The 57,671-nt window shown below is 66.3% G+C and carries 43 protein-coding genes (1 of these 43 running past the window's edge); 28 read left to right on the top strand and 15 right to left on the bottom strand.

The genetic code is table 11. The features are described from left to right. The first annotated feature begins 3 nt into the window (after positions 1-3). Positions 4-4,881, top strand: a complete 4,878-nt coding sequence (locus AB0L58_RS40320) for a type I polyketide synthase (RefSeq protein WP_364396194.1) — start codon at positions 4-6, stop codon at positions 4,879-4,881. 45 nt (positions 4,882-4,926) lie between these two features. Here the strand turns inward: AB0L58_RS40320 and AB0L58_RS40325 are convergent, their stop codons facing one another. Both AB0L58_RS40325 and AB0L58_RS40330 read right to left on the bottom strand, forming a co-directional pair. Beyond that, positions 4,927-5,685: an alpha/beta fold hydrolase gene (locus AB0L58_RS40325; protein WP_364396105.1), complete on the bottom strand. Its 759-nt coding sequence runs from the start codon at positions 5,683-5,685 to the stop codon at positions 4,927-4,929. Between the two features lie 28 nt (positions 5,686-5,713). After that, on the bottom strand, positions 5,714-6,583 hold the full coding sequence (locus tag AB0L58_RS40330) for an SAM-dependent methyltransferase (RefSeq protein WP_364396107.1): 870 nt from the start codon (positions 6,581-6,583) through the stop codon (positions 5,714-5,716). Between the two features lie 386 nt (positions 6,584-6,969). Between AB0L58_RS40330 and AB0L58_RS40335 the strand changes: the two genes are divergently transcribed. After that, the gene (locus AB0L58_RS40335) at positions 6,970-8,136 is read left to right on the top strand and encodes a peptidogalycan biosysnthesis protein (RefSeq protein ID WP_364396109.1); all 1,167 of its coding nucleotides are present in this window, start codon (positions 6,970-6,972) and stop codon (positions 8,134-8,136) included. Then, on the top strand, positions 8,136-9,020 hold the full coding sequence (locus AB0L58_RS40340; protein WP_364396111.1) for a pyridoxamine 5'-phosphate oxidase family protein: 885 nt from the start codon (positions 8,136-8,138) through the stop codon (positions 9,018-9,020). Before AB0L58_RS40335 ends, AB0L58_RS40340 begins: the two co-directional genes overlap by 1 nt. Before the next feature lie 98 nt (positions 9,021-9,118). On the opposite strand, the gene AB0L58_RS40345 is transcribed toward AB0L58_RS40340, so the two are convergent. Next, on the bottom strand, positions 9,119-9,691 hold the full coding sequence (locus AB0L58_RS40345; protein ID WP_364396196.1) for a TetR/AcrR family transcriptional regulator: 573 nt from the start codon (positions 9,689-9,691) through the stop codon (positions 9,119-9,121). Positions 9,692-9,916: 225 nt separating this feature from the next. Between AB0L58_RS40345 and AB0L58_RS40350 the strand changes: the two genes are divergently transcribed. The 9 genes from AB0L58_RS40350 (at position 9,917) to AB0L58_RS40390 (ending at position 20,103) form a co-directional block, all read left to right on the top strand. Further along, complete coding sequence (locus AB0L58_RS40350) at positions 9,917-10,939, top strand: Rieske 2Fe-2S domain-containing protein (RefSeq protein ID WP_364396113.1); 1,023 nt, start codon at positions 9,917-9,919, stop codon at positions 10,937-10,939. Further along, positions 10,936-12,039, top strand: a complete 1,104-nt coding sequence (locus AB0L58_RS40355; protein WP_364396115.1) for a dihydrodipicolinate reductase — start codon at positions 10,936-10,938, stop codon at positions 12,037-12,039. Before AB0L58_RS40350 ends, AB0L58_RS40355 begins: the two co-directional genes overlap by 4 nt. 85 nt (positions 12,040-12,124) lie before the next feature. Beyond that, a complete protein-coding gene (locus AB0L58_RS40360; RefSeq protein ID WP_364396198.1) occupies positions 12,125-12,271 on the top strand; it encodes an FAD-dependent monooxygenase in 147 nt (48 codons plus the stop codon). A gap of 103 nt (positions 12,272-12,374) precedes the next feature. Further along, positions 12,375-13,394, top strand: coding sequence for a beta-ketoacyl-ACP synthase 3 (locus AB0L58_RS40365; protein WP_364396117.1), 1,020 nt, complete (start codon positions 12,375-12,377; stop codon positions 13,392-13,394). Beyond that, positions 13,394-14,362 carry a zinc-binding dehydrogenase gene (locus AB0L58_RS40370; RefSeq protein ID WP_364396200.1) on the top strand — a complete coding sequence of 323 codons (969 nt, stop codon included), beginning with the start codon at positions 13,394-13,396 and terminating at the stop codon, positions 14,360-14,362. The genes AB0L58_RS40365 and AB0L58_RS40370 overlap by 1 nt, the downstream gene beginning before the upstream one ends. Positions 14,363-14,618: 256 nt before the next feature. Then, positions 14,619-16,823 (top strand): hypothetical protein, encoded by a 2,205-nt coding sequence (locus AB0L58_RS40375; protein ID WP_364396119.1) that lies wholly within the window; start codon positions 14,619-14,621, stop codon positions 16,821-16,823. 131 nt (positions 16,824-16,954) lie between these two features. Beyond that, complete coding sequence (locus tag AB0L58_RS40380; RefSeq protein WP_364396121.1) at positions 16,955-17,824, top strand: MurR/RpiR family transcriptional regulator; 870 nt, start codon at positions 16,955-16,957, stop codon at positions 17,822-17,824. Positions 17,825-17,873: 49 nt separating this feature from the next. Then, on the top strand, positions 17,874-18,638 hold the full coding sequence (locus AB0L58_RS40385) for a beta-phosphoglucomutase family hydrolase (protein WP_364396123.1): 765 nt from the start codon (positions 17,874-17,876) through the stop codon (positions 18,636-18,638). Between the two features lie 34 nt (positions 18,639-18,672). Further along, positions 18,673-20,103: a lipase maturation factor family protein gene (locus AB0L58_RS40390; protein WP_364396125.1), complete on the top strand. Its 1,431-nt coding sequence runs from the start codon at positions 18,673-18,675 to the stop codon at positions 20,101-20,103. Here the strand turns inward: AB0L58_RS40390 and AB0L58_RS40395 are convergent. The 3 genes from AB0L58_RS40395 to AB0L58_RS40405 all read right to left on the bottom strand — a co-directional run bounded on the left by AB0L58_RS40395 (position 20,094) and on the right by AB0L58_RS40405 (position 22,463). Continuing rightward, entirely contained in the window at positions 20,094-20,264 is a 171-nt protein-coding gene (locus tag AB0L58_RS40395) for a hypothetical protein (protein WP_364396127.1), read from the bottom strand. The two genes, AB0L58_RS40390 and AB0L58_RS40395, sit on opposite strands and share 10 nt — an antisense overlap. A gap of 92 nt (positions 20,265-20,356) precedes the next feature. After that, positions 20,357-21,019 (bottom strand): VC0807 family protein, encoded by a 663-nt coding sequence (locus tag AB0L58_RS40400; RefSeq protein ID WP_364396129.1) that lies wholly within the window; start codon positions 21,017-21,019, stop codon positions 20,357-20,359. 85 nt (positions 21,020-21,104) lie between these two features. After that, positions 21,105-22,463, bottom strand: coding sequence for a lipase family protein (locus AB0L58_RS40405; protein WP_364396131.1), 1,359 nt, complete (start codon positions 22,461-22,463; stop codon positions 21,105-21,107). A gap of 324 nt (positions 22,464-22,787) precedes the next feature. Here AB0L58_RS40405 and AB0L58_RS40410 point away from each other — a divergent pair, with 324 nt between their 5' ends. Together AB0L58_RS40410 and AB0L58_RS40415 are read left to right on the top strand one after the other, a co-directional pair. Further along, the gene (locus tag AB0L58_RS40410; protein ID WP_364396133.1) at positions 22,788-24,029 is read left to right on the top strand and encodes a helix-turn-helix domain-containing protein; all 1,242 of its coding nucleotides are present in this window, start codon (positions 22,788-22,790) and stop codon (positions 24,027-24,029) included. A gap of 129 nt (positions 24,030-24,158) precedes the next feature. After that, entirely contained in the window at positions 24,159-24,620 is a 462-nt protein-coding gene (locus AB0L58_RS40415) for a DUF2231 domain-containing protein (protein ID WP_364396135.1), read from the top strand. A 22-nt stretch (positions 24,621-24,642) separates the two neighbouring features. Here the strand turns inward: AB0L58_RS40415 and AB0L58_RS40420 are convergent, their stop codons facing one another. Together AB0L58_RS40420 and AB0L58_RS40425 are read right to left on the bottom strand one after the other, a co-directional pair. Beyond that, positions 24,643-25,467, bottom strand: a complete 825-nt coding sequence (locus AB0L58_RS40420; protein WP_364396137.1) for an amidohydrolase family protein — start codon at positions 25,465-25,467, stop codon at positions 24,643-24,645. A gap of 19 nt (positions 25,468-25,486) precedes the next feature. Continuing rightward, positions 25,487-26,278 carry a 3-oxo-5-alpha-steroid 4-dehydrogenase gene (locus tag AB0L58_RS40425; RefSeq protein WP_364396139.1) on the bottom strand — a complete coding sequence of 264 codons (792 nt, stop codon included), beginning with the start codon at positions 26,276-26,278 and terminating at the stop codon, positions 25,487-25,489. 103 nt (positions 26,279-26,381) lie between these two features. Between AB0L58_RS40425 and AB0L58_RS40430 the strand changes: the two genes are divergently transcribed. Further along, positions 26,382-27,188, top strand: a complete 807-nt coding sequence (locus AB0L58_RS40430; protein ID WP_364396141.1) for a nuclear transport factor 2 family protein — start codon at positions 26,382-26,384, stop codon at positions 27,186-27,188. A gap of 43 nt (positions 27,189-27,231) precedes the next feature. Here the strand turns inward: AB0L58_RS40430 and AB0L58_RS40435 are convergent, their stop codons facing one another. Further along, the gene (locus tag AB0L58_RS40435; RefSeq protein ID WP_364396143.1) at positions 27,232-28,140 is read right to left on the bottom strand and encodes a sterol desaturase family protein; all 909 of its coding nucleotides are present in this window, start codon (positions 28,138-28,140) and stop codon (positions 27,232-27,234) included. Between the two features lie 215 nt (positions 28,141-28,355). Here AB0L58_RS40435 and AB0L58_RS40440 point away from each other — a divergent pair, with 215 nt between their 5' ends. Beyond that, complete coding sequence (locus AB0L58_RS40440; RefSeq protein ID WP_364396202.1) at positions 28,356-29,519, top strand: histidine kinase; 1,164 nt, start codon at positions 28,356-28,358, stop codon at positions 29,517-29,519. After that, complete coding sequence (locus AB0L58_RS40445; protein ID WP_364396145.1) at positions 29,516-30,178, top strand: response regulator transcription factor; 663 nt, start codon at positions 29,516-29,518, stop codon at positions 30,176-30,178. The genes AB0L58_RS40440 and AB0L58_RS40445 overlap by 4 nt, the downstream gene beginning before the upstream one ends. A 10-nt stretch (positions 30,179-30,188) precedes the next feature. Here AB0L58_RS40445 and AB0L58_RS40450 read toward each other — a convergent pair whose 3' ends face one another. Both AB0L58_RS40450 and AB0L58_RS40455 read right to left on the bottom strand, forming a co-directional pair. Further along, positions 30,189-31,061 carry a class I adenylate-forming enzyme family protein gene (locus AB0L58_RS40450; RefSeq protein WP_364396204.1) on the bottom strand — a complete coding sequence of 291 codons (873 nt, stop codon included), beginning with the start codon at positions 31,059-31,061 and terminating at the stop codon, positions 30,189-30,191. A 117-nt stretch (positions 31,062-31,178) separates the two neighbouring features. Next, positions 31,179-31,715, bottom strand: a complete 537-nt coding sequence (locus AB0L58_RS40455) for a chorismate pyruvate-lyase family protein (RefSeq protein WP_364396147.1) — start codon at positions 31,713-31,715, stop codon at positions 31,179-31,181. A 376-nt stretch (positions 31,716-32,091) separates the two neighbouring features. On the opposite strand from AB0L58_RS40455, the gene AB0L58_RS40460 reads away from it, so the two are divergent. Together AB0L58_RS40460 and AB0L58_RS40465 are read left to right on the top strand one after the other, a co-directional pair. Beyond that, positions 32,092-34,242 (top strand): LuxR C-terminal-related transcriptional regulator, encoded by a 2,151-nt coding sequence (locus AB0L58_RS40460; RefSeq protein ID WP_364396149.1) that lies wholly within the window; start codon positions 32,092-32,094, stop codon positions 34,240-34,242. A 22-nt stretch (positions 34,243-34,264) separates the two neighbouring features. Continuing rightward, positions 34,265-35,011 carry an alpha/beta fold hydrolase gene (locus AB0L58_RS40465; RefSeq protein ID WP_364396151.1) on the top strand — a complete coding sequence of 249 codons (747 nt, stop codon included), beginning with the start codon at positions 34,265-34,267 and terminating at the stop codon, positions 35,009-35,011. On the opposite strand, the gene AB0L58_RS40470 is transcribed toward AB0L58_RS40465, so the two are convergent. Then, on the bottom strand, positions 34,990-36,255 hold the full coding sequence (locus AB0L58_RS40470; protein WP_364396153.1) for a hypothetical protein: 1,266 nt from the start codon (positions 36,253-36,255) through the stop codon (positions 34,990-34,992). The two genes, AB0L58_RS40465 and AB0L58_RS40470, sit on opposite strands and share 22 nt — an antisense overlap. A 256-nt stretch (positions 36,256-36,511) precedes the next feature. Between AB0L58_RS40470 and AB0L58_RS40475 the strand changes: the two genes are divergently transcribed. The 5 genes from AB0L58_RS40475 (at position 36,512) to AB0L58_RS40495 (ending at position 42,308) form a co-directional block, all read left to right on the top strand. Continuing rightward, positions 36,512-36,862 carry an acyl carrier protein gene (locus AB0L58_RS40475; RefSeq protein WP_364396155.1) on the top strand — a complete coding sequence of 117 codons (351 nt, stop codon included), beginning with the start codon at positions 36,512-36,514 and terminating at the stop codon, positions 36,860-36,862. Next, a complete protein-coding gene (locus tag AB0L58_RS40480; RefSeq protein WP_364396157.1) occupies positions 36,862-37,998 on the top strand; it encodes a 3-oxoacyl-[acyl-carrier-protein] synthase III C-terminal domain-containing protein in 1,137 nt (378 codons plus the stop codon). The genes AB0L58_RS40475 and AB0L58_RS40480 overlap by 1 nt, the downstream gene beginning before the upstream one ends. Positions 37,999-38,007: 9 nt before the next feature. Then, positions 38,008-40,503, top strand: coding sequence for a type I polyketide synthase (locus AB0L58_RS40485; RefSeq protein WP_364396159.1), 2,496 nt, complete (start codon positions 38,008-38,010; stop codon positions 40,501-40,503). Between the two features lie 3 nt (positions 40,504-40,506). Continuing rightward, positions 40,507-41,805: an FAD-dependent oxidoreductase gene (locus tag AB0L58_RS40490; protein WP_364396161.1), complete on the top strand. Its 1,299-nt coding sequence runs from the start codon at positions 40,507-40,509 to the stop codon at positions 41,803-41,805. Between the two features lie 128 nt (positions 41,806-41,933). Beyond that, positions 41,934-42,308, top strand: a complete 375-nt coding sequence (locus AB0L58_RS40495; protein ID WP_364396163.1) for a hypothetical protein — start codon at positions 41,934-41,936, stop codon at positions 42,306-42,308. Between the two features lie 4 nt (positions 42,309-42,312). Here AB0L58_RS40495 and AB0L58_RS40500 read toward each other — a convergent pair whose 3' ends face one another. Continuing rightward, positions 42,313-43,020: an endonuclease/exonuclease/phosphatase family protein gene (locus AB0L58_RS40500; protein ID WP_364396165.1), complete on the bottom strand. Its 708-nt coding sequence runs from the start codon at positions 43,018-43,020 to the stop codon at positions 42,313-42,315. Between the two features lie 18 nt (positions 43,021-43,038). Continuing rightward, a complete protein-coding gene (locus tag AB0L58_RS40505; RefSeq protein ID WP_364396168.1) occupies positions 43,039-44,610 on the bottom strand; it encodes a succinic semialdehyde dehydrogenase in 1,572 nt (523 codons plus the stop codon). A gap of 168 nt (positions 44,611-44,778) precedes the next feature. Here AB0L58_RS40505 and AB0L58_RS40510 point away from each other — a divergent pair, with 168 nt between their 5' ends. Genes AB0L58_RS40510 through AB0L58_RS40525 form a run of 4 tightly spaced genes read left to right on the top strand, consistent with a single transcriptional unit; the run spans position 44,779 to position 56,941 of the window. Beyond that, the gene (locus tag AB0L58_RS40510) at positions 44,779-51,510 is read left to right on the top strand and encodes an SDR family NAD(P)-dependent oxidoreductase (protein WP_364396170.1); all 6,732 of its coding nucleotides are present in this window, start codon (positions 44,779-44,781) and stop codon (positions 51,508-51,510) included. A gap of 27 nt (positions 51,511-51,537) precedes the next feature. Beyond that, positions 51,538-54,627, top strand: coding sequence for a beta-ketoacyl synthase N-terminal-like domain-containing protein (locus tag AB0L58_RS40515; RefSeq protein WP_364396173.1), 3,090 nt, complete (start codon positions 51,538-51,540; stop codon positions 54,625-54,627). A gap of 11 nt (positions 54,628-54,638) precedes the next feature. Beyond that, positions 54,639-55,589, top strand: coding sequence for an AfsA-related hotdog domain-containing protein (locus AB0L58_RS40520; RefSeq protein ID WP_364396175.1), 951 nt, complete (start codon positions 54,639-54,641; stop codon positions 55,587-55,589). An 11-nt stretch (positions 55,590-55,600) separates the two neighbouring features. Further along, positions 55,601-56,941: an FAD-dependent oxidoreductase gene (locus AB0L58_RS40525; RefSeq protein WP_364396178.1), complete on the top strand. Its 1,341-nt coding sequence runs from the start codon at positions 55,601-55,603 to the stop codon at positions 56,939-56,941. Between the two features lie 165 nt (positions 56,942-57,106). On the opposite strand, the gene AB0L58_RS40530 is transcribed toward AB0L58_RS40525, so the two are convergent. After that, positions 57,107-57,671, bottom strand: the 3' portion of a protein-coding gene (locus AB0L58_RS40530; protein WP_364396180.1) for an AfsR/SARP family transcriptional regulator. Its footprint extends 209 nt past the window's final position; only the last 565 of its 774 coding nucleotides appear in the window; its start codon lies off the right edge, out of view; its stop codon occupies positions 57,107-57,109.

Genomic DNA, 57,671 nt, shown 5'->3' on the forward strand with positions numbered 1-57,671 from the left:
AATATCGGTCATGCTCAGGCGGCTGCTGGTGTGGGTGGTGTGATCAAGATGGTCATGGCGATGCGGCACGGGGTGTTGCCGCGGACGCTGCATGTCGATGCGCCCAGTTCCAAGGTTGATTGGTCCGAGGGCCATATCCGTTTGTTGACCGAGGCGGTGGTGTGGCCGGAGGTGGATCGGCCGCGGCGTGCGGGTGTGTCCTCGTTCGGCATCAGTGGCACCAACGCTCATGTCATCATCGAACAGGCCCCGGTGCCGATGATGGAGCCGGAGCCTGTGGTCAAGTCCGCGCCGGCGGGCGGGTTGCTGCCATGGGCGGTCTCGGCCCGCAGCGCCGATGCTCTCGCCGCGCAGGGCGCTCGCCTGGCATCGCATGTGGTCGACCGTGATCCGATCGATGTCGGCTTCTCGCTGGCGTCGTCGCGCAGTGTCTTCGAGCATCGGGCCGTTGTGGTGGCCGATGACCGTGCGGGGCTGCTCGCGGGCGTGCGGGCGCTGGCCGCCGGTGCGCCGGCATCCGGTGTGGTTTCCGGCCGCGTGCTGGCGGGTTCGACGGGTGTGGTGTTCTCGGGTCAGGGTGCGCAGTGGGCTGGTATGGCCGCCGGGCTGCGGACTGCGTATCCGGTGTTCGCCGAGCATTTCGATGCGATTGTCGCCGAGTTGGATCCGCTTTTGGGGCAGTCGGTTTCGTTGGGCGTGGCGTTGAATGGCGACGACCTTGTCGATCGGACGGTGTTTGCGCAGGCGGGGTTGTTCGCGTTCGAGGTGGCGTTGTTTCGGTTGCTCGAATCGTGGGGTGTGTGTGTGGATGTGGTGGCTGGTCATTCGATTGGTGAGGTTGTTGCTGCGTATGTGGCGGGTGTGTTGTCGTTGTCGGATGCGTGTGTGTTGGTGGCGGCGCGTGGTCGTTTGATGCAGGCGTTGCCTGCTGGTGGGGCGATGGTCGCTGTGGGTGCGTCCGAGGCTGATGTGCGGCCTTTGCTGGTCGGTGGGGTGTCGATTGCGGCGGTGAATGGTCCGTCGTCGGTGGTGCTTTCCGGTGTCGAGGATGCGGTCGTCGCTGTTGTCGGGGTGTGCATCGAGCGTGGTTGGCGGACGCGTCGGTTGCGGGTTTCGCATGCTTTCCATTCGGCGTTGATGGAGCCGATGTTGGTCGAGTTCGCTTCGGTGATTGCGGGTTTGGTTTTCTCGCGGCCGAGCATCCCGGTGGTGTCGACGGTGACCGGTGCGCGGATCACCGATGAGATGTCGGATCCTGCGTATTGGGTCGGTCAGGTCCGGGATACGGTCCGTTTCGCCGATGCCGTCGCGGCGATGGCGGGTCTGGGTGTAGTCCGGTTCGCCGAGGTCGGCCCGGATGCGGTGCTGACACCGATGATCGCCCAAACCCTGGACACCGCAACAACTATCGCGCTGTCGAAACGAAACACAGCGGACTCCGCGATCGTGCTGACCGGCCTCGCCCGACTGCACGTCTCGGGTGCGACGGTGGATTGGACGACGTACTACGCCGGCACCGGCGGCGTGCGGATCGACCTGCCGACCTATGGCTTCCAGCACCGCCGCTTCTGGTCCACCGGCCCGCTGCACACCGGCGAGGCGCATGCACTCGGCTTGCGGTCCACCGACCACCCGATGCTGGGTGCCCTGGTGGCACAGCCGGAGAGCGGCGGCGTCCGATTCACCGGCCGCCTGTCCACGAACACTCATCCCTGGCTGGCCGATCACGACGTGCTCGGCACGGTGTTGCTGCCGGGCACCGGATTCGTCGAACTGGCCGCCCACGTCGGCGACCAGGTCGACTGCCCGGAGCTGGCGGAACTCACCCTGCTGGCGCCACTGGTGTTCCAAGGGCAGGCGGGCGTCGATATCCAGGTGATCCTCGGCGACGGCGACGACACCGGTCGCCGACGGCTCGACGTCTACTCCCGGCGGGACGGCGACGATCCGTCGGTGCCGTGGACGCACCACGCGCAGGGCACGGTGAGCCCGAGCCGGGAAACCGATTCACCGGATGACTGGACGGACTTCGTACGGTGGCCACCGGCCGGTGCCACGGACATCGAATTGGCCGGCGCCTATGACGTACTCGCCGACCACGGCTATAACTACGGGCCAGCCTTCCGCGGACTGGAAGCCCTGTGGCGCCGCGGTGAGGACCTCTTCGCCGAGGTCGCGCTGCCCGAGCCGACCGCCACCCAGGGCTATGGCGTGCATCCGGCGCTGTTGGACGCGGCCATGCACGCGCTGTCCTTCGGTCTCCCGCAGGGCGTGGACGAGCAGGCCGAGCGGCCGACCCTGGTGCCGTTCGTCTGGTCGTCGGTGCGGGTGCACGCCGACGGAACCCGGCGGGTGCGGGTGCGATTGTCCTGGCTGAACCAGGGCGAGGTCGCCCTGGCCATGACCGATCCCGCTGGGGCACCACTGTTGTCCGTCGGGTCGCTCGCGCTGCGCCCGATGTCGATCGACCTGCTCTCGGCCGCAACCCGATCCGCGCCGGACGGGCGGTACGAGCTCAGCTGGCGGCCAGGGCCGGAACTGCGCTCGGCGGGTTCGTGGGCCGGGTGGGGGTCGGCTGCGTCGGCCTCGGTCGTCGTGTTCTGCCCCCCGGTCGACGGCGACGACGAGCCGGCCCGGTTGCGCACCGCGCTGCACCGCACGCTCGGCGTCGTACAGGAGTTCCTGCGCGAGGATCGCTACGCGGCAAGCACTTTGGCTGTGGTCACCGACGCTGCCGCCGGTCCGGCCACGGCCGCGGTGTGGGGCCTGGTGCGTGCGGCGCAGGCGGAGCATCCCGGGCGGATCGTGCTCGTCGAGGCCACGGCTGAGACCACCCCGGATCACCTTGCCGCCGCGGCGATGTCGGGTGAACCGGAATTGGCCGTCCGGGCGGACGGGACACGGGTGCCGCGGCTCGTGCGGGCCGCGCCGCCCGAGTCGGACCCGCGGGCACCCTGGGATCCGGAACGGACGGTACTGATCACCGGTGGCACCGGCGGAATCGGTCGTCACCTCGCCAGGCACCTGGTGAGCGAACACGGTGTGCGGCACCTGCTGCTGGCCGGCCGCCGCGGACCGGATGCCGCCGCGGATCTCGTCGCGGAATTGACCGACCTCGGTGCCCGGGTGCGCGTGGCCGCCTGCGACGTCGCGGACCGAAATGCGTTGCGAGAACTGCTCGCTTCGGTCCCGGCCGAGTATCCCCTCGGCGCGGTCGTGCATGTGGCGGGTGTTGCCCACAACGGGATGCTCGAGACCTCGACACCGGAGCAGATCGATTACTCCCTCGGTGCCAAGGCCGACGCGGCCTGGTATCTGCACGAGCTCACCCGGGCCGCCGGCCTGTCCGCCTTCGTGCTGATCTCCTCGGTGGCGGGGTCGATCCTGCCCGCCGGCCAGGGCGGATACGCGGCAGCCAACGCGTTCCTCGACGCGCTCGCCACCCACCGGCACGCCGAAGGTCTGCCGGCCACCGCGCTCGCCTATGGTCTGTGGGATATCGAAACGGGCCTGTCACAGTGGCTGAGCCAGGCCGACCGGCAGCGCATGCGCCGCCAGGGTCTGCCGCCACTGGCCGCGGGCAAGGCGCTCGAATTGTTCGATACCGCAGTAGCTTCGGAGACCCCGGCGAGCATCCTGACCGAGATCGATCTGCCCGCCCTGCGGGCTCGGGACGCGGTGCCCGCGCTGCTGCGCGACCTGGCCAAACGAGCCGGGCGGCGGCAGAGCGTCGGGGCCGAGGACACGGGTGCGCTGCGTCGGCAACTGGCCCAGCTCCCGGAGTCCGAGCAGGAAGAGTTGCTTCGCAAGCACATTCTCGAGACCGCGGCCAGGCTGCTGGGGCATGAGAGCGTCGATGCTCTCGACCCGGAGCGGGATTTTCTCGAATCGGGATTCGACTCACTGGCAGCCATGGAGCTGCGGACCACGCTCAACGCGTCCACCGGACTGACACTCCCGACCGCCGCGATCTTCGATCACAAGACACCGGCGGCTCTGGCCCGATACCTGCGGAAGGAGCTCAGTCAAGGCTCACGAAGCGGCAATGAGCAAGTCGGCGAGGATGATTCGTTGTATGGGATGTTCCGTGGCGCGGTAGCGTCCGGCCAATCCGGGAAGGGCTTCGCCTTGTTGCGGGCGGCGGCGGAGCTGCGCGAGCAGTTTTCCTCGGCGCACGAACTGGACCGACTGCCGGTGCCCACCCGACTCGGCGCGGGCTTCGCCCTGCCGCGCATCATTTGCCTCGCGCCGCCGCTGGCCACCGGCGGCGCGCACCAATACGCCCGGATCGTTTCGCATTTGCGAACCGCCCGTGACGTTTCGGCGCTGGCTCCGATCGGTTGCCGGACGGGAGAGCCACTTCCGGCGACGCCGACGGCGGCCGCGGAAGCATTGGCGCGCGCTGTCCTGGAGGCGGCGCAGGGCGATCCGTTCGTTCTGCTCGGCTACTCCTCGGGCGGGCTGCTGGCTTACCGCGTCACCGAGCACCTGGAAGCGGCCGGTGGCCCAGCGCCCGCGGGCGTAGTCATGCTGGACACCTACAAGGTGCACGATGACAGCGAATGGCTGCTGCGAGCGATGGCCGACCACATGGTGTCGAACGAAGCCACATTCGGTCGCTTCGACCGGGATCGACTGACGGGTATGGGTCGGTACGTGCAGCTGCTACAGCAGATGATGCCCGGCTCCGTCGCCACACCCGCGCTGTTCGTCCAGTGCGCCCAGAACTTCCTGGGGAGCGCATCGGATCGCGTGGACTGGCAGGCCGAACCGTGGGATTCGATGCACACCGTTGTTTCGGTACCGGCTAACCACTTCTCGATCCTGGAGGACGGTTCGGCGGATGTTGCCGAAGCGATCGAGCGCTGGCTCGAGGGCTAGGAACAACGACCGGGTGGGCGAGTTGCTCACCCGGTCGTTGCGGCGCTAGCTCGAGAGCGCTCGGGTGCAATGATCGCGAATCAGCTGTCCTATCGGTTGGCGATTCGCATCGATGAAGAAATGACCGCCTGGAAATGATTTCGCGAAGAAGCTTCCCGTGGTGTGCGAGCCCCATACCTCGATTTCCGCGAGACTCGCATCGGGGTCACGGTCGCCGACCATCGCGACGATAGGGCTGCTGACCATCGCGTCCGCACTGCACTCGTAGGTCTCGATGGCTCGATAGTCGTTCCTGACGATCGACAGGATCAGCTCTCGAAATTCGGGATCCTCGAGCAACGCCGCCGGTGTACCGCCGAACTGCAGTAGCTGCTCACAGAGTTCTCGATCGCGCAACAGGTGCACACGCAACTCGGGTTGCGCGGCCGAAGGCGCGCGCCGACCGGAGGCGAACAGGACCCGCGCGCGCACTCCCAATTTCTGCTCGAGCCGCGCGCAGGCCTCGAAAGCTACGACAGATCCCATACTGTGCCCGAACAAGGAGAAATCCTGGGCCCCCTCGACCGCTGCTATCAGCTCGGGCAGCAGGCCATCGACGAGGCCGGAGATATTCCCCACGAGCGGTTCACGTCTTCTATCCTGTCGCCCCGGATACTGAACAGCGAGAACCTCATATTCTGCCCCCACGCATTCGGCCAATGGCCCGAAGGATATGGCCGAGCCGCCCGCGTGCGGGAAGCAGACCAATTTATGAGATCCATCACCCGGCGCGGGGGACAGGGGACGTAGCCAGCTGCTACCCATAGGGTGGAGAGCCTTTCGTTACGGCGAGCTAGCGGCTCGATGGTGTGTGCTCGAGCCGCACGACCGCACTCCAAGGCTTCCACGAATTTTCGAGCGGCTTGCGGGGATCCGGTTGTGGGAAGAGCATGAACGGCTTCATGAACCAGGGCAGTCGGTGGAACCGGTGGGCCGCCGAGGCCAGCAGGTTCACCTCGTCGGCCGTCCAGCCGAGGTCGGCGAAGAAGCCGAGCGGATCGACCGGACCGAACTGCCAGGGGGCGTTGGCCAGCAGTTCGGTGGTGGCTCTGCCCATTCGCTTCACAATCGCCTGGTTATTGACATCCATTGCCCACCAAGCAATTTCAGGACGAGACAGCGCGGCGGCCAAGCCGGCGACGTCGTCGTCGCTGAGGTAGTAGACCAGCCCCTCGGTGAGCACCAGCGCGCGCTGCGCACCAGCGAGGGCCTCGTCCAGGAACTGCCGCCGGGCCTCGGGATCAGCGAGGTCCACCGCCGTGCGGGTGAGTGCGCAGCGCGGCGACTCCCCGGTCAGCAGCTTGTTCTTCTCGGCGACCAATTCAGGGAGATCGGCCTCTATCCACGGGAATTCGGCGGGCAACTCCAGCCGGTACGGGCGGGTATCCATACCCGCGGCCATATTGACCACCAGATCGCAGCCCTGCGCGATGGTCTTCAGGATCAGGTCGTCGATGAGCTTGGTCCGGGTGACCAGATTCCAGCCATTGAGCATCAAGCGCGGTGTGTGGGCGGCTATGGCGCGGCCCCGCTCCCCGGCGACTCGGTCGGCGAGGGGATCGTGAAAGAGGGCGTCCGGCCGTGCGGATTCGGTGGCGCGGAAGGCGGCCACCCATCGGGCGGTGTCGGAAACATTGGTAACTAGTTCAGCGGTCTCGGCCACCAGTGCAGTCTTGCACAGCAAACGAAACGCCGCTCAAAGGTAGCAGGCGCGCACGACCGGGGCTCTACGGAGCTTTCCACTACGCCGAGCGAGTCGTGTTGCCGCCCAAGTGGATCTCGGTGCGGGCGGCCCCGCCGACAGTAGCGGCAATCGGCTGACCAGCTAACGGATCGTGCGGTGACCGTCCCGTGCCACTGGACTCGACCCGCGAAAGTCGCCGGCTCAGGATGCCGAATATTGACTGGACAACCTGAGTCGTGCCGGGAAGACCGGGCAGCGGAAAGGGTGAATTCCCAAGTGCGGGAACAAGTGCTGGTCAGCCCACACTGCATCGGCGGCCCGGATGTCCTACGATCGCGGAATCTGCTAGTAGCTCGGGACGAACTATGCTGTGCACATCCATCGAAACGCGCCGGGTCGAAGCCGTTGACGCGATCGGCGCGGTCGAATGGGATGACCTTGTTCCGCCGGGCGAGCTGTTCTGCAGCTATGCCTGGCTGCGCCATCTGGATGAGGTGGCAGGCCCGCATCCGGTCCTGACGATCAGCATCGGTAATCGGATCACCGGTGCGACTGCGCTCTGGGATGGCGAGCAAACGCCAGGGCTGTTCCATCTGCCGGAATTCTTTCCGAAGGTTCCGGGCCCGTGGCAGCGCACGTTCGTCTGGCTCGGCGCCCGTCGGTCGGTGCGCAACGGTCTGATCTGCACGGCTGGGCCGCAACGGTCGGCGACGTTGGCGCACCTGCTGGCCGGTTCGCTCGATTACGCCCGGGAGAACGGGCATGTCGGGGTGGTCATGCCGTATCTCCCGGTAAGTGCCGCAAGAGAACTCGGGCGCGCGCATCCCGCCGCTCACGTGCTACTGCATGCTGCCGAGGCTACGGTCGCGGTGCCCCCACGTGGAACCGCGGATTTTGTCGAGCATGCGGGCGGACACAACCGCAAGCGACGACTCCGAGAGCTCCGTGACTTCGCGGCCGCCGACTTCACCCTGGAATGGGTCGATCTCACCGTCGAGATCGAGGCCGTGATAGCACCGCTGATCGCAGCCACCCGCCGCAGATACGGCAGTGGCCAAGGTGTCGCGTGGATGTTGGGTGTTTTTGCCGCACAGCGCCGAGTCGGTCTGCTCGACCACGCAAAAGTGTTGCTGTGCCATCGAAATGGCAGGCTGGCCACCGTTGCCGTGTGTTACCGCCACGGCGACAGCCTGCACGGCCGGTATTTCGGCGCGGACGAGGCGGTGAGCCGAGACGGGTACCCGTATTTCGTCACCACCTGTTATGCCCCCATCGATTACGCCGCACACAATGGGTTATCCCGGCTCTTCCTGTCGACCTCCGCACTGGAAGCAAAGATCCGTCGTGGTGCGACCGTGGAACCGCTCGCGGCCGTCGTGCTGCTCGACGACGGTGAACTCGACGTCGAACACGTGCGTGCGCACAACAGGGATCTAGCGCACGGTTACCGTGACCGATTTTCCAAGTACTTGTCCTCGTTGAGCCGTGACTGGCTCGATTTCTGTCCTGATCCGAACGAAAGGCCCGCCTGATGCTGCACTTGGTCTACCGGTTCAAACCGACGGTAAAGGCTCGAACAGATCTGGCCGCGTTCTGGCAGTGGATCGCAGACCGCCAGCTCTGGTTCTATGCCGATCTGGATATGGTTCTCGATACCCGGTGGCACACGGTGACCATCGGGGACGATGTGCACAGCCTCGAGCATCATGTCACTTTCGCCGACGAAGCCGAATGGGGCCGCTATCGTCGCGAAATCAGTGCTCGGTCCCGTGATCCGGAATGGGAGAAACGGCGGACAGGCCAGGACGAGTGGTATGAGATCCTCGACGCCCGAATCCTCACCGACCCGATGATTCCCATCCCGTTACCCGCACCCGGGCAATCCGGACGGGGATCGGACGCGGCGGCTCTCGCACTGCGCAGCCGTGTCCTGCTCGATCGGGCTCGGTTCGTCACGCTCGCCACCAGTGGCCCTGCCGGTCCATGGTCGTCCACCGTCAACTACGTTGTGCTGCACGAGCCGCTGCGACTGCTGTGGTATTCGCTGCGCGATGCGCGGCATTCGATGAATATCGCCCGCGCACCGCAGGTTGCGGGCTCGATATTCTTGACCGGGCTGACCGGATCCGATGCACCGTCGGGCATACCGATCGACGGCGCCCAGTTCACCGGCAAGTGCCGCGAAGTCGCCGCCGAGGAACTGCCCGCCTACTACGACCGCTATTACGAATCGAACTTTCCCGACCCCGCGGTCCGTGCCGAGTGGATGCTGCCGCTCGACGAATTCCGCGCCGCAGGTCCCCGCCGGTTCTATCTCCTCGATATCGACCGGTGGTGGCTTTACGACGCACAACGCTGGACCGAGGACAAGCACGACACCAGAATCGAAGTCTCCGTCGCCGCCATCGACCGGTGACAGCCTCGACAACACTTCTCCTCGGCGAACCGAGCGAAGGCCCGAATCTCGGGACGCGCGAGTGAAGGCCGAATTATTCGATCCGAATCGGGGCTCGCTCAAACCGTCGACCGGCCCGAATCTTCGAGGTACGCGACGATGGCGTTGGTGAGTCCGCGCCGGGCCTTGTCGAGGTCGGAGTAGGTGCCGAGCTGGCGTTCGGAGTTGATGCCGCGCATGGCGCCCGGAATGAGTGCCGCGATCTCCGCCACACGGTCGGGGTCCACGCCGAGGTCCGCGAAGGCGTGTTGGCAGGTCTCGAGCCAGCCTCGGCCCCAGGATGCGAGTTCGGCGGCGGTGCGCGGGTAGAGCTGTTCCAGTTCGGTGTGATCGCGCGGCAACGCGGCACGCAGGTTCTCGATCGCCCGCGAGTCGGGGGAGGTGAGTCCCGCGTAGAGCGTGTCGATGATGCTGGCGACGCGCTGGCGAAGCGGGGCCGTGGTGTCGGTGAAGGTGAGCATTTCGGCTCGCCGCTCGGCGGTGTAGTGCAGCACGGCGGCCCAGAGCCCGTCGTTGTCGCCGAACTGATATTTGACCGCACCCCAGGTGGCGCCGATTTCGCGGGCGATCTTGCTGGCCGACACGGCCCCGGGGTCACCGGTGGCCAGCGATCGCACCGCTGCTCTCAGCATGTTCTCCCGGGTGGCGTCGCCCCGCCGATTCGTGCGTCGCGCATTGACTTCCCGGTCGGTCACTTTCCAGATGTTAGCTGGCGCGGATGTCCTGGCCCGGCTCGGTGCAGCGCGTCCGGCCGCCTTCGAATCTCCGCCCGTTGCGCCGCTTTTCATAGTTTCACAGTACCCACTGTGATAGTTTCACGGCGGTCACTGTGATTCGGCTCGGGAGAGGACACCGAGATGGCGAAACCGCCGCTATCGATGAAGCCGACGGGATGGTTCCAGGTCGCGTGGGCGGCCGAGGTCGGCGTCGGCGAGGTCCATCGGATGACGTACTTCGGCCAGGAGTTGGTGGCGTGGCGGGCGCAATCGGGCCGGCTGACAGTGCAGGACGCGTACTGCGAACATCTGGGCGCTCATCTGGGCTACGGCGGGCACGTCGAGGGCGAGGTCATCCAATGTCCCTTTCACGGCTGGCAGTGGGACCACGAGGGCCGCAATGTCTGCATTCCGTACGAGAAGCATCCCAATCGGGGCAGGCGCATCCGCACCTATCCGGTCGTCGAGCGCAATGAATCGGTCTACATCTGGCACGACGTCGACGGTCGCGCCCCCTATTTCGATGTGCCCGATGTATTCACCGGATTCGGCGACGACAGCAGTTCGGCGGACTACTACCCCGCGGCCACCCTGTTCCGGGAGCGACTGGAACTTCATCCGCAGTACGCGCTCGAAAACGGTGTCGACTTCGCGCATTTCAAGTTCGTGCACCAGACGCCGATCGTGCCGGTGTTCACCAGGCACGACTTCGACGAACCGGTGTCCTATGTCGACTTCACCATCACCTTCGAAGGTGATGACGGGCAGTCCATTGCGGACGTCAACAGTGGCGTCGAAGCGATCAACGGCGGACTGGGCGTCGCGGTGACCAAGAGTTGGGGCATGGTCGACAACCGGACCATCACGGCGGTCACCCCGGTCGACGACAACACCTCCGATATTCGTTTCAGCGTGTACATCGGCCGTCGGTCCGGCTCGGATACGGCGCAGGCCGAGCAGCGAGCACAGACGTTCGCCGCGGAGGTCATCCGCCAGTTCACCCAGGACATCAATATCTGGCAACACCAGCGCTATTCGGATCCACCGGCGCTGTCCGGAAGTGAGTACAAGGGCTTCAACGCCATTCGCACCTGGGCTGAGCAGTTCTACCCACACCCGACGCCCGACAACCATCCGTCCGGCCAGAAAGACAGGCACCAATGACCGCACCTACCAGCGCACCGATTCGGGTGTTCCAGGTTGCCACCGGCAATGTCGGTACCGAAATGATCAAACGAATCGGCAACCACCCCGATCTCGAACTCATCGGATTGCATTGCTACACACCGGAGAAGATCGGCCGGGACGCGGGCGAGATCGCCGGGCTGGCACCGAACGGTGTCATCGCGACCGGCTCGGTCGAGGAGATCATCGCCGCCGCACCCGATGTGCTGACCTTCCACGGCGTATTTCCGGACGAAGACCTCTATGTCGAGGTGCTCGAAGCGGGCATCGACATCGTCACCACGGCGGACTGGATCACCGGCTGGCATCGCGACACCAACCACCCGCACCCGTCGGGCAAGCCGGTGACCCAGCTCCTGCGCGAGGCGTGCGCGAAAGGTGGCTCCACCTTCTACGGCACCGGTATGAACCCCGGCCTGAACCAGATCCTCGGTGTGGTGTGCTCCGCCGACGTCGCCGAGATCGAGAACATCATCACCCTCGAATCCGTCGACGTGTCGTGCCACCACTCCAAGGAGACCTGGATCGAGGTCGGCTACGGATTGCCGGTCGACGATCCGAGCATTCCGGGCAAGCTGGAGAAATACACCCGCGTCTTCGCCGACAGTGTCCTGTTGATGGCCGACTGCTTCGGTCTGGAGCTCGACGATGTCGAGTTCACCTACGAACTCGGCGCCTGCACCAGGGACGTCGATCTGGGCTGGTACAAGCTGCCGAAGGGGTCGCTCGGCGGTAACCACATCAAGTACCGGGGCATGGTCGACGGTGTCGCGCGAATCGAGACGCATCTGGAGTGGCAGATGACCCCGCACACCGACCCGAGCTGGAATATCAAGGGCTGCTATATAACTCGGATCAAGGGCGATCCGTGCGTCTACAACAAGCACATGATTCTCCCGAAGCCCGGCGTCGACCTCTCGAATCCGGACAACTTCGCTTCGATCGGTATGACCGTCACCGGACTGCCCGCACTCAACGCGATCGCATCCGTGGTCGCCGCTCCGCCGGGACTGTTGACCAGCGCGGACCTCCCGCTGCGCGGCTTCGCCGGTCGGTTTCGGAAATCCGCTCCCCATTAGGGAAACGGGGCGCGCCCACTCCTTCTCGACACGAAGCAGAGTCCACCGAATACGACAACTGTCGCGCTGGACCTTCTAGGATCGGCTGGCCGACCGATATCGCGCTGGACGGATCCTGCTGGCCGGCGATGCGGCCCACCTGTTTCCGGCCACCGGCGTGGCGATCAATGCGGGCATGCTCGACACGGTCGACAGCGAGTCAACCGACACTGCTCCCGCTATTTCCCACTAGCGGGAGCAGTGCCGACGCGCCCATAGGATCCAGGCAGCGGACCCAGGCGCTACTGCGCCGGGCCGCATTCGTGCCGGAATCTCGCGGACAGCAAGGACAATCGATGAATCCCAAGTCGCTTCGTCAGCCCTCCCTTACCCGACCAGTCGGTATTGTCAGCGTCGGCTTGCATATTCCGCCACGGGTAGTGACGAATGCGGAGTTGATCGAGGGGCTCGATACCACCGACGAGTGGATCCGGGCCCGAACCGGAATCGCCGAACGTCATTTCGCCGATTCGGATTCGGCCACTTCCGATCTCGCGGTCGCAGCGGCCCGGCAGGCGCTCGACGCCGCCGGGATCGCCGCTTCGGATCTCGATGCCGTCCTCGTCGCCACCTTCAGCCCCGATCAGCCGCTGCCGTCGACCGCATTGACGGTAAAGCAGGCGCTCGGTGCCGATCACGCCCTCCCATTCGATATCGCGCAAGCCGCGTGCGCGGGTGGTATCTACGCACTGCTCGTGGCTGCGCACCTGCTGCAGAATCCGGCGTTTTCCCACGTCATGGTGGTCGGTGCCGACTGCGGCTCGCGCATGACCGATCCGCAGGACCGCACCACCAGGGTGTTCTTCGGTGATGCCGCGGGGGCCGTGGTGCTCGGTGGCGTACCCGAAGGCTTCGGATTGCTCGCCTGGGATACCGGTGATGACCTCTCGCATGCGGTCGGCATCCCCGCGGGCGGCTCGCGCCGACCGTTTTCCGAGGCAGTGCTGCACGACCGCAGCCACTACCTGCAGATGAACGGGAAGGGCGCGTGGAATGCCGCGACCGGACGACTGCCGCACAGTATCCGGGAGGTGGCCGCGCGCGCGGCCGTGCCGCTGCACGAAGTCGATCATTTTCTGCTGCATCAGGCCAACATCAACATTCTCGCCGATGTCATGAAGCAGTTGGACATACCGATCGAGCGCGTACCGGTGAATGTCGATCGCCTCGGCAACACCGCGTCCGCCAGCATCTTCACCGTGCTGCACGAGCGCATGGCCGAGGTCGAGCACGGTGATCACTTGATCCTTTCGGCGATCGGTGCGGGCTATATCTGGGGGTCGCTGTGCTTCCGGCACTATGTCGGCGGTAAGTGATGTTGGCGGTCGCGGCGCTCGCCGCGTCTGCCGAAGATCCGCTGAGCTGCCTACATGTCGGGGATTGGGCGGAGCCGGTGGTCGCCGACGGCTGGACGACCATCGCCGTGGTGGCGGCCGCGCTGAACCATCACGACTTGTGGACGTTGCGTGGCGTCGGACCGGCGAAGCAGCGGTGGCCGATCGTGCTCGGCACCGACGCCGCGGGTATCGACGAGGACGGCAACCCGGTGATCGTCTATCCGGTCATCGGCAACCCCGCGGCGGGCAATGGCGACGAGACACTCGATCCCGATCGGTCGGTGCTGAGTGAAGTGTTCGACGGCACATTCGCCGAGCAGATCACGGTGCCGCGGCGCAATCTGGTCGCCAAACCGGCGTCGATGTCGTTCGAGCAGGCCGCCTGTCTGCCCGGTGCGTGGCTGACGGCATATCGGATGCTGTTCGGGCGGGTATCGCTCGGCACCGGCGATATCGTTCTGGTCCAGGGCGCAGGCGGTGGGGTGGCAACGGCGCTGATCGCGCTCGGGTCGGCCGCCGGATATCGGATGTGGGTCACCAGCCGCAGCGAGCAGCGCCGCAAGGCGGCCGAAAAGCTCGGTGCCGAAACATCTTTCGAACCGGGTGCTAGATTGCCGCGCCGGGTCGACGCGGTGATGGACACTGTCGGTGCGGCCACCTGGGCGCATTCCATGCGCAGTGTGCGCGACGGTGGTTCCATCGTGGTGAGCGGTGCGACGAGTGGTGCGCAGCCGCCAGCCGAACTGACGCACATCTTCTATCGACAGGTGAGTGTGGTCGGCTCGATGCTCGGTACCCGCGATCAGCTGTCGGAGCTCGGCGCCTTTTGTGTGGCCCACGGCATCGATCCGGTCATCGATCGAGTACTTCCGATGACCCGCGCCCGCGAAGGTCTGGCCGCGCTCGAATCCAATGCGGTCTTCGGCAAGGTCGTCCTCGCCGTGTGAACTCCGGTGTGCCGAGGATGAATGTGGGGAACGGGATTGCGGGCGCGGTTTCGGTCCGACGTCATCGGCGCGCCTCATCGGTGTGCCGTCGAGAACCGCCGGAAGTGGACGTTAGGTGAACAACTGGTTTCTCAAAAGTGTTGCCACGCAACAATAGTTGCGTCATGCTGAAGGCATGGCCAGACGGTCGAAGAGGCGGCCGGTCCGGCCTAGGTGGGGATCCGAGGATCCGCAGGGGTGCTGTCCGCGCCCCGTCATGTTGTCGCATCGATTCCGTGCCAGCCGGTGGCGGCGGCGCGTCGGCTGGCTGTTAACCGTCATCTTCGTGCTGTCCGTCTTTCCCGGACTCGTCGGCGCTGTGGCCAGCGCGCAGTACCAGGCGGCGGCGACCGGCGGCACTGTCTCCGAAATCGACGGTCTCAGTTGGATGCACATCCGCGATTCGTTCGGGGTTCCGCTGGCGAACTACGCCTTCGCAACCAACCACGGCGGGGTGCTGGATCCCGGCTCGACGATTCTCTGGGCGATCCTCGGCTTCGAATTCATCGGCTATATCGCCATCGTGACGACCGCGATCTGGTTGATCGGCAATGCCCTGAGTTTCCAGTGGCTCAACATGTTCGGCTCGGCGCTGACCGGCGTCGCGGATCGGGTGACCGGTGCGATCGCGACGCCGATGCTGCTGATCACCGCCGCGACGATCGGCGCGTTCTGCGTCGCCTGGTTCTGGTTGCGTGGATATCACGCCAAGGCGGTGCTGCAGATCGTCACGATGCTCGGAGTCGCCATGCTCGGTCCGGTATTCCTGGCCGAGCCGCTCGGCGATGTGCTGTCTTCGGACGGATTGCTCGCCAAGGGGCGGGATTTGGGAATTTCGGTGGCGGCCGGGCTGAACGGCAATAACAATCCGAATCCGAATCAGCTGGTGGCGACCATGCAGCAAGATCTGGCGGACAACTTCGCCCGCCGCCCGGTGCAGGTGTGGAATTTCGGGCATGTGGTCGACGAGCAACCGGCCTGCCGGTCGGCCTGGACCGCCGGGATGACCGCGGGCGATGACGAGCGGGTCCGCAGGGGTATGCAGAGTTGCGGTGATTCCGCCGCCTACGCCAAGGCTCAGAACCCGAGCATGGGGCAGGTCGGTACCGGTCTGATGCTGTTGATCTGTGGCGGCATCCTGTTGGCCTTCGCGGTGGTGCTCGGCATCCGGGTCATCAAGGCGGCCCTGGACGCGATCTACCACGGGTTCATGTCGATATTCGGTTTCGCCGCAGGCGGATTCGTCTACGGACCGACGCAGACCTTTCTGGTCCGCAATCTCGTCGACAGCATTGTCGCGGCGGGCCGGATGACCGTGTACACCATCTTTCTCGGCGTCTACGTGCTGTTCATGGGCAATCTGTTCGCGCAGGCGCAGGGGCAGACCATGGCGGTGATCGTCATCGCGGGCACCGTCGAGATCGTCGCCATCTCCCAGCTCAGACGGCTGAGCCGCAGCCTCACCCGGGGCAATGACTGGATTGCCAACCGGTTCGCGCTGGCGATACAGGGGTCTGGGGCGCGCCCCGGCGGTGGAGGTGGCGGGGGATCGGCACTCGGCATGGGTGATGCTCGGGCCGGCGGTTCGCTGCACGGCGGGCTGATGTCCGGGATGGGCGCGCTGAACACGATCAATGCGTCGCCCGCGACCGCGTGGCTCCTCGGGGCCACGGTGAGCCCGTTGAACCCGCTGTCGCGCAGGAAAAAGCGGATGGATCTCAACAACATCGCCGTCTCGCCGATGGTGCGGCAATTGCAGGAGTACAACCACGCTGGTCGCGCGAACTGGCGGATCAAGGCCGCCGGGCGGTTGAACGGAATACCCGGCGGAATCAGGTCCGCTCTCGGTGTCGGAAATGTTCTGGACGGTCTGGGCGACAGCAAGGTCCCGGACTCGATGATCGCTCCGATTCTGCTGGCCATGGGCGCGACCGATCAGCAGGTGATCGATGCCCAGCGCGCGCTGGCCGTCCAGAAGGCCAGCATGAAGGACTACAACCCGAACGGCTTCGCGCCTCTGCAGAAGGCGCTCGCCGCGGGGTACGCGGTGGAGAACCATCAAGGCGTCGCCGCGCTGCCGGCATTCGCGGGGCAGGCCGTGGTCGCTGCGGACAACTTCGTGCGGCACTCCACCGCGCCGATCAACCCGAACGCGGTAGATCACCAGTTCGTGCAGCGGGTCATGAACAGCGACGAACATCAGCTCAGAACCATCACCCCGGACGAATGGCGCAACGTCGGGCGCGATACTCGCCAACACATCGGACGGCAACTGGCGCTCCAGCACCAGGAAACGGCCACGAACTACTACCACAATCAGAACGACGCGGCTCTTCTTCAGGCGTTGCAGCTGTCGAACCGGCGTCTGGCCAACTTCAACGGCTTCGATCCGAATGGCGGACCCAACCCATGGTCTTCGTAGGCGGGCAAGGAGACCCATTCGCATAGACCCCAAAACTTGGAGAAACCTGTGGGTTGAACGTGATTGCCCCGGGGCACTAGAACCAGACGGGCCGTCAGTTATGGTGACGGCCTATCGTTCGAGTACCACGAATGATCGCGAGGCTCACCGTGCGGGACAGCGCCCCCACCACCTATCAGGAACTACGCGCACTCCTGCAGCAGCGCCTACCCGAACTGGCCGACGGCCAACAGCGCATAGCCAGGCTGGTGTTGGACGATCCGGAAGGAACCGCATTCCGCAGCATCGGTCGCAGCGCCGAACTCGCGGGCGTGCACCGTTCCTCCCTGGTGCGTTTCGCGACCATGCTCGGCCTACCCGGCTATCCGGCCCTGGTCGAACTCTGCCGCAGACAACTCGCCGCCGAGGCGTATCTGGTGCGTAGACCAGCCGATGCGCCGCCGCCGAGCTCGAACGACGAATTCTTCACCGCGATAACCGAATACGATATGAACAATATGTCCCGTACCTTCGCGCGAATCGATCGCGGCGACTGGGACCGGGCGGTCGAGACACTGGCAAATGCCTCGACCGTGCATGTCATCGGGCTGCGCCGCTGCCTCGCGATCGCCTATGCCGCCACGTATCAGCTGCAGCTGGTGCGTCATCGGGTCCGGCAGCTCGGGGCGACCGCCCGCGTGCTGACCGACGAACTGCGCGATATCGAACCCGGCGACGCCCTCCTCGCGGTGTCGATCCGCCGCTACAGCAGTGACACCGTGCGCGCGGTCGAATCGGCGCGCCGCCGCGGCGCCACCACCATCGCCCTCACCGATGACGCGTCCTCCCCGCTGGCCCGCATCGCCGATGTGACCTTCTATGTCGGTACCGGCTCGCTCACCGTCCTGCGCTCTCTCACCGCCTTCACCGGACTGGTCCACGCCCTGGTCACGGCCATCGCACTGCGCCTGGAATCGGTCGGTACCGATACCGACATCCTCGACGATCAGTTGCTCGACTAGTCGCGACCGGGCGCTGTTTGCCGGTGCCGTCCTCGGGTACCGCTGGGGTATGACGCCCAGTCATGATCTCCGGGGGCTCGGATTGCCCGAAACGATCTCGGTGGCGCTGTTCGACCTCGACGGTGTGTTGACCGATACCGCGGCGGTGCATCGGCGGGCGTGGAAAGCGGTCTTCGACGAGTTTCTGGCCGGTCGCAGCCCCGGCCCGTTCCGGCCGTTCACCGATGCGGACTATCTGGGCTATGTGGACGGTCGCCCCCGAGCGGACGGTGTCCGGGAGTTCCTGACATCGCGGGGGATCACGCTGCCGGAGGGGGAACCCGATGCGGCGGAGGGTGAGCCGACCGTGCACGGGCTCGGCAATCGAAAGAATCGGCTGCTCCTGTCGTTCCTCGAACGCGACGGTGTACACGTCTATCCGGGATCACTGGCCTATCTGACCGCGGCGCGCACAGCCGGGTTGCGGACCGGTGTGGTGACCGCGTCGGCGAATGCCCATGAGGTGTTGGCGGTCGCGGATCTGACCCGGTTCGTCGATGTGTGTATCGATGGACTCGAGATCGCCAGCCGCGGCCTGCGCGGCAAACCCGCGCCGGACGCATTCCTCGCGGCGGCGCAGGCGCTGGACGCGAAGCCGCAACAGGCCGTGGCGTTCGAGGATGCCATCGCCGGTGTGACGGCCGGTCGGGCCGCCGACTTCGGATATGTGGTCGGTGTCGATCGAGTGCGCGATGGCAGGCAGGCCGAGGCATTGCGCCGGGCCGGGGCGGATGTGGTCGTCACCGATCTGGCCGAGCTCGGGTCACGGCAATGAGTACCGATGGCCGTGGCGGTACTGAGGAGCGAGCATGCCATCGTTCACCGAATCCGAGTACTGGCTGGGCAGACTGGTTTTCCAGCACGGTCTGGCCGCCATCTATCTGATCGCCTTCGTGGCGGCCGCGCGGCAATTCCGAGCGCTCATCGGTGCGCACGGAATGTTGCCGGTGCCCCGATTCGTCCGGCGAGTCGCGTTTCGCCGAGCTCCCAGCATCTTTCATTTCCACTACTCGGACCGGTTTTTCGCCCTCGTCGCCTGGTCCGGCGCGGCACTGTCGGCCGCAGTGGTGGCGGGTGCGCTCAATCTCGTGCCGCTGTGGGCGGCGATGCTGCTGTGGGCGGTGCTGTGGGCGCTGTACCTGTCGATCGTGAATGTGGGGCAGGCGTGGTACGCGTTCGGGTGGGAGTCGCTGCTGCTGGAGGCCGGATTCCTGGCGATCTTCCTCGGCAATGATCGGGTCGCGCCGCCGGTGCTGGTGCTGTGGTCGGCGCGGTGGCTGTTGTTCCGGGTGGAGTTCGGTGCCGGTCTGATCAAGATGCGTGGCGATTCCTGCTGGCGCGATCTGACCTGTCTGTACTACCACCACGAGACCCAACCGATGCCGGGCCCGCTGAGCTGGTTCTTCCACCGCCTGCCCAAACCGCTGCATCGGGTGGAGGTGGCGGCCAACCATTTCGCCCAACTCGTTGTGCCCTGGGGCCTTTTCGGGCCGCAGCCGGTGGCGAGTGTGGCCGCCGCGTTCATCATCGTCACGCAGCTGTGGCTGGTGCTTTCCGGCAACTTCGCCTGGTTGAACTGGGTGACGATCCTATTGGCCTTTACCGCGATCGATATGTCCTCGGCGCAAGCGATACTGCCCGTGCCGGATCCGCCGTCGATGTCCCCGGCACCGCCGTGGTTCGCGGGTCTGGTGCTCGCGTGCACCGGCGTGGTGGTGTCCCTGAGCTACTGGCCCGCCCGCAATCTGCTCTCGCGGCAGCAGCGCATGAATGCGTCCTTCAATCCCCTGCACCTGGTCAATACCTATGGTGCGTTCGGCAGTATCGGCCGGACCCGCGAGGAGGTGGTCATCGAGGGCACCGACGAGCCGGACATCACCGAGCGAACGCGGTGGCGGGAGTACGAGTTCAAGGGGAAGCCGGGAGATCCGCGACGATGGCCACGACAATGGGCTCCGTACCACCTCAGACTGGATTGGCTGATGTGGTTCGCCGCGATCTCCCCGTCCTACGCCCGCAGCTGGCTGCTCGCTTTCGTCGAGCGACTGCTGCGCAACGATCCCGCGACCCTGCGACTACTGCGCCGCTGTCCCTTCCCCGACTCGCCACCGACCTACGTGCGAGCGCGAATCTACCTGTACCGCTTCGCGACTCGCGCCGAACTCCAGCACGATCGCATACTGTGGCACCGCACCCTGGTCGGTGAGTATCTCCCGCCGATGGCCCTGAGTCAGCAATAGCTGCGGCCGGTGCGTCCGCCGGAGACCGACCATGCCTCGGTGATCAGCCCGGCCGCACTGCGCAGGATATCGGTGCCGCTTAGGTCGATGCGCCGGCCATCCGGTGCCGGGTAGGTCGCGCCGCACGGCCTTGCCGTGAATCCTGTTCGGGTGTCGTTCATTTCGATGACGGGCTCGCCCTGGGGTGTGACTCGGAACCCGTGACGTTGTTCGCGATATTCGGCGCGGGACCGGCGGCGGACACAGCAGGGAGTCAGGCGCGGCGGGCGCGCTTGACGAAGCGGACGCTCAGGGCGATCAACGGCGTGAAGAAGATGATCGATAGGACCGGTGAGAGCCAGGCCATGGTGTGGATGGGGAGTTGGTAGGCCAGCAGGATCCGGACCGTGGCCTCGGCGACCAGGCCGACGCCCCAGGCCAGCGCCAGGGTGTCGAAGCCACGGCGCTTGGTCGGGTTCGCGCGATAGGACTCCTCGAATTCGGCGAGTTCGGCCGGTCCGGCCGCCGCGAGTGCCTTGCGCGCGGACAGGTAGGTCAGCGGTTTGCCGACCACGGTGCTGATCAGGAAGGCGATTCCGACGATCGCGGTGCCCGCGGAGTCCTTGACGATCATCATCCGGGGATCGCCGCTGATCAGCGCTCCGACCAGACCGAAGGCGAAGACGCCGAGCATGATCGCGGCGAACGGCTCGAGGCGCCGCGATCGGATCGTCTCGACGATCAGCACCGCACCCGCGAACAGGGTGCCGGCCAGCAGACCGGTGAAGTCGCTGTAGCCGAGACCGGTCAGTAGGAAGTACGCGCCGATGGGCACCGCGATATCGCGGGCGATCGAGGCCAGTACGCGGATCGGGCGCAAGCTCGGCGCTGCGGTCGGCTCCGCCGCGGGCGCTGCGGTGGCTGCGGTGGTCGTCATCACGGGTGCTCCTGGCTGGGGATTCGACTGTGCACTACGCGAAATGACGTTACGGACCGGCGTCGGGCGATAAATCTGCCAACCATCACGGGTTCGGCATGACAACTGTCATGCCCGCCGCCGACCGACGGAACTGCCGGATCGGCCTGCCTGTGAGCATGCGCAGGATAAGTGCGGCAAAGCGCAAGTGGCCCAATGCCTCTCGCTTCGTGAAAGCCACCGACCACACCGTTTCGGTGCCCGCCGCCGGCAGCGGGCGATGGTCGAATCGATCCGCCAGCCAGTTCATGGTGACCGGCGCCCCGATGTACAGCAGCGGCATATGCAGGCTGAGACGGTCGCGCAGATAACGCACGTGCGCGCCGTGGACCGTATAGCGGGCAACGTGCTTGTCGATATCGGCGACGGCGATGAGCTCGTCATTGACGCCCTGGATGACCAGCATCGGCATGGCGGGCGCCTGCACTCCGGGCCGGATATCGGCCATGATCCGCTGCAGTCCTGGTTCGGCGAGCAGTTCGGCGAAGGTGCGGTGGCTGTAGTCGTCGACATTCTTGCCCATCAACCGGAACAGCAGATGCAATGTGGTCCGCGACTCGGCATCGGTGAGCAGATCGAGGAATTCGGTCCGCACATGTGTGCGCAGGATGCGATCCAGATCCGCGTAGGCGCGGCGCAGTCCGGCCACGCATACCGTGGAGAATCCCGCGAAGAAGGTGCCGTTCAACCGCGCGAAGGCCGAACCCGGATCGCCGACCGGTGAGCCCGCGACCGCGCCGACGATATCGAGTTCCGGCGCGTATTCGGCGGCCAGTTCCGCGGTCCAGGCCGTGGCGAGACCGCCGCCCGAATAGCCCCACAGCGCAACGGGAGTCGCTTCGCTCAGACCGAGTGGCGCGAAGCGCAGGCTCGCGCGGACGGCGTCGAGGGAGCGGTAGCCGGGTTCGCGTGGCACGCCGAAATGTCCGGCCAGCCCGCCGTGGTCGGGCACCGAGATCGCCCAGCCGCGGGCCAGCGCGTAGGTGATCACGGGCAGTTCGACCTGCGGAATCGAACCGAGTGCCCGCGCCCCGCGCCGCAATGCGTACGAGGGCAGACATTTCGAGCTGACGCCGTCGATGGCGCACTGGAACGAGACCAGCGGCCGCGGCTCGCGCGGGTCGGCACCCCACGGCAGTAGCACCGTGGTCACCGCCGCCTCCGCCGTGCCGTGGAAGTTGCTGGTGCGGTACAGCAGCTGCCAGGCCGAAAACTTCAGTGGCACACGGCCGAACAGTGCCAGCTCGACCCTGCGCGTCCGCAGGATGGTGCCGGGGGCGAAGCGCGCGAATCCGGCGGGCGGCCGATAGAACCGATCCAGCTCCGGTAGTAGCGGCCGATCCGAACGAAACATTTCGGCAATCGGGTGCGCCGATTCCCATCCGGCGTCGGCGTGCACGCTCATTCCTGTACATCCTTTCCAAGGCCACCGGCACGGTGTTCTATTTGAAATGACGCCGGAATACCGGTACTCAACGTAGCAATGCGGGGTTGGGAAAATAATTGTCCCGAAACACAATTGCGTCCGGTGTTTTTCTCCGACCGGTAGTGTTGACGGTGACCGTCGTCGCCCGATAGTGCGTGGGAACCCGCAGGTGAGCATGGTCATGCGCAACCCGTTGTCACTGCACGCGGACGAGAAGAATCTGTGGAAATCTTGTGCTCGGAGACAAAACCGCGCGATAGCGGGATTTATTGGTAAATGGCCTCTTTGGGTAACGTGCAAGTCATGCCCGTTGTTCTGCCCCCGCTGTCCGGAGACGCCCCGATAATCGCCCGACTGGTCCGTCGGTTACCCGAAATCGCGGAACGCATGCTCGAGGCGGGCCTCGGCTCGACACCGCCGGCCGCGGATCTGCCGGACGGGCATTTCACCGACGAGGTGCTGCCCGCGATCGCCGGATGCGGCCGGGCATTCCTGCGTGCGGTCCAGGAGCAGCGGGCGTTCACCGGGGCCGAGGTGATCGAATTCGTCGCTCCGGTGGCCGAGCGACACGCCGAGGACCGGATTCCGTTGGGGCTGTTGCTGCAGGCCGTGCACGGTTCGGGGCAGGTGATCCTGCAGGAGGCGGCGGTGGCGGCCGCGCCGGAGGATATGCACGATCTGATCGCCTTCGGCGCTCGGCTACTCGATCTGTTGCGGGATATCAATGTCGCCGTGGTGCAGGCGTATACCGATGTGGAGCAGTCGATCTACCACGCCGAACGCGAGGCGCGCCGGGCGCTGTGTTCGGCCCTGCTGCGCGGCCAGCCCGCGGAGGAGCTGGCCGCGCGCGCGGATGTCGTTCTCGCGGAACGCTATACGGTGCTGGCCATTCATATCCGCCCGGACGACCACCCGATCGTGGTCGCCGATCTGCTCACCCGCCGCCGTATCCGAGTGTTGCAGCGGGCATTGGACGGCATCGCCGGGACCAAGGCCTTGAGCACGTTCGACGGCACGACCGGAATCGCGTTGCTGCCGAGCGGATCCGACTCCACCGAGTATCAGCGGCTGGCCGCCGAATTCACCGAACAGTTCGGCGTCGATGTCTTCTTGGCCGAACGTCGCACGGTCGAACGGGGTCGGCTGCCGCATGCGGTGCAGGAGGCGACCGATCTGGCCGAACTGGCTCGTCTGCTCAATCGGCCGAGCGGGCTGTACGACCTGGACGATCTGTTGCTCGAATACCAGCTCACCCGGCCGGGGCCGGCTCGGGACCGACTGGCCGACCGCATTGCCCCGCTGCTGTTGCGCGCGCATCTGTTCGAGGCGCTGGCGGCGCATCTGCGGCACGGGTCCGATCGCAAGGCGGCCGCCGCCGAGGTGCATGTGCACCCCAATACCTTCAGCTATCGGCTCAAGCGCATCGCCGAACTCACCGGCATCGATCCGAGCGACCCGAATGGCTCGCGACTGCTGGCGGCGGCGCTCACGGTGCACCGTTTCTATCCGGTGGGCCAGGCGGCGGAGGTCGTCGACGGGGACTGAGGGCATGAGGTGGGACCGGCGCGGGCGGTGGCACATGCCGGAATGAACCGCATGCCGCGCTGCACCGTGAGGTGAGGGAGATACTTGGGCCGCCAGCGCGGCCGCGGTCACGAACTCCAGGAGTGCCTCATGTCGACGATCAACGGGTTACCCGCCCACGTACTGCTGGTGCACGTCATCGTGGTCTTCGTGCCGCTGACCGCGGCCCTGCTCATCCTGTCGGCGGTATGGCCCGCGGCCCGTCGCCGACTGATCTGGCTGGTCACGGCCCTGGCCGCGATCACCGTGGCCCTGACCCCGGTGACGACCGAGGCGGGTGAGTGGTTCCAGCACAAGCTCGGCGGATCCCCCGCCATCGATAAGCACGCGAACCTGGGCGACACGATGATCTATTTCGTGCTGCCACTGCTGCTCGTCACGGCACTGCTCATCATCATCCACCTGCGCGACGAGCGCGGACGCCCGGTAGGCCGCGTGATCACCATATTCGTTGCGATAGTGGCCATAGCCGCGGGCGCCGCGGCCACCACCCAGGTCTACCGAGTCGGAGACTCCGGCTCCCACGCGGTATGGGGCGCCCAAGCCCCATGACCGAGGTGCGACCGCGGTCGTGCTAGTCGGGTTCGGCGAGGCCGAAGATGCGGATGGCATTGCCGGAGAGGAACAGGTCTCGGCATTCGTCGTCCAAGGCGAGGTCGTCGAGGCCCGCCAAGGCGCGCTGGGGCGGGATCATCGGGTAGTTGGTGCCGAAGAGGACTTTGCCGCGGCCGTGGGATTTCAGGTACGCCACCAGCTCCGGTGGGTATCTGCGCACCGTGTAGGCGGAGGTGTCGATGTAGACGTTCGGGTATTTCGTTGCCATCGCGATCATTTCGGTGGTCCACGGATAGCCGATGTGTCCGCCGACGATGACCAGTTCCGGGAACTCGAGCGCGACATCGTCGAGATACGGGATCGGGCGGCCGGTTTCGGAGGTACGCAGCGGACCGGTGTGCCCGACCTGCGTGCAGAACGGAATGCCGAGTTCGACACATTCGGCGTAGAGCGGATAGTAGCGCCGGTCGTTCGGCGGCAGACCCCACAGCCACGGCACGATCCGCAGCGCCTTCATCCCCAACTCGGTGACCGCGCGACGGAGTTCGCGCACCGCGACCATCGGCTTGCGCAGATCCACCGATGCGACACCGACCAGGCGGCCACCGGATTCCGCGACGAATCCGGCCACCTCGTCATTGGAGATCAGCACGCTCTCCGGCCCATACCAGGCGCTGATCAACGCGGTATCGACACCGCCGGCGTCCATGGCGGCGAGCGTTGTCGAGACCGGCGGCGGCTGGTCCGGGATGGTGTCGCCGGTCCAGCGGCGCAGCGAGTCCAGCATTTCGTGCCGGAGCAGCCGGACCGTCGGATGCTGAGCCCACGCATCGATGATCGCCATCACGTCACTGTATGACGCTTCAGATAACGAAGGGAATCAATGCCTTTCGATCGGCCGGATAGTCGGCGAACTTCTCGCGGTACCACTTGTGCGTGGCGAAGGCGCGTGGCACCAGGTTTCCGGCGGTGATCAGGAAGATCACCACACCCGCGAGGGACCAGGTGAGCAGGGCGAACCCGGCCCAGGCGATCAGCTCGGCAAGATAGGCGGGACTGGTGACGAAGCGGAAGCCCGCGCCGTAGGGGATCCGGTATTCGGTCGCACCCGGATTGTCCTTATCGCGCAGCTTGCGCACGATCGATTCGGAGCGGACCAGCAGCGCGAAGCCGCCGAGGTAGCCGGCCAGACCGATCAGGAAGCGTGGATCGGTCAGCCAGTCGGTGCCGTATTGGTGCAGGTAGTCGTGGCCGAAGAGGGCGCCGTTGAGGTAGCCGTGCAGCGCGGTGACGAACATTCCCGCGGCGAGTACCGAGACATTGAAGCTGCTGCGCTTGCCGGGCACCTGGCGGATCGACAGCGGGAAGAACCAGCCGCGGTTGCCGTAGTGCACCAGCCAGATCGCGGCGAGCGCCAGCGCGGTCGGCTCGAACCGGTTCGGACCGGTCAGATAGAACACCGCGAAGACCACCGTCGCCGGAATTTCCATCAACCACCAGCCGAGTTTCGGATTGAGGTTGAAGCCGATCGTGTCGGTGCCGAACCGGCCGTAGGGACTCTGCGCGAAAAGGCCGCCGATCAGCACGAATGCCGCGAAGGCGAAGCCGATCGTGAGCACCGTGTCGTAGGCGGTGTTGCCGGTGTACCAGTCCATAGGAGTCCTTGTCGAGCCGGGCGCCGAGCACTTCTCACCGAACCCCCGGCGCCGAAATTAGAACATGTTCTACCATGTGACGCAGTAACTAGGAGGAATTGTGATGCCGCTGGATTCCACAGCCGAGAACCTGATCGCGGCCGTCCAGGCGTCACCGCGTGCGGTGGCGGCACACGACAAGGCGGCCTGGGTCGACCTGTTCACCGCTGATGCCACCGTCAACGATCCCGTCGGTTCCCGCCCGCATATCGGCCGCGCGGCGATCGAACGGTTCTACGACACCTTCATCGGCCCCAACACCATCGCCTTCCGGGGCGACCACGACTTCGTCGGCCCGTCCACCGTGGTCCGCGACCTGCTGATTCGCACAACCATGTCGACCGGCGCCACCGTCGCGGTGCCCATGCACCTGCGCTACGACCTCGTCGAGGACGGCGGCGTCTGGAAGATCACCCGGCTGGCCGCCCATTGGGAATTGGCAGCGATGATCGTGCAGCTGCTGCGCACCGGGCTGCCCGGACTCGGCGCCGCGCTCAAATTGGGCCCGCAGCTGATCGCCAATCAGGGCTTCGATGGCATGTTCGGCATGATGCAGGCGCTGCGCGGCATCGGCCGATCGGGCAAACGCGCCGTGTCCCAGGTGTTCGCGGCGGTGGCGGCCACCGATATCTCGCGAGCACGTCGCCTGCTCAGTGAGCGCACGATCATCGAACTCCCGGCCGGAACCAGGATCTCGCTGGAGGAGTTCACCAACCGGGCGCGGAATATGCAGTGGGACAAGCTGATCGCCGCTGGCCGCACGGTGAGTGTCAGCGTCCGGCTGGACTCGGCCCAGGGGGTCGCGTTCGTCGACTTCGCCCCCGACAGTCGACGAATCACCGCTATTCGCATATTCATTCACGCGATATAAGTGGTCCGCGGCGGTAGAGCCGCCGCGGACATCGTGGGCGAAGTTATGCGGCGAGCGATCCCTCGCGCGCTGATTCGGTGGGAATGACGTGCGCGTCGTCGGCCTGTGCCGTTTCGGACCAACCGGGCGGACCGAAGATGTAGCCGAGGCGGCCGCGCCACGTATTCGCATGGCGCACATCGCTGATCAGTGTACCGAGCTCGTGGTAGTTGACCTTCAGTGGGTTGTCCGTGCCGATATTCTTGGTGAGGCCGTAGCGGATGGGTTCGGTCTCCGCGGCGAAGCTGCCGAAGAGCCGGTCCCAGACGATGAAGACGCCGCCGTAGTTCTTATCGATGTAGGGCTGATTCGAACCGTGGTGGATGCGGTGGTGGGCCGGGGTATTGAACAGGAACTCGATCGGGCGCGGCAGGGTCCGGATGCGCTGGGTGTGGATCGGGAACTGGTAGAGCAACCCGATGGTCTGCAGCAGGAAGATCATCCACGCCGGGAAGCCGATCAAAGCCGCTGGCACCCAGGCGAATCCACGCACGATGCTGGCCGCCGGATGCACCCACGGCAGGCGGATGGCGGTGGACAGATTGAAGTACTGGCTGGAGTGGTGGACGCTGTGCGCGGTCCACAGCAGCCGGACCCGATGGTCGGCGCGATGTGCCCAGTAGTAGCAGAAATCGGTGACCACCAGCCCGAGCACCCAGGCCCACCAAGCGGTCGGCGACAGGTGCAGTGGGGTGATCGCGGCCGCGACCACTACCGCCGAGAACGGAATCAGGTACTGCAGCACCGGCTTCAGGAATCGGCCCAGCAGATAGGTGGTGATATTCGAAGCCATATCCCGCCCGGAGTGGCCGTTGGCCTGGCGATCCGGATCACGGCGATAGTCGATCCACTCCACGAACATCAGTACGGCGAACGCCGGTATGGCGTAGATGAATAACTGCGCACCGATCACGATGACTCCTCCACTGTCCTGCTTCACTGCCACGTTACGGGCGCTGGCCTGGGCAAACATCGCGCTGACGAGGGATTTGCGGTCCCCCGGGCGGGGGATGCGCCGCGCCCGGCTCCCGGGCAGAGTTCGGTCCGAGGAATATGTACGAACGCTGGGTAGGATCGCCCCCGGACGGCTCGACCCGGACTGCGCGAAGGTGGTGCGAACTGTTGGATGTGAGCAGATCGCTGGCCCGCCAATCGCTGGTGGTCGCGGTGGCCGCAGCGGCGGTGGATGCCGCGATGCTGACATTGAACGGGATCTTCGCGGTGGCCCCGTGGCAGGCCACCGCGGTGCTGATCGCCATCGTCGCAGCCGATCTGGCATTGGCCGCGCCGCCGCGCACCGCGGGTGCGGTGGCGCTGATCCAGGTGGCGTTGCGGCTGGCCGAGGCCCTGATGCTGCTTCGGCACGGCTTCGTCGCGCGCTTCGCCGACGTCGGCTTCCTGGTGGCGGGATATCGGGCGGGTGCCTGGCTGGTCGGCCCGACATCGGTGTTGACCGTCAGCATCATGTCCGCGGGCTTCGCGAGTGCGCATCTGCTGATCGACAGCAATACCTCGCACGATTGGCGGTTGCTGCTGGCATCGACGGTATCGGCCGGTGTAGTGCCGTGGCTGGTCGGCCGGTATACGGCGGCGCGGGGCGCTTATATCGCCGATCTCGAGCAACAGGCCAAATTGCGCGAACAGGAACAGCGAACCGCACTCGCGCGCGCCGTCGCCGAGGAACGCGCCGCCATCGCCAGGGATCTGCACGATGTGATTTCCCACCACGTCAGCGCGATCGGTATCCACGCCGGTGCGGCCCGAATCGCCATGGCCGACACCGGCAATGCCCCCGCCATCCGATCGCTGACCGCGGTGGAATCGAGCAGCCGGGCGGCCATGGTCGACCTGCGCCGTCAACTCGATCTGCTGCACGGTCGTGACGAGGACGGCCAGCGACAGCCCGGACTCGCCGATATCGATGATCTGCTGGAGCGGGTGCGCGCGGCCGGTCTGGCCGTCGAATTCATCGTGCGCGGTGCGGCCGTCGAGCTGCCGGATTCGCTGAACCTGACGCTGTATCGGATCGTGCAGGAGATGCTGACCAATGCGCTGCGCCACGGCGACGGCGCGCACGCGCGGCTGATCGTGGACTATCAGCCGACCCAGATGGTGCTGGAGTCGGTCAATCCGCTCGCCGACACCGCAGACGTGGGCGATACCGCCGAGCACCGTGGACTCGGCGGGATTCGCCAACGTGCCGAATTATTCGGCGGCGAACTGCGATTCGGTCGCGATGATGCGCAAACCCATTGGCACACCAGGGTTTCCCTGCCGATCGGAGGTTCGTGAACGCACCGGTCCGCGTATTGATCGCCGACGACCACAGTATGTTCCGCTCCGGACTGCGCGCGGTCGTCGACAGTCAGACCGATCTCGAATGCGTCGCCGAGGTCGGCGACGGCCGCAGCGCCATTGCCGAGACCGCCCGGCTGCACCCGGATGTCGCGATTCTGGATGTGCGCATGCCGAAGCTGGACGGACTCGCGGCCACCGCGGCGATTGTCGCGGCGGGCGGCACCCGCGTTCTCGTACTCACCACCTATGACAGCGATGCCAACCTCTACCGCGCACTGCGGGCGGGCGCCAGCGGGTTCCTCTTGAAAAGCCTGCCAGCGGAGGAACTGGTGGCCGCCATCCGGATCGCGGCCCGTGGCGACGCCCTGATCGATCCGTCGATGACACGACGGTTGATGTCGCGGTTCGCGGGTACCCTCGCTGCGCCGGACACCCCACCCGAAGTCGAGCAGTTGACCGCACGAGAGCGAGAAGTATTGCTGCTCTTGGCCGATGCGCGCAGCAACGCAGAGATCGCGGCCGCACTCGGTGTCGGCGAGGAGACGGTCAAGACACACGTATCCCGGATACTCGCCAAACTCGGCGTCCGCGACCGCATCCACGCCGTCGTCTACGCCCACAAACACGGCCTGGTTCCCCCACCCGGCGGCTAGCAGCCGTGCGTCACGGCACCAGCAGGTTGAGCAGGGGTGCCTGGCGGAGCAGTTCGGCGGGACCGCCCGCGAGGCCCGCGGTGAGGCATACGCGCCCGGGCGGGCGGACTCCGGCGAGCAGGGTGTAATCGGGTCCGCCGACCTGCTCGAGCACTTCGTCGGGGACGAATCCGGCCAGCCGGGCGCTGCCGCCCAGTGCGATGACACCAAGGATGCACAGGATGTGCGCGTAGCTGTAGGACAGCGGCACCGGGAGCAGATGCAGTCCGCCTCCGGCGAACATGCGCTGATAGCAGGACAGCACCGGCCAGACCGAACTGCGTTGGGTCGCAACCACACCCGTGGGGTGCGCACCGGGGCGTGGTGCGTACAGGATCCACGCCGGATCGTCGATGCCGAAGTCGTCGCGGGGGAGCGCGGTGGGTCCGGTGCTGGCCAGCTCCTCGAAGTGAAGACACCACCCTGGAATTGACGTCGTGCTGCCGTCCTCGGGGAGGACTACCGTCACAGGTGCTCGCTGCGCTTGCAGCGCTCCCTCGGACCGGGAGGTTGTGAAGAGCGCGGCGGGCCGGTTCTGCTGGATGAGCCAATGCAACACGTCGTCACCGAGATTCGGGCTCACCGGGATGCCGACACAGCCGGCACGGGTCACCGCGATGGTGGTCTCGACCGACTCGACCCGATTGCCGAGATAGATCACAACACAATCGCCGGCGCGCAGTCCCGCCGCGACCAGATGACCGGCCATTCGCGCGGTGCGGGCCTCCAGTGTCCGATAGTCGACGGTTCGTAATCGGTCCTCGAATGCGATCGCGGGACCGGATTGCAGCGCGCGCTGGGTCAGCAACATCGGGACCGGGCGAAGTAGTCGAGTCCGAAACATTTTCACCTCACCAAGTATTGCCAGGGCCTGGTATAACACTGCCGATTAATTGCTTTATATCGCTCGGCTTTTGGATACGACTCCTCGCGGAATCGCCAATAGCAAGATCCTGTCAGCTCAGCGCAGGAACCACTCTCGGATGACCAGCGCGGGCCTGCGGTTAATGTAGATGCGATAACACCGAGCGCAGACCGCATCGCTGGTGCGGCCGTAGAACAACAGCTGCCGATACGACTCCGACGATGTGGTCTGCAGTGCGCCGCCGATACCCGCCGCCTCGGTCTCCAACGCGGCCGAGAACGCCGCGGGCAACCGGCCGAGCGCGATGAGGGATTCGGCTCGGGCATACCGGGTTCCGGTGCGCGCACCGACCAGATCGACCTTGCGTACCAGTACTTTTTCCTCGGGTGGCACATCGAGCCAGCCATCGTGGGCAGCGGCGGCGGTGGTCTCGCGCTGGGCGGTGCAGCGCGCCTCGACGGGCTCGAGCACATGCGCCTCCAGCGTGCGGGTCACCGTGCCGTCGGTCAGCAGGACGCTGCGATGATAGGAGCTCAGGGTCGCGGCGGAGATATCGTGCCAACCGGGCGGACGTGCGGCCGGTGCGTGAAAGTGCCTGCGCACCAGCACATCGGCGGCGAAATCGGTCAGCATACCGGTGCCGCGCGCTCGGACCGGCCTGGAACACCAGCCGGTGTGCGTTTATGTCTCATGCGGTGAGTTTGGCGAAAGATGTGGTGACGCAGAAACCCCTAAGGCTTCCCCTATTGCGTACTGCCGCGTATTCCCACTGCCTTGACAGCAATCACGGCGTGCGGTTTCCTTGGGTATCTGAATAGTGCAGCAACAGTTGATGATCTGCCACTCCGTTGCGTGTTCAGTTGCGACAGAGCTGCCGCGACGTTTGCCATGCAATTCGCCTGCGATTCTGGGACACAGTATGGGAAAACTCGATCCGTCTGCGCGGAAGCACCCTTCGGCCCCTGCCCGGCATAATCCGAACCCCGTTGCCGTCAAACCGGTTCCGGTCGTGCACGCCGCGGGCGGCCGGTCTGCGGTATTGGCGGGCGATATGTACTCCGACGAATGTATCGAGACCACCGCGCCGTTGGATACGCGAGAGGTGTTGCGCGCGGACGTCAGTCGGCACGCGGTCAGCGATATCGGCGAGGCGGTCGTACACCGGCTGCGCCGCGGCGGCGGGGAGCAGATGCGGGTCGGTGAGGCCATCGCGGTGCTCGGTGCGGCCAGTACGGCCGAGACCATCGCCATTGTGCTGCAGCATGATCCGGATGCCGTGGACCGGATTCTCGCGCAGCTGAGCGCGAGTGGAATCGTGGAGGCGGCGCGGTTTCGGCATCGGGAGGTCGGCCGGTGCATCCAGCGCGGCATGCGGGTCGATGCCCGCAGGCTGCTGCACCATCGGGCCGCGGCCGCTCTGTACAACCGGGATGCGTCGGCGGCGATCATCGCCGAGCATCTGGTGCGGTCGGGCGAAACCCGCTACCCCTGGGCGGCGGCGATCCTGCGCGCCGCCGCGGCCGAGGCGCTGGCATTGGACGAGATCGACCGCGCGGTGGAATGTTTGGAATTGGCCTACCGCACCGCCATCCGCCCGGCCGAGCGGGCCGAAATCGCGGCCGTACTCGCCTCCATCGAATGGCGGATCAACCCCTCCACGGCCACCAGGAATTTCGCCAGACTGCATGCCGCCGTGCGCGCGGGCACCCTGTCCGCGCCCGCACTGCACGCCGCCGTGCGATATCTGCTGTGGCACGGGCGGATGGACGATGCGCGCGCGGCATGGCGACTGCTGGAACGGGATTCGCAACCCGTACCGGCCGTCGCGGCGGCGCCGCACCCCGACGAACTCACCTTCTTGCGCTCCTGGATCGCCTACACCTATCCCGAACTCCCACTGCGCCAGCAGATCCCGGATCTCCCCGTGGCGACCGCGGCGCGTGCTGCCGGCGCCGAGGGACCGCCCTCGCTGCATCTGGTCGCCGCGAATCTGCTGTCCGCCATTGCCGCCGACTCCGGTCGCGAGGCGACGGTGCCGGTCGCACATCAGATCCTGTCCCGGCACCGGCTGGACTCCGGCACCGTCGAGGCCCTCACCACGGCGTTGGAGGGCCTCATCTATGCCGACAAATTGGAAGTGGCGACCGCGTGGTGCGATGCCCTGCTCGCCGAATCGGTGGCCCGCTCATCGCCGACCTGGCAGGCGATCTTCGCCGGTCTGCGCGCCGAGATCGCGCTGCGTCAAGGCCGATTGGACGATGCCGCCGGATATGCGGTACAGGCGCTGAACCAGGTGCCCGCAGGCAACCTCGGCACCGTTGTCGGTCGGCCGCTGTGGTGCTACGTCCGTGCACTCACCGCGGCGGGGCGGTATACCGAGGCGCAGGCGCAATTGGATCGCGAAGTTCCGCTGAGCCTGTTCGACTCTCGGCTCGCATTGCCCTATCTGCATGCGCGCGGCCACCTCGCATTGGCGACCGGACGCGTCGCGGACGCACTGGTCGACTTCCAGCTCTGCGGCTCGCTGATGCGGCGCTGGAAAATGGATCTGCCCGCGCTGGTGCCGTGGCGCAACGATGTCGCGCTCGGCTATCTGACGGCGGGTGATCACCAGCAGGCGCGTGGCTTCGCCGAACGTCATCTGGTTCGGCTCGGTGATGCGCGCAGACACGGTACCGGTGCGGTCTCGCTGCGGCTGATCGCCGCGACCGTCGATCCCTCCGACCGCATCGCATTGCTGCGCCAAGCCGAGACCATCGCGCGGCGCAGTGACGATCGCCTCGAATTGGCGGCGGTGCTGGCGGATCTCGGTCGCACGCACGAATTGCTCGGCGAGGTGGACCGGTCCAGATCGCTGCGGCGTTCGGCGCTGCGCCTGGCCGTGCACTGCGGCGCCGAGCCGCTGGTGCGGCGGCTGTCCGGCGACCAGACCGAGGCCGTCGAGCCACTGCGCACGAGCGCTGCGCTGGATATCGGATCATTGAGCTCGGCCGAGCACCGGGTGGCGGAGATGGCCGCCAAAGGATTGCGCAACCGGGAGATCGCCGAGGAGTTGGCGATCACCACGAGCACCGTCGAACAGCATCTGACGCGGGTGTATCGGAAGCTGAAGGTGCGAAGGCGGACCGAACTGCGCTTTATGCTGAGCACCAAGTGCTGATTTCGACGGGAGACCATTGCGGATGACCGAATCCACCGTGCACGAGCGCTGGTTGCAGCGCCTACGGCCGCACCCGCGCCCGGTGGCGCGCATGATCTGCTTCGCACACGCCGGTGGTTCGGCGAGTTCGTTTGCCACGCTGGCGCGAGCCGTCGACGGACCACTCGAAGTGCTGGCGGTGCAGAGTCCCGGTCGGCAGGACCGGCGCCGGGAACCGTGTCTGGAGACGGTGGCCGAATTGGCGGCAGGCGCGCTGCCCGCCGTGCTCGAGCACAGTGCGCTGCCGATCGCGCTGTTCGGACACAGTCTCGGTGCCGTGGTCGCCTTCGAGGTCGCTCGGCTGATGGAGACCGAAGGTGTTGCGCCGCGGCATCTGTTCGCATCGGGGCGGCGCGCGCCGTCGACAGTGCGCGCCGAATCGGTGCACCAGCGACCGGATGCCGGAATTCTGACCGAACTGCGACTGCTCGGCGGGCCGGGCGTCGAAATGCTCGACGATCCCGAGATCGCCGCGGCATTCCTGCCCGCGATTCGCAGTGACTACCGGGCCGTGGAAACCTACCGGTGTGAGCCGGGTGCCCAGGTGCGGTGTCCGGTGACGGTGCTGGTCGGCGACCGCGATCCGCGGGTGAGCCGGGCCGAGGCCGAGGCCTGGCAGACGCACACCTCGGGCGGCTTCGAACTGCGGGAATTCCCCGGTGGGCACTTCTACCTGTCGGAACGGTCCGTGGAGGTCGCGGCCGCGGTTCAGCGGGAACTGGTGGGCTGAGCGTCCTCGCCGGTGGCGTCCCCGACCGCGCGAATGAGTTCCTGATGGGGATCGGCGCCGGGTAGTACGGCGGCCACGAAGGCGTCGGGCCGCAGCAGCACCGCGGTGGCGCCGTCGAGTCCGTATGCCGCGAGTACTTTGCCGGACGGGTCCGCGAGGATGCCCTCGGCGTGCTCGCGGTCGCGGGACACCGCCACCGCCGAGAGGGGCGTGGTATTCATCATGCGCACATAGCCGACGGCATCGCGCCAGGTCGATTCGTTTCGCGCATCGAAGAGCAGCACGTACTCGTCACCGGACAGTTGGTCCATCGGGGTTGCCTCCGTTTCCTGTTCGCCTGCCGTAGCGGGGGATGCGGGCTGCCGCAGTGCGATGTTGCCCGCCAGCGCCGCATCGATGGCCCGATCGATCCGTCGGTGCATGGGCAGGGCGAGCAGCGCGCCGAGCGGCATCAGGGCGAGTGAGATACCGAGCCAGAGCACGAATGCCGTCAACGTGGCGGCCCGCGGGACGGCTCCGCGGCGGGAGGCCGCGCGAATCAGCCTGCCCCAGCGCCGGAAGATTCGACCCGCCACCAGGTCGGCTCCGGCGATCGGGTAGCGGATCTTGGTGCCCGAGACATCGGGAGTGCCCGCGGCCCAAGCGGTTGCGCAGTCACGCACCCGATCGAGCTCGCGCTGATCGATGCCCGCCCTACCGAAAACCCCGCGCGCTTCCCGTTTTCCGCCCAATAGCCACCGCAAGGTGGTCACCAGTGTGACGAACTGAGGTCGCGTATCGGTCGCGACGACAGCGCCCAGATGCCGAGCGCCCAGCGCCCGAAGCCGCCGATCGACCGCTACCGCGGCCGAGTACCACATATTCCGGCAGGCGATCACCGACAGCACCTCGCGATCGACGATTACCTCGGGATGGGCATTGAGCAAGGTGCGCATCGGTGGCGACGGCGCGAGGAACCACACCTGATAAGCCAGGATGACCAGCTCATACGGTTCCGAGCGCAGCTCCGACGCCGAAGTGCCGAGCTCGATTTCGGCCTGTTCGTCGACGCTGTCGGGAAAGACGCCGAAGAATTTCGCGATCGGCCAGGGAAACGGATACGGGCGTGCCGGCGTCACCGGCACATGCCGGATGTGCCAGCCCGCCGCGACCAACGGTTCGGTGAATGCCCGCACCGTGTCGGTCAATTGGCCGGTCTGCGAGTACGAGAATATGACGGCCCGCTTCGATGATTTCGTGCCCATGGTGTTTTCCACTTTCGCCGGGCGAATTCGAAAAAATATCGATGCGGGAAACTGTATCGGTGCGCGCGGGTGCCGGTCAAGGCGCGAAATCTGCCGATAGGGGTTGTCGAATAGGGGTTGACGCAATCGAATTACACTGTCGGACAACATCTTTCGAAGTGATCATCTTGACGCTCGTTGGGGCCGATGTAAGACTTGGTCCGAGGTTGTTCACCCGGCTTCGGGGTACGCCCAGCGCGGCAGAATGGGGTAGCGCATGTCGATAGTAGACGAAATCCAGAAGGATATATTCGACTATCTGGATTCGCATTACGGTATCGAGCGGGACGAAATCAACAGTCATTCGGCGTTGAACGAACTCGGTATCGATTCGCTCGGCCTGCTCGCCATTGCCGATATTGTCCGGAAGAAGTACGACATCGTCCTGGACGACGAGCGGATCGCCTCGGTGCGAACCTTCCAGGACTTCACCGACCTGCTGGAGCGCAAGGTGGCGGCGCGGGAGAGTGCGATCCCTGCGGCGCGAGCGACGGACCCGGAGGCGGCAGCGGAGCGTGACCACGTAGGGACCCGGGAGGGCCGCGAATTGAACAGAGCTGAGAGTTGATGACCGCTTACATCACCGCGACCGGCCGCTTTCTGCCCGGCGATCCGGTGCCCAATGACGAAATCGAGGACTACATCGGCAAGGCCGGTCTGGCGTCGGCGGATCTGCGCGAGATGATCCTCGGCAATAGCGGTATCAAGACCCGTCACTACGCGATCGATAAGAATCAGCAGACGGTCATGTCGAATGCCGCAATGGCCGCAGCAGCCGTACGTGCGGCGGTGAAACGTGCTGGCCTCGGCCCCGATGAGGTCGAAATGCTCGCGGCCGCGACCACCATGCCGGACCTGCTCGGTCCCGGCCACGCCAGCATGATTCACGGTGAACTCGGTTATGCGCCGATGGAAGTCATGACCGCGCACGGGATCTGCAGCTCCGGGATGATGGCACTCAAGGATGCCTATCTTCAGGTCGCCATCGGCGAGAAGAGCAATGCCGTCGCGGTCGCGAGCGAATTCGCCTCGCGCGGATTCAAGAGTTCGCGATATGCCGAGATGAAATCGGTGATCGAAGAGGGCACGCTCCCCATGGAGACGGCATTTCTGCGGTACATGCTCTCCGATGGTGCGGGGGCGGCGGTGCTGCGGTCCGAGCCGGAGCCGGACAAGATCAGTCTGCGCATCGACTGGATCTCGCTGACCTCCTACGCCAATACCGAACAGGCGTGCATGTTCCTGGGCAGCAATGACAATTCCTGCACCAAGACGTGGGGCGACTATCCGACCACCACCGCCGCCGCCCACGACGGGGCGCTGGCAATCCGGCAGAAGTTGTCGCTGCTGCCGCATCTGGTCGAGGTCGGCATCCAGGAATATCAACGGCTCGTCGATGCCGGCAAATTCGATCCCGAGAAGGTCACCTGGTATCCGGTGCACTACTCGAGTGAGCGGATGAAAGAGCTGATGATCGGTGAATTCAAGCGCCGCAACATCACTCGGGGCGAGATGGTGAACTGGTACAGCAATCTGACCAGGGTCGGCAACATCGGCAGCGCCAGCATCTACATCATTCTCGACGAGATGTTGTCCGAGGGCCTGATCACGGAGGGCGACACCCTGGTATGCATGGTGCCCGAATCCGGCCGCTTCATCATCTCGTTCATGCATCTGACGGCGGTGGCCGCAGGCGGGGCCTGAGGTCGCGCCATGGCCGAGGAACAGCAGCTGCGCGAATACCTGCGGACCGCCGCCCGCGAATTACAGCGCGTCCGAGACCGGGTGCGGCAGTTGGAGGCTCGCGCCAACGAACCGGTGGCGATCGTCTCGATGGGATGCCGCTATCCGGGCGGTGTCGGGTCACCGGACGAGCTCTGGGAGATGGTCGCCGCCGGACGGGATGTGGTCTCCGGATGGCCGACCGATCGCGGCTGGGATTTCGCCGGGGTCACCGATCCGGATCCCACCCGGGCGCGGATGGTCGAACAGGGCGGATTCATCGATGGCGCAGGCGATTTCGATGCGCGCTTCTTCGGTATCAGTCCCAGAGAAGCATTGGCGATCGATCCGCAGCAGCGGCAGCTGCTGGAGGTGGCATGGGAGACCTTCGAGCGGGCCGGTATGGATCCGGTCGGCCTGCGCGGCAGTCGAACCGGCGTATTCGTCGGTCTGATCGGGCAGTCGTACGGCACGGTCGACGGGGCATATCGGGCATTGACGAGCGAGCAGATCAGCGGTCTGTCCGGATTCTTGTTGACCGGTAAGGCGGCGGGTGCGGGATCGGGTCGGATCTCGTATGTGTTCGGGCTGGAAGGTCCGGCCGTGACGGTGGATACCGCATGCTCGTCGTCGCTGGTGGCACTGCATCAGGCGATTGCGTCGGTGCGGTCGGGCGAATCCACGCTCGCGCTGGTCGGCGGGGTGACGGTAATGGCGACGCCCGATATGTTCGCCTCGTCGAGTGAGCGTGGTACCGCCGCCGATGGCCGCTGTCGCTCGTATGCGGCGGCCGCCGATGGAACCGTATGGTCCGAAGGCGTGGGAATGCTGCTGCTGGAACGACTTTCGGATGCACAACGCGATGGCCATCCGGTGCTCGCGGTGCTGCGCGGCTCGGCGGTGAATCAGGACGGTGCGTCCAATGGCTTCACCGCCCCGAACGGTTCGGCGCAGCGCCGGGTGATCCGCGATGCGCTGGCCGATGCCCGATTGTCCGCCGCCGAGGTGGATGTGATCGAGGGACACGGCACCGCGACCGTGCTCGGCGACCCCATCGAAGTGCAGGCGTTGCTGGCCACCTATGGGCAGGATCGGGATCGGCCCGCGCTGCTCGGATCGATCAAATCCAATATGGGCCATTGTCTGGCCGCCGCCGGGGTGGCCGGGGTGATCAAGATGGTGATGGCGATGCGCCACGGTGTAGTTCCGCCGACGCTGCACGTCGACGAGCCGACTCCGCATGTCGACTGGGCGGCAGGGGAATTGGAGCTGGTCACCCGGGCACGTCCATGGCCGGAGACCGGGCGACCGCGCCGGGCGGGCGTCTCGTCGTTCGGCATTACCGGCACCAATTCCCACGTGGTGTTGGAACAGGCCCCGGTGGCGGACTCCGAGGACGCATCGGTCAGCGCGCCACCGGTATCGGCCTGGGTGGTGTCGGCGCGCTCGGCGCCGGCGCTGACGGGTCAGGCGGAACGGCTCGCCGGATATCTCCGCGCGCAGCCGGGCCTGGATCCGGTGCATATCGGGTATTCCCTGGTGGTTTCGCGTGCTCGGCTGCCACACCGGGCGGTGTTGATCGGGCGCAAACAGGACGATTTGCTCAGCGGCCTGGAATCCCTGGTGGCCGGGCAGGATTCGCCGACCGTGGTGCGCGCGATGGGTTCGTCGGTGGCCAAGACGGTGCTGTTGTTCCCGGACTCCGGGCGCGTCGGTGCGGGACGCGGTCTGTACGCCGACTTCCCGGTCTTCCGTGCGGCCTTCGACGAAGTCGGTGCTGTCTTCGCCGAGCATCCGCTGCATGAAGTTGTGACCGGAGACTCCGATGTGGCCGCGCGGTTATCGGATCGGCCAGAATTCGCGCGCGCGGCACTCTTCGGCGTCGAAGTCGGGTTGTATGGACTGATGGTGTCGTTCGGGTTGCGGCCGGACTTTCTGGTCGGGCATGGCATCGGTGAGGTCGCGGCCGGGTATGCGGCCGGGGTATGGTCGCTGACATCGGCGGCGGAATTCGTCAGGGCCGCAAGCGAACCGGCGGCTGTCAAGCGGGTGTGTGCGAATGTGAGCTCCGATGATCCGAAGGTGGCGATCGTCTCCGGTCGGACCGGAGGGCAGGTCGGTCGGGACGAGTTGTGCACGCCCGAGTATTGGTCGCAGGAGGCGCACCCATGCGATGCCCTTCGGTGGACGGCCGGGCGCGGCGGATCGATTGTCATCGAATTGGGTTCGGGCGCATGGACGGAACGGGTACGTGAGATCGTCGGCGAAACCGTTGTCGGGGAGACCGATGTGGTGGTCACACCTGCCATCGACGCCACGCGATCAGGTCCATCGGATGAGGCGATCTCCTTCGTGACGGCGCTGGCTCGCGCACATACCGCGGGCGCCGCGGTGGACTGGTCGGCCCTGTACACCACGGCCGGTGCCCGGCGAATCGACTTGCCCACCTATGCCTTTCAGCACCGCAACTACTGGCTGGGTAGGTGAGGCGTGGGGGATGATCGGCATATCGCCGTGGTCGGGGCGGGTATTTCGGGCCTGGCCGCGGCCCATCGTCTCCGGCGGGCGGGCCATCGGGTCGAACTGATCGACCGTGAGTCCCGGCCCGGCGGACGGTGCGGCGTCGGGCTGCTGGGGGATCAGCCGATCATGGCGGGTGGGCGGCTGATCGGCCGCAAATACACCGCACTGCGCGAATTCCTGAACGAGCTGGGACCTTTCGCCTTGGAGCCGTATCCATTGCGGATGTCCCGGGTCGTGGCCGGTGAGCTGTTCACCATCGATCACCAGGACCGTTCCACCGGCCTGGCCCACCTGATCGATGTGGGCACTCCCGCTCCCGATGTCGCGAAATTCTCCTACCTCGCCAGCCGTGCACTCACCGCCGACGGACTGCTCGAGCCGGGCTACTACACCAAACTCGCCGCACACAGCGACCACAAACCGCTCAGTGCGCATTTCGGCCCGGCGCTGACCGCGATTCTGTTGCGCCCCATGACCGTATGGACCCACGGCGCGGAGCCGGAAGAGGTCTATCTCGGCGCCTTCGGCGCTACCCTGGCGAATGTGCTCGACGACTTCGATCGGCTCACCGACGGTATCCAACCGGTATTCGAGGCGTTGTCCCGACAGGTCGTCGTGCGCACTCGCGCCACTGCGGATCGTCTGCTGGTCCGCAGCGGCCGGGTCCGTGGCCTCGCCATCGCCGAAAATGGTTCCGCACCGAAGGAAGAACCCTACGACGCGGTATTGCTGGCAATACCGGCGCCGGCGGCGGCCGATCTCGTCATCGACGAATTCCCGACTGTCGGAAAGCTGCTCGCGCAGATCCGATATCTGCCGGCCGCGGTCGCGGTGGTGGCATACGACCGCGATATCTTCCCGCCCGATGTCTGGGGCATTACCTTCGACGACGGCCCCTGCCGCGCGGTGGGCCCGGAGAGTCCGCGTCGCCGCGATATCGTCCGCTATATCTTCACCGGACGGGATGCGCGCCCGCTGCCGTCGCCCAAAACCTTCGAATCGTGGCTGGCCCGAGCCGAACGCGTCGTCGTCGAGCACTGCGATGCCATCGGTGCCATGCGACGAGATCGGCTGACTCGCAGCTGGGACGCCGCCTACTGTGCCTACCTGCCCGACCACGCAGACTTCACCGCCAAGCTCCGGCACGAGATCGCCACCTGCACCGGACTGGCGGTGGCCGGCGACTATCTGCTCGGCACCTCACTGGAAGCGTGCTTCCGCGCCGGCACCGCGGCCGCCGAGGACCTCCTGGCTCGACTGACTTGAATACGCCATTGCGCGCGGTTAACTCGGGCACCGGTTCGCGCGATAATCTCCAGTGAAGCCCCGGACCATCCCCTTCGGACCGGGGCTTCGCCGAACATCGGGACCCATCGCATGGCACGCTGACATTCGTGTCTGAATCACCGAATCTCACCGGTCAGGGCCGGGTTGCGTCCGTACTGCGTTTTGCCACCGAACTCATCGCCTGGATCGCGACGCCGTGGGCGCTGGCCGGACATTCGGTTGTGCTGGCCGTGCTGTCGGTGCTGGTACTGATCGGGCTGCCCACCGTGTTCGCCACGCCCGGTGACAAGAAACAGGTGCTTGTCGCCGTGCCAGGATGGGGCACCATCGCGCTGGTCCTGCTGCAACTGGTTGCGGCGGTCATCGCCGCCTGGGTGGCCTGGCCGGTGTGGCTCGCCGTCCTTGTCGGGGTGCTTGCGGTGCTCACGGTGATCGCGGAGCTGCCGCGCTGGCGCTGGCTGTGGCGCGCGCGAGGTCGATAGCGCGCTATCCGGTGATGGTCGCGCGGATGAAATTGTGATCGGAGCGGCCCTCGACCGCCAGGACCGTGGCATCCCGCACGGTCGTGCCGCGCACGATCACATGGTCGATGAACTGCGATTTGGTGCCTGACGTGCGCGGACGGGTCGGTGCGGAGATCGGTGGCAGATCGGCGACGGTGAAGTCGGGGCCGAGCGCGGAGGCCACGGTGGTGCGGTCGATATTGAAGTCGCCGAGTAGCACGGTGGCGTGGTCCGGTGCGGCGAGTTCGGCCAATCGGGTCAGCTGGTGGGTGCGGCGCGGATCGCCGGTCACATGGGTTGCGATGACGACAATGCCCGTCGTTTCGATGGCGAGTGCGCCCTTGCCGGGATCGTTGTCGAAGGATTCGGCCACGATTTCTCGGCCCGGTTCGTCGAGGACGAGGACGAGATGTTCGGTGGGATCTTGCAGCGGGGTGGTGCCGTTGCGCGCCCGCGGGATGCGTGGGTAGCGCAATGCGTGGATGTCCCTGTCGGACAATGCCGATCGCAGACTTGCCAGTTGGTCGCCGCTGACCTCCTGTAGCGCGATGACCTGTTCGGGCCGTTCGGCGATCCAGGCGGTCACCGCGGCGATACGTGCCGCCTCATCGGTCCAGCGGGTCGCGATACTCGGATCCCAATTCTCCGCGTGCACGCGGTGCAGGACATTCCAACTGGCCACTGTGATCACAGCTCACGATGCTAGTGCTCAGCGGCCGCGAAGTTTGCCAACGATTTCCGCCATGGGCACCTGCAACCGCTGCCACCGTTCGGCGGACATGCGCGGCGGAGCGTCGAGATCGACGACCAATGCGGTGGCGACCGTCTGGGGTTCGGTGTACTTGAGCAGGCCCTCCGGACCGTGTCGGCGGCCGAGTCCGGAGCTGCCCATACCGCCCATCGGCGCACTCGGACTGGCCGCGGCGACCGCATAGCCCTCGTCGACATTCACCGCACCCGAACGCAGTCGGACCGCGATGGCCTCACCCGCGGCCGGGGTCGCGGCCCACACACTCGCGCTGAGGCCGTAGTCGGTGTCATTGGCGAGCCGGATGGCCTCGTCCACATCGGCGACCGGATAGATGGCGACCAATGGTCCGAAGGTCTCCGCACGGGCGCAATCCATTTCGGGCGTCACGCCGGTCAGCACGGTCGGTTCGAAGAACAGGGGGCCGAGGTCGGGCCGGGCCTTGCCGCCGGTAAGAACCGTCGCACCCTTGGATTTCGCGTCGGCGAGATGTTTGGAGACGGTGGCGAGTTGCTCGGCGGAGCTGAGACTGCCCATGGCGGTGCTGAAGTCGTAACCGGGGCCGAGCGGCATCGCCTCGATCGCGGCGACGAACTTCGCGGTGAACTCCTCGGTGATCGATCGCTCGACGTAGACGCGTTCGATGGACAGACAGAGCTGACCCGCATTCGAGAAGCACGCGCGCAGTGCGGCTTTGGCGACCTTGTCGAGATCGACACCGGCGGTGACGATCATCGGATTCTTGCCACCCAGCTCGGCCGAGAAGCCGATCAGCCGGTCGGCGCATTGCCGGGCGAGCACTCGTCCGGTGGCGGAGGAACCGGTGAACATGAGGAAGTCGCAGTCCTCGACAATGGCGCGCCCGACGGTCGAACCCGAACCGGGAACCACGGCGAGCAGGTCGCGGGGCAGTCCGGCTCGGTAGAGCAATTCGGCATTGGCCAGCGCGGCGAAGGGCGTTCGGGATGCGGGTTTCAGCACCACCGCATTACCCGCCAGCAGCGCCGGAATGGAATCACCGATGGCCAGGAACATCGGATAATTCCACGGTGCGATGACGCCGACAACTCCTTTGGGTTGAGCGTGTACGCGCACCCTGGTCAGCCCTGGCAGTGGTCCGGGAACTCGCAGTGGTTTCAATAACTCGGGTGCCACCCGCGCGTAATACTGTGTTCCGGCGAGGATGCCGAGTATTTCCTCCTGCGCGGTCCAGCGGGCTTTTCCGGTTTCGGCCTGGATGATGTCCAGCAACAGATTCCGGTGTTCGAGCACCAGCGTGCGATAGCGCTTGATGACCGAAACCCGATCGCGAACCGGCGTTTCTGCCCAATCATGCTGTGCTACCGAGGCTTTGGTGATCGCGGTGTGCACGTCATCGGCACCGGCCAGCGGCACCTGCCCGAGCGGATCGCCGGTGAAGACCTCGTCGATCGTGGTAGTCGGGCAGCTGTCGAGGTCGGTGACCGAGGCGAGCCGACTCAAACGCTGGAAAACACTGGATTCCGGAACCGGCATTGTCGTACTCCTGCTCATAGCGACCTCGAATAGGCAAACTACAGCGGAAATCGACGAATCGGGGCCGGCGATGGCCCACCGATTACCGCGCGGTGGACGGGCACAGACCGGCGAGTATTTACGCTCGGTAAGTCGGCGAAAGTCGAAGGTTTTCCGGTGGAGCGCAACCACATTCGAGGAGTCGAAATGTCACGGTCGAATGGCGACAGCAGCGCGGTGCTCGAACGCGATGAGCTCGGCCGTCGCGCACCCGAGGAGCAGCGGCGGCTGCTGCGCGAGCTGGTGGTCCAGCAGGTGACGGATGTGCTCGGTGGGATCGCGCCCGAGGTCATCGATGTGTCGGCGTCGTTCCGGGATCTGGGATTCGATTCCCGATCCGCGGTCGAGCTGCGCGACCGGCTGCGCCGGGTCAGCGGTGTGGAGCTGACGGCGGCGGTCGCCTTCGACTATCCGACCATCGACCGGCTCGCCGAATTGCTGCGTACCAGGCTGATCGGCGCCGAGGGTGCCTCCGATGGCAATGGCTGCGGCGCACCGGCGACAGATCCCGAGGAGCCGATCGCCATTGTCGGCATGGCCTGCCGCTATCCGGGCGGCATCGCCTCGCCGGCGGATATGTGGCGCATGCTCGTGGCCGGTCGCGAGGTGACCTCGGAATTCCCGCCGGAGCGCGGCTGGGACGACTGCTACGATCCGGAACCGGGCGCCGAGGGCAAGACCTATGTCCGTTCGGGTGGATTCCTCGAGGGCGCGGCGGCATTCGATGCGGGCTTCTTCGGTATCTCACCGCGCGAGGCCTTGGCCACCGATCCGCAGCAGCGTCTGCTGTTGGAGGTTTCGTGGGAAGCGTTGGAGCACGCGCGCATCGACCCGAGTTCCATGCACGGCAGTCGCACGGGCGTGTATGCGGGCATGTTCTACAACGACTACGCCGATGACACCGCGCCGGCGGACCTCGCCGGATATCTGATGACGGGCATGACGGGCAGCGTTGCGTCCGGGCGTATTTCGTACGCGCTCGGGTTGGAGGGGCCCGCGCTGACCGTTGATACGGCCTGCTCGTCGTCGCTGGTGACGGTGCACCTGGCCGCGCAGGCATTGCGTCGGGGTGAGTGCGATACCGCGCTGGCCGGTGGCGTGACCGTGATGGCGAAGGCGGCGCCGTTCATCTCCTTCAGTATGCAGCGCGGGCTGGCGCCGGACGGTCGGTGCAAATCCTATGGCGAGGGTGCCGACGGCACCGTGTGGTCCGAGGGCGTCGGCGTGCTGGTGCTGGAGCGGTTGTCGCGGGCCTGTGCGCAGGGACGTCGGATTCTGGCGTTGGTACGTGGTTCGGCGGTGAATCAGGATGGTGCGTCGAACGGGCTGGCCGCGCCGAACGGTCCGGCTCAGCAGCGGGTGATCCGGGATGCGCTGGCCGACGCCAGGATCACCGCCGCCGACGTGGATATGGTCGAAGGACACGGCACCGGCACGGTATTGGGCGATCCCATCGAGGTGCAGGCACTGCTGTCCACCTATGGCCAGCTGCGGCCCGATCCGGACCGGCCGCTGTGGCTCGGTTCGATCAAATCGAATATGGGCCACACCCAGGCCGCCGCCGGTGTCGCCGGCATCGTCAAGACGGTGCTGTCCATGCGGCACGAAATGCTCCCGCGCACACTGAATTCCGAGCAGCCGACCGAGCATGTGGATTGGACCGAGGGGAATGTGCGGCTGCTCGCCGAACCGCAACCGTGGCCGCGTCGGTCGACGCCGCGGCGGGCCGGAATCTCCTCGTTCGGCATCAGCGGCACCAATGCGCATCTGATCATCGAGGAACCGCCTGTCGATGATCCGGGTAGCGCGGCACGGATCGCGCCGCCGGTGACGCCGTGGGTACTGTCCGGACGCACCGATGCGGCGGTGCCCGCGATGGCGCGGCGGCTGGCGGAGTTCCTGCGGGAGTCTCCGGATACCGATCCGGCCGATATCGGCTACTCGCTGACCGCGACCCGATCGGAATTCGAACATCGTGCGGTCCTGCTCGGTGCCGATCGCGATGAGCTGGTCACGGCACTGGAAGCACTGACCGCGCAGCAGGATTCGCCGCATGTCGTGCGCGGTGTCGCCGGGCGCGATGTCCGGACCGCCGTATTGTTCCCCGGGCAGGGGGCACAGCGCGCGGGTATGGGCACCCGGCTGTACCAGGCCTATCCACTCTTCGCCGAGATCTTCGACGAGGTGTGTGCCCAGGTCGACGCCGCCAACCCGGAGGGGACCGTGGGGTTGCGCGGTGTGATCTTCGCCGAGCCCGGCACTCCGGCGGCCGAGCTGCTGGACCGGACCGAATACACCCAGCCCGCGCTGTTCGCGATCGAGGTGGCGCTGTTTCGGCTGTTGCAGTCCTGGGGTGTGAACCCCGACTATCTGGTCGGCCACTCTATCGGTGAGATATCGGCGGCCTTCGTTGCCGGGGTGTGGTCGCTGTCGGATGCCTGTGCGCTCGTCGCCGCCCGCGGTCGGCTGATGCAGGCGCTGCCCGAGGGCGGCACCATGGTTTCGGTCACCGCCGACGAGGACGAGGTGGCCGAGCTCATCGGTGATCGCGCGGATCGGGTGGGCATCGCGGCGGTGAACGGGCCGCGCTCACTGGTGCTCTCCGGTGACGAGGACGCCGTCGACGAGATCGCGACGCTGCTGGCCGAGCGTGGCCGCAAGACCAAGCGCCTGGCGGTGAGCCACGCCTTTCATTCACCGCGCATGGAGCCCATGCTGGCCGAGTTCGAAAAGGTCTGTGCCGGACTGACTTATCACAAGGCGACCATTCCGATCATCTCCACCGTGACCGGCGAGCCGGTCGGCGATGACGAATTGCGTTCCCCGGCCTACTGGGTCGGCCAGGTCCGTCGACCGGTGCGTTTTATGGCGGCGGCCCAATGGTTGCTCGGCGAACGGGTCGGCGTCGCGTGGGAGACGGGACCGGGTGCGGCGCTGACCACCCTGATGGTCCAGACCGCCGCGGCGGGCGAGAAGCCGGCGCCGACCACGAAACCGGTGCTGCGCGCACCCGGCGCGGATGCGGAGGTCGCCGGAGTCGTCGGCGCGCTGGCGGCGGGATATTGTGCTGGCGCACAGGTGAATTGGGCCGAGCAGTTCTCCGGTAGCGGTGCCACGGCGGTCGACCTGCCGACCTATCCGTTCCAATGGCAGCCGTTCTGGTTGCAATCCGCGGGTGTCGCGGATGTGCGCCAGTCCGGACTGGAGGATGCCGGGCATCCGTTGCTCGGTGCGGTGGTGCGGGTGCCGCAATCCGATGAAATCGTCTGCACCGGACGGCTTTCGCTGCGCAGCCATCCCTGGTTGGCCGATCACGATATCGCGGGAACCGTACTGCTGCCCGGCACCGCGTTCGTCGAAATGGCCTTGCACGTGGGTGCCTTGGTGGACTGCGCCCGGCTGGCCGAACTGGTGTTGCAGGCGCCGCTGCCACTGCCCGCTGCCGGGGGTATCGAGCTGCGCGTCGTCGTGGGCGCACCGCAGGACACCGGTGGTCGGACGCTCACCGTGTACGCCCGTCCGCAGGGCGACTTCGAGAACGGGCAGATCGACTGGACCTGCCATGCGGTGGGCGTCGTCGAGCCGGCCGACGAATCCACAACGGCGAGTGTGGATTTCGCGTCCTGGCCACCGCCCGGTGCGGAGCCGGTCGAACTCGGCGGCGGCTACGACGAGCTGGCCGAGGCCGGATACCGCTACGGCCCGCTGTTCCGGGGGCTGACCGCACTGTGGCGACGCGGCACGGAATTGTTCGGTGAGGTCGATCTGCCGGAGCAGGCGCGATCCTCGGCGGAGCGATTCGGCATCCATCCCGCGCTGCTGGATGCCGCGCTGCACGTCATTGCCCTCGGCAATGCCACCACCGGTGCCGACGGTGCGGTTTCGGTGCCGTTCTCGTGGGAGGGCGTGGCACTGCACGCGGTGGGCGCGTCCTCGCTGCGGGTGCACCTGACCGCGCCCGCACCGGATCGGATCTCGCTCACCCTTGCCGATGCGAGTGGCGGTCCGGTCGCCGAAGTTGCGGCACTGGCATTGCGTGCCCTGCCGCGCGAGGCGTTGGCGGTCAAGTCGACCGCGAGTGCGGATCTGCTCGGCACGACCTGGATTACCGTGCCGCAGCCGGAGACCGCGACGGTCGATGAGCCGTGGGCGCGGCTCGGCGAGAGCTGGGAGACCGTCACGGTGGCCGGACAACGGCTCGCGGTCCTGTCCGCCCCGACAACCGAATCGACGGGCGGCACACCGGAATCGGTGCGTGCTTGGGTTACCGAGCTGATGCGGACGGTGCAGCGACTGGTGACCGCCGAGGAGGCCGTCGAACGAATCCTCGTGGTGGTCACCCGACATGCGGTGGCCGTGCACGGCGCGCAGGACGCGGAACTGGCGGGCGCCACGGCCTGGGGCCTGTTGCGCAGCGCCCAGAACGAGAATCCCGGACGGATGCTGCTGGTCGATGTCGACGACTGGGCGCACTACCGGGACGCCGTCGAACAGGCCATAGCCGTGGCGAACGAACCACAGCTCGCACTGCGGCGCGGCACACTGCACGCGGTTCGCGTGAGCCGCTCCGCCGCCGACAACGTCGAGGCAAACACCCCCTCGGACGCCGGTGACTGGCGCCTGCTGCCATTGGGCAAGGGCACGCTGACCGGCGACAACCTCACGCTCGCCGCGGATCCCGACGCGACCGCCGCGCTGGCTCCCGGCCAGGTCCGGGTCGCGGTGCGGGCGGCGGGTGTGAACTTCCGTGACGTGCTGATCGTGCTCGGCATGTATCCGGATCCGGATGCGCCGATCGGCGGCGAGGGTGCGGGCGTCGTCCTCGAGGTCGCCGCGGATGTCACCGATTTCGCGGCCGGTGATCGGGTCTTCGGCTTCCTGCCGGTGGTCGGATCCACCGTCGTCGTCGATCGGCGGCTGGTGGTGCCGATGCCGCGCGGCTGGTCCTTCGCACAGGCCGCCGCCGCGCCGGTGGTCTTCGCCACCGCCTACTTCGGTCTGGTCGATCTGGCCGGACTACAGCGCGGGGAGACCCTGCTGCTGCACGCGGCGACCGGCGGTGTCGGGATGGCGGCGGTGCAATTGGCCAGACATCTCGGCGCGGAACTCTACGTCACCGCGAGTAGGCCGAAGTGGGATGTGTTGCGCGGCATGGGCTTCGATGACGCGCATATCGGCGACACCCGCACCCTGGACTTCGAACGGCAATTCCTCGATGCCACCGAAGGCCGCGGTGTCGATGTCGTCCTGGACTCGCTGGCCAATGAATTCGTCGACGCCTCCTTGCGCCTGCTACCGCGCGGTGGCCGTTTCATCGAAATGGGCATGACCGACCGGCGCGAACCGGACAAGGTGGCCGCCGAACATCCCGGCGTCTACTACCGAGCCTTCCACCTCATGGAGGCAGGGCCGGATCGCCTGCGGGAAATCATGACCGAACTGCTGCGACACTTCGATTCCGGTGTACTGCAACCGATTCAGGTCACGTCATGGGATGTGCGCGAAGCGCCGGAGGTGTTCCGGTTCATGAGCCAGGCCCGGCATATCGGCAAGAACGTCCTGACGGTGCCGCCACGGTGGAATCCGATGGGGACGGTCCTGGTGACCGGCGGCACCGGCGGACTCGGCGCCGTGGTCGCCCGACATCTGGTCGGCGAGCGCGGTGTGCGCAGGCTGCTACTGGTCAGCCGCCGCGGTCCGGCCGCCGAGGGCGCCACCGAACTGATCGCCGAATTGACCGCGCACGGTGCGGATGTCGATATCGTCGCCGCCGATGTGTCCGATCCGGTCGCGATCGCGGCACTGCTGGCGGCGATTCCCGACGCGCACCCGCTGACGGCGGTGGTGCACACCGCCGGTGTGATCGACGACGGCATGTTCGACTCCATGACCGCCGAGCAAGTGGCGACCGTCTTCGGCCCCAAAGTCTTTGCCGCACATCACCTGCACGAGGCCACCAAGGACCTCGACCTCGCCGCCTTCGTGCTGTACTCGTCCATCGCGGGCGTACTCGGCGGACCGGGACAGGCCAATTACGCGGCGGCGAATGCCTATCTGGACGCACTCGCCCGCCACCGTCATCACGTCGGCCTGCCCGCCACCGCCCTGGTCTGGGGCGCGTGGCGCAGTGCCAGCGGTATGACGGCTCGACTGGGCGATCAGGATTGGGCACGAATGCACCGAGAGGGGATGCTGCCCATCGACGACGAGCACGGCATGGCCCTGTTCGACGCCGCGCTCGCGGGCGGACAAGCCGCCACCGTCGCCGCGCGCCTGGATATGTCGGTGCTCTCGGCCATGGATCCGGCCGATTTGCCCGCCATGCTGCGTGGTCTGGCCCGGTCCCCGCGGCGGGCCGCGGCGGCCAGGTCCAGTGAATCGGCCGAATTCGCCGCCGGTCTGGTCGGTCTCGATCCCGTCGAACAAGAGCGGGTCATCGTGGACGCGATCCGCGTGCAGGCCGCGGCCGTCCTGGGACATCAGTCGCCGGAAGCGATCGAGGTCGAGCGTCCGTTCCAGGAACTGGGTTTCGATTCGCTCGGGGTGATGGAGTTCCGCAACCGGGTGAAGTCCGCGGTCGGTATCAATCTGGGGACGACGGTGGTATTCGACCATCCGACCCCCGCCGCACTCGCCGGATACATCCGTCGGGAGATCGCACCCGTCGAGGACGTACCGGCCCGGATCAAGTCCGAGGTGGCGGCCTTGGCCGCGAGTTGCACGGGCGCGTCGCTGGATCCCGACGACCGGCGCGATATCGCCACCAGGCTCCGGGCCGTGCTGCGCGAACTCGACGGTGGCGCCGAGAGCGAGAGCATCGGCGACCTCGCCGCGGCCGACGACAGCGCATTGTTCGAATTCATCGACCAGTTGGACTGACCGGACGCCGAAGGGAGGTGCTCTACCGTGGCCGATGACGAGCAGTTGCGCGAATATCTGCGCCGCGCCGTGCGGGAACTGCACGAGACCAGGCAGAAATTGCGCGACATACAGGCCGAACAGTCCGAGCCCATCGCGATTATCGGCATGGCCTGCCGGTTCCCCGGCGGCGTCCGATCGCCGGAGGACCTGTGGGACTTGATCATCGACCAGCGATCGGTGGTTTCGGAGTTCCCGACCGACCGGGGTTGGCGTCCGGCCGCCGCGCACGACGAACCCGGTATGACCACCATCGGGCTCGGCGGATTCCTGGACGGCATAGCGGATTTCGATGCCGGATTCTTCGGCGTATCCGAACGCGAGGCCGGGGCAATGGATCCGCAGCAGCGGCTGCTGCTCGAGGTCGCCTGGGAGGCCATCGAGCGTGCGCGCATCGACCCGACCACGCTGCGCGGCACCGATACCGGAGTATTCGCCGCGGTCAGCGATCAGATCTATTCGGACTGGTGTCCGGACTGGGACGGATTCGAGACGTACTACGTGCTCGGCACCCAGACCAGCCTCGCCACCGGAAGGATCAACTATCTGCTCGGTTTGGAAGGTCCGGCCGTCTCCGTCGACACGGCCTGTTCGGGCGCGTTGGTCGCACTGCATCAGGCGGTCGAATCCCTGCGTGGCGGTGCGTGTGCACTGGCGCTGACCGGGGGCATCACGGTGATGTCGCTGCCGTCGCCGTTCATCGCGTTCTCCCGGCAGCGCGCACTCGCACCCGACGGCCGCTGCAAACCGTACGCGCAGGCCGCCGATGGCACCGCCTGGGCCGAGGGCGTCGGCATGTTCGTGGTGGAGCGGCTGTCCGACGCGCGACGCAACGGCCATCCAGTGCTCGCCGTGATCCGTGGTGGCGCGATCAATTCCGATGGCGCGTCCAATGGGCTTACCGCGCCCAATGGTCGAGCGCAGCAACGGGTTATCCGGCAGGCGCTCGCGAATTCCGAGCTGTCGCCGGCGGATGTGGATGTGGTCGAGGGCCACGGCACCGGTACTCCGCTGGGCGATCCGATCGAGGCGCAGGCCCTGCTGGCCGCATATGGCCGCCATCGCGATCCGGAACAGCCGGTGTGGTTGGGATCGGTCAAATCAAATATCGGACACACTCAATCCGCCGCGGGCACCGCGGCATTGATGAAGATGGTGCTCGCCATGCGGCACGGGGTCGTGCCCGCCACACTGCATGTGGACCGGCCGTCCGAGCACATCGATTGGTCGGTCGGCGGGGTCCGTCTGGCCAGCGAGGCGCGACCGTGGCCGGAGACCGGGCGGCCACGGCGGGCCGGGGTGTCGGCGTTCGGATTCAGCGGCACCAATGCGCATGTCATCGTCGAATACGACCCGAGCGCAACCAATACGGAGCCGGACGAACCGCGAGCCGCCAGGCGGTATCCGGTATATCCATGTGTGGTGTCGGGCCGGACACCGCAGGCGCTTCGGGACCAGGCGGCTCGCCTGAGCCGCACCCCACCAGCGGATATCGCCGACGTGGGCTACTCGCTGGCAACCACCCGGACAGCCTTCGATCACCGCGCCGTATTGCTCGCCGCAGATGCCGACGAACTGCGGGAGGTGGCGTCGGCGGCGGCGCGCGGTGCGGTCGACCGATCCGTGGTGACCGGCTCGGCCGCGTCCGGCCGGCGGCTCGGCCTGCTGCTGCCGGGGCAGGGCAGTCAGCGGTCCGGCATGGGCCAACAACTGTACGAGGCCTTTCCGGCCTTCCGCGCGGCCTTCGACGACCTGAGCGCGGCCTTCGACCCACATCTCGATCGACCGCTGCGCACGGTGATTTTCGATCAGGATGCGCTCGACCGCACCGAATTCACCCAGCCCGCACTGTTCGCCGCCGAGGTGGCGACCTACCGACTGCTCGAATCCTGGGGATTGACCGCCGATTTCCTGGTCGGCCATTCGATCGGCGAACTGGCCGCGGCACATATCGGTGGCGTGTTCTCCCTCGCCGACGCCGCGGCCGTGGTGTCGGCGAGGGGACAGCTCATGCAGCGACTCGGTCCCGGGGCCATGCTCGCGGTGCGCGCGACGCTCGCCGAAGTCGCCGAATCGCTTGCCGGATACGACGATCAGGTAGCCATCGCCGCGAGCAATGGTCCGAACGCCACCGTCATCTCCGGTGACGAAGCGGCGATCGGCGTACTTGCCAAACAGTGGCGCGCGCGGGGCAGACGCATTCGGCGGCTGCGGGTCGAACGTGCCTTCCACTCCCCGCATCTGGACGACCTGCTCGACGAATTCGCCACGATCGTGGCGGCCGCCGAATTGAAGCCGTCTTCGATCACCCTGCTGTCCGATGTCACGGGGGAACCGGTCACCGCCGCCCAGGTGTGCGCACCGGAGTACTGGGTCCGCCAAGCCCGCGGCACCGTCCGCTTCCACGACTGCCTGCGCTATCTGCTGGACGCCGGGGTCGATACCTTCCTCGAGATCGGCCCGGGTGACGTGCTGTCCGGCATGGCCTACGAATGTGCGGGTGATAGCGCCTGCGTCTGCCTGCCGACCCTGCGTACCGGCGAACCCGAACCGCACGGGCTCATACGGGCGGTCGCCGGTGCCTGGGTGCGCGGTGTCGGGGTGGACTGGGCGGCGGTCTACGCCGACTCCGGTGCCCGCACTGTGGACCTGCCCACCTACGCCTTCCAGCACCGTCGGTATTGGCTTGGCACCCAACACTATTGGTGCGAAAGCACCTTGCCCGTCGCGCCGATTCGGACCGATGAGCCGACCGAAATATCCGATAGCGGAGAATTCCGCGCCCAGGTGCTCGGACTCGCCGAACCCGAACGATTCGACTTCGTCCTCGCCGCCGTCCGCAGCGAGATTGCCGCCATCCTCGTCGATCGCACCCACGAGGGCGAAATCGACGCCGACACCGGAGTTCTCGCAACCGGACTCACCTCGCTGTCGGTACTCGAATTGCGCAACCGCGTGAACGCGCTTGCCGGTTTCCGCATTCCGGTCGATGGCTTTCTGGACAACCCGACGCCACGGGCACTGGCCGAACTCGTCCTGGCCGAACTCGCCGACGACGCCACGCGCGTCGGAATCTGAGGAGGACCGCGATGCCGGAGGAACTGCTCATCCCGACTACGCGCACCAGCGGGCTGAGTTTCGAACAAACCGTGCCGTGTTCGCTGGCCCACAGACGCTGTCTCGGTGAGGTTTTCGTCGCCGACACCGCCGTGGCCGGACCCGGGGAGTATCTGGCCGCGATCCAGATTCCGCGCGCACACTCGCTGTGGTCGGATCGTCGGACGGAATTCCACGACCCGCTCGCCGCGGTCGAGGCGATCCGCCAAGCCGCGACCGTACTCGGACACCGATATCTCGACCTTCCGCTCGGGACCGCACTGAGCCTGCAGCGGATGACCGCCGAAATCGAGGATCACAGCGCACTGCGCGACACCGGGACCGAGCCGCTGGAGGGCATCGTGCGGATCCGCACCGACCTCGGATCCGGTAGCGGCCCGGGCTATCTCGCCGATCACTCCTTCGACGCCACATTGACGGTTGGCGCCGTGCCAGCGCTCACCGTGCGCGGCGGCGGTGTCGCATTCCCACCCGAGACCTACGCCGAATTCCGCAACCACCAACGCCGCAATCGTGCCGCGGATGTCACGAGCGAAACTCCCGCACCGGTCGCACCGCATCGGGTGGGGCGGCGTGACTCTCGCAATGTCGTCGTCGGCGGTGATCTCCAACTACTGGTGGATCGCCGACATCCGTCCTTCTTCGACCACCCCTACGACCACGTTCCCGGGCCACTGATGTTGGAGGGCTTCCGGCAGGCCGCCCTGCTGGCCGCGGGCCAGCCGTTCGCACTCGGGGCGCTGGCGGCCACCTTCACCGGCTTCGCCGAGCTGGACGGCCCGCTCACCTTCACCTACCGGGTCGACTCCGATCCGGACTTCGGCGCCGACGTCGAATTGGCGTTGTCCCAGTTCGGCTGCCAGATCGCCGACTGCCGCATCGAACTCATTGCTTACCCGTCCCCATCCGACGCGCAGAACTGAGGAGACCCGCGATGGAAGACCCGAAGACGGCCGACCGGCGGCTCGCAGTCGTCGGTGCCGGTATCGCAGGCATGACGGCGGCACTGCACCTGCAGCAGGCCGGATACGAGGTCGAACTGATCGAGCAGATGGACGTGCTCGGCGGACGCTTCGGTGTCGATCGGCTCGGCGACCGCCCGGTCATGACCGGCGGCAAGAACCTGGGCCGCAAATACAGTGCGCTGCGCGAATTCCTCGCCGAATTCGGCGAGCCCGAATACGAGGAATTCGGCATCAACACCTCCCGGGTGCTGGACGGAAAGATCCTCACGCTCGACAGCAAACAGGGCGCCTTGGACAAGATCAGCCGCCTGCGCCGCCTCGGCCCGGTGCGGGATCTGCTGAAACTGGCTTATCTCGGCTTCCTGGTGCGCCGCAAGGAGGAGAACCGCTTCCTCGGTTCGGCGGCCTTCATCAGGATCGCCGACCGCAATGACGACCGGCCGCTGAGCGCGCACTTCAGCCCGCGGATCGTCCGAAATATGTTCCGGCCCATGAACGTCCGCATGAACGGTGCCGAACCCGACGAGGTCTACCTCGGTACCTTCGGCACCAACCTCAACATGATCATGGACACCTACGACCAACTGACCCACGGCATTTCGCCGATCATCGATGCACTGGCCAAGGTGGTGCGCGTGCGCACGAGCGCCAAGGTCGAACAGCTGCTCACCAGCGACGGACGCATCGGCCTCGGCATCTCCGAACACGGCGGCCCGGTCACCGACCACTACTATGACGGCGTCGTACTGGCCTCGCCCGCCTACGCGACCGCCGAAATCGTGAAGTCGGAGCTACCCGCCCTCAGCGACCTGCTCGCCGAGGTCAAATACTTCCCGGCCGCGGTGGTCCTGGTCGAATACGACCGCCCCGTCTTCGGCTCCGAGGTCCGCGCCATCGTGCTCGACGACGGCCCCTGCAGCAATGCCGGCGTCTACGGCATCAATGACCTGAACATCGTCCGCTACACCTTCAGCGGCCGCCACGCCCGACCCACCCCCACCGACGATGTACTCGACGAATGGATCGACGACGCCGAACATCACCTCACCTGCCTGCTCGGGGTGGAAAACCTCCGACGAGTGCATACGGTCAAGCGGATCTGGGACGCGGCGTATTGCGCCTACGTACCGTTCCACGGAAAGTTCCTATCCCAGGTGCATGCCGAGGTGGCCGCTACCCCCGGCCTCGAACTGGCGGGCGACTACCTGCGCGGCGCACCACTCGAGGCATCCTGCCGCTCCGGCATCGAGGCCGCCGACAAGCTACTGGAACAGCTGAAATCGGCGCCGGTCCGAACTGGTCATCGTTGAACTTGCTCGGCGGCGTGTCGCAGCCGGAGTCCCACGGGCTCGCGCGCAGGTGATCAAGATCAGGTGGACATGGTGGCGGGGGCTTCTCGCGTTTTGCCGCCCTGGTTTCCACGTGATCATCTGTCCAGCCTGATGTACGTGTTGTCGTTGGTGGGGGGGTGGGGGTTATGCCGGAGCTCGGTGGGGGCGGGGTTGCAGCGAGGAATCCTGGGTCAGGATCAGGTGGTGGAGCCGCTGTAATTCGTGGCCTGGCTCGATGCCTAGTGTATCGACCAGCGTGTTGCGCGAGCGGTGATACACATTCAGCGCGTCTGCTTGGCGTCCCGAGCGGTAGAGCGCGAGCATATATTGTCGATGGAAGCTTTCGCGCAATGGTGCTGTGGTGGTGAGCAATTCGAGTTCCGGGGTGATTTCCCGGTGCCGACCACAGGCCAGTTCGGCGTCGAAACAGTCCTCGTAGGCATTGAGTCGCTCGTCTTCGATGGCGGTCAATTCGCTCCAGGCGATGCCGCTTTCGACCAGGTCGGCCAGTGCGTTGCCGGACCACATGCTTATCGCGGCGCGCAGGTGGTTTTTACCCCTGGCCGGTGCGCCGGCATCGAGTTCGGCGCGGCCGAGCTTGGTCAGTTTGCGGAAGCGGTAGAGGTCCACCGCGTCCGGATCGACGTTCAGGCGGTAGCCGGGGACCTTGGTCAGAATTGTCGTCGCGGCATGTCCGGCGAGCACCTTG

This window comes from Nocardia sp. NPDC052112, from assembly GCF_040680135.1.
Taxonomy (GTDB): domain Bacteria; phylum Actinomycetota; class Actinomycetes; order Mycobacteriales; family Mycobacteriaceae; genus Nocardia.

Excerpts from the sequence above, each read along its gene's own strand:
- AB0L58_RS40325 (WP_364396105.1), bottom strand. The coding sequence starts at position 5,685 with ATGGGTAGCAGCTGGCTACGTCCCCTGTCCCCCGCGCCGGGTGATGGA.
- AB0L58_RS40335 (WP_364396109.1), top strand. The coding sequence starts at position 6,970 with ATGCTGTGCACATCCATCGAAACGCGCCGGGTCGAAGCCGTTGACGCG.
- AB0L58_RS40340 (WP_364396111.1), top strand. The coding sequence starts at position 8,136 with ATGCTGCACTTGGTCTACCGGTTCAAACCGACGGTAAAGGCTCGAACA.
- AB0L58_RS40345 (WP_364396196.1), bottom strand. The coding sequence starts at position 9,691 with ATGCTGAGAGCAGCGGTGCGATCGCTGGCCACCGGTGACCCCGGGGCC.
- AB0L58_RS40350 (WP_364396113.1), top strand. The coding sequence starts at position 9,917 with ATGGCGAAACCGCCGCTATCGATGAAGCCGACGGGATGGTTCCAGGTC.
- AB0L58_RS40355 (WP_364396115.1), top strand. The coding sequence starts at position 10,936 with ATGACCGCACCTACCAGCGCACCGATTCGGGTGTTCCAGGTTGCCACC.
- AB0L58_RS40365 (WP_364396117.1), top strand. The coding sequence starts at position 12,375 with ATGAATCCCAAGTCGCTTCGTCAGCCCTCCCTTACCCGACCAGTCGGT.
- AB0L58_RS40370 (WP_364396200.1), top strand. The coding sequence starts at position 13,394 with ATGTTGGCGGTCGCGGCGCTCGCCGCGTCTGCCGAAGATCCGCTGAGC.
- AB0L58_RS40375 (WP_364396119.1), top strand. The coding sequence starts at position 14,619 with ATGTTGTCGCATCGATTCCGTGCCAGCCGGTGGCGGCGGCGCGTCGGC.
- AB0L58_RS40380 (WP_364396121.1), top strand. The coding sequence starts at position 16,955 with ATGATCGCGAGGCTCACCGTGCGGGACAGCGCCCCCACCACCTATCAG.
- AB0L58_RS40385 (WP_364396123.1), top strand. The coding sequence starts at position 17,874 with ATGACGCCCAGTCATGATCTCCGGGGGCTCGGATTGCCCGAAACGATC.
- AB0L58_RS40390 (WP_364396125.1), top strand. The coding sequence starts at position 18,673 with ATGCCATCGTTCACCGAATCCGAGTACTGGCTGGGCAGACTGGTTTTC.
- AB0L58_RS40395 (WP_364396127.1), bottom strand. The coding sequence starts at position 20,264 with ATGAACGACACCCGAACAGGATTCACGGCAAGGCCGTGCGGCGCGACC.
- AB0L58_RS40400 (WP_364396129.1), bottom strand. The coding sequence starts at position 21,019 with ATGACGACCACCGCAGCCACCGCAGCGCCCGCGGCGGAGCCGACCGCA.
- AB0L58_RS40405 (WP_364396131.1), bottom strand. The coding sequence starts at position 22,463 with ATGAGCGTGCACGCCGACGCCGGATGGGAATCGGCGCACCCGATTGCC.
- AB0L58_RS40410 (WP_364396133.1), top strand. The coding sequence starts at position 22,788 with ATGCCCGTTGTTCTGCCCCCGCTGTCCGGAGACGCCCCGATAATCGCC.
- AB0L58_RS40415 (WP_364396135.1), top strand. The coding sequence starts at position 24,159 with ATGTCGACGATCAACGGGTTACCCGCCCACGTACTGCTGGTGCACGTC.
- AB0L58_RS40420 (WP_364396137.1), bottom strand. The coding sequence starts at position 25,467 with ATGGCGATCATCGATGCGTGGGCTCAGCATCCGACGGTCCGGCTGCTC.
- AB0L58_RS40425 (WP_364396139.1), bottom strand. The coding sequence starts at position 26,278 with ATGGACTGGTACACCGGCAACACCGCCTACGACACGGTGCTCACGATC.
- AB0L58_RS40430 (WP_364396141.1), top strand. The coding sequence starts at position 26,382 with ATGCCGCTGGATTCCACAGCCGAGAACCTGATCGCGGCCGTCCAGGCG.
- AB0L58_RS40450 (WP_364396204.1), bottom strand. The coding sequence starts at position 31,061 with ATGTTTCGGACTCGACTACTTCGCCCGGTCCCGATGTTGCTGACCCAG.
- AB0L58_RS40455 (WP_364396147.1), bottom strand. The coding sequence starts at position 31,715 with ATGCTGACCGATTTCGCCGCCGATGTGCTGGTGCGCAGGCACTTTCAC.
- AB0L58_RS40465 (WP_364396151.1), top strand. The coding sequence starts at position 34,265 with ATGACCGAATCCACCGTGCACGAGCGCTGGTTGCAGCGCCTACGGCCG.
- AB0L58_RS40470 (WP_364396153.1), bottom strand. The coding sequence starts at position 36,255 with ATGGGCACGAAATCATCGAAGCGGGCCGTCATATTCTCGTACTCGCAG.
- AB0L58_RS40475 (WP_364396155.1), top strand. The coding sequence starts at position 36,512 with ATGTCGATAGTAGACGAAATCCAGAAGGATATATTCGACTATCTGGAT.
- AB0L58_RS40480 (WP_364396157.1), top strand. The coding sequence starts at position 36,862 with ATGACCGCTTACATCACCGCGACCGGCCGCTTTCTGCCCGGCGATCCG.
- AB0L58_RS40485 (WP_364396159.1), top strand. The coding sequence starts at position 38,008 with ATGGCCGAGGAACAGCAGCTGCGCGAATACCTGCGGACCGCCGCCCGC.
- AB0L58_RS40505 (WP_364396168.1), bottom strand. The coding sequence starts at position 44,610 with ATGAGCAGGAGTACGACAATGCCGGTTCCGGAATCCAGTGTTTTCCAG.
- AB0L58_RS40510 (WP_364396170.1), top strand. The coding sequence starts at position 44,779 with ATGTCACGGTCGAATGGCGACAGCAGCGCGGTGCTCGAACGCGATGAG.
- AB0L58_RS40520 (WP_364396175.1), top strand. The coding sequence starts at position 54,639 with ATGCCGGAGGAACTGCTCATCCCGACTACGCGCACCAGCGGGCTGAGT.
- AB0L58_RS40525 (WP_364396178.1), top strand. The coding sequence starts at position 55,601 with ATGGAAGACCCGAAGACGGCCGACCGGCGGCTCGCAGTCGTCGGTGCC.